General features: G+C 44.1%; 56 protein-coding genes (2 of these 56 only partly in view). 31 read left to right on the top strand and 25 right to left on the bottom strand.

The genetic code is table 11. The features are described 5' to 3' along the window. The 4 genes from R7P64_RS02525 to malK form a co-directional block, all read right to left on the bottom strand. Positions 1–373, bottom strand: the 5' portion of a protein-coding gene (locus tag R7P64_RS02525) for a polysaccharide biosynthesis/export family protein (protein ID WP_005375265.1). The gene continues 161 nt to the left of window position 1, outside the view; only the first 373 of its 534 coding nucleotides appear in the window; its start codon is at positions 371–373; its stop codon lies off the left edge, out of view. A 12-nt stretch (positions 374–385) separates the two neighbouring features. Continuing rightward, complete coding sequence (locus R7P64_RS02530; RefSeq protein WP_017635284.1) at positions 386–1,591, bottom strand: outer membrane beta-barrel protein; 1,206 nt, start codon at positions 1,589–1,591, stop codon at positions 386–388. Between the two features lie 10 nt (positions 1,592–1,601). Further along, on the bottom strand, positions 1,602–3,002 hold the full coding sequence (locus R7P64_RS02535) for an undecaprenyl-phosphate glucose phosphotransferase (protein WP_033906767.1): 1,401 nt from the start codon (positions 3,000–3,002) through the stop codon (positions 1,602–1,604). A 422-nt stretch (positions 3,003–3,424) separates the two neighbouring features. Further along, positions 3,425–4,543, bottom strand: coding sequence for a maltose/maltodextrin ABC transporter ATP-binding protein MalK (malK, locus tag R7P64_RS02540; protein WP_005375271.1), 1,119 nt, complete (start codon positions 4,541–4,543; stop codon positions 3,425–3,427). 672 nt (positions 4,544–5,215) lie between these two features. Here malK and malE point away from each other — a divergent pair. The 3 genes from malE to malG all read left to right on the top strand — a co-directional run bounded on the left by malE (position 5,216) and on the right by malG (position 8,951). After that, positions 5,216–6,394 (top strand): maltose/maltodextrin ABC transporter substrate-binding protein MalE, encoded by a 1,179-nt coding sequence (malE, locus tag R7P64_RS02545; RefSeq protein ID WP_005375272.1) that lies wholly within the window; start codon positions 5,216–5,218, stop codon positions 6,392–6,394. A 79-nt stretch (positions 6,395–6,473) separates the two neighbouring features. Continuing rightward, positions 6,474–8,048 (top strand): maltose ABC transporter permease MalF, encoded by a 1,575-nt coding sequence (malF, locus tag R7P64_RS02550; protein ID WP_005375273.1) that lies wholly within the window; start codon positions 6,474–6,476, stop codon positions 8,046–8,048. Positions 8,049–8,060: 12 nt separating this feature from the next. Further along, complete coding sequence (malG, locus tag R7P64_RS02555) at positions 8,061–8,951, top strand: maltose ABC transporter permease MalG (RefSeq protein ID WP_005375275.1); 891 nt, start codon at positions 8,061–8,063, stop codon at positions 8,949–8,951. A gap of 367 nt (positions 8,952–9,318) precedes the next feature. Here malG and R7P64_RS02560 read toward each other — a convergent pair whose 3' ends face one another. The 3 genes from R7P64_RS02560 to R7P64_RS02570 form a co-directional block, all read right to left on the bottom strand. Continuing rightward, positions 9,319–9,564: a hypothetical protein gene (locus tag R7P64_RS02560; protein WP_318123141.1), complete on the bottom strand. Its 246-nt coding sequence runs from the start codon at positions 9,562–9,564 to the stop codon at positions 9,319–9,321. Between the two features lie 171 nt (positions 9,565–9,735). Beyond that, entirely contained in the window at positions 9,736–10,221 is a 486-nt protein-coding gene (locus tag R7P64_RS02565) for an acyl-CoA thioesterase (RefSeq protein WP_005375279.1), read from the bottom strand. Positions 10,222–10,366: 145 nt separating this feature from the next. Further along, the gene (locus tag R7P64_RS02570; protein WP_017821248.1) at positions 10,367–11,272 is read right to left on the bottom strand and encodes a DMT family transporter; all 906 of its coding nucleotides are present in this window, start codon (positions 11,270–11,272) and stop codon (positions 10,367–10,369) included. A gap of 98 nt (positions 11,273–11,370) precedes the next feature. Between R7P64_RS02570 and R7P64_RS02575 the strand changes: the two genes are divergently transcribed. Then, on the top strand, positions 11,371–12,159 hold the full coding sequence (locus tag R7P64_RS02575; RefSeq protein WP_213885923.1) for an AraC family transcriptional regulator: 789 nt from the start codon (positions 11,371–11,373) through the stop codon (positions 12,157–12,159). On the opposite strand, the gene R7P64_RS02580 is transcribed toward R7P64_RS02575, so the two are convergent. Then, on the bottom strand, positions 12,154–13,071 hold the full coding sequence (locus R7P64_RS02580; protein WP_213873858.1) for a M14 family metallocarboxypeptidase: 918 nt from the start codon (positions 13,069–13,071) through the stop codon (positions 12,154–12,156). The genes R7P64_RS02575 and R7P64_RS02580 overlap by 6 nt on opposite strands. Positions 13,072–13,243: 172 nt before the next feature. Between R7P64_RS02580 and R7P64_RS02585 the strand changes: the two genes are divergently transcribed. Then, positions 13,244–14,149, top strand: a complete 906-nt coding sequence (locus tag R7P64_RS02585) for a DUF808 domain-containing protein (protein ID WP_213867848.1) — start codon at positions 13,244–13,246, stop codon at positions 14,147–14,149. A 95-nt stretch (positions 14,150–14,244) separates the two neighbouring features. Here the strand turns inward: R7P64_RS02585 and pyrC are convergent, their stop codons facing one another. Together pyrC and R7P64_RS02595 are read right to left on the bottom strand one after the other, a co-directional pair. Beyond that, positions 14,245–15,273: a dihydroorotase gene (gene pyrC, locus R7P64_RS02590; RefSeq protein WP_301875134.1), complete on the bottom strand. Its 1,029-nt coding sequence runs from the start codon at positions 15,271–15,273 to the stop codon at positions 14,245–14,247. 155 nt (positions 15,274–15,428) lie between these two features. Beyond that, on the bottom strand, positions 15,429–15,593 hold the full coding sequence (locus R7P64_RS02595; RefSeq protein WP_005375297.1) for a YqaE/Pmp3 family membrane protein: 165 nt from the start codon (positions 15,591–15,593) through the stop codon (positions 15,429–15,431). Between the two features lie 267 nt (positions 15,594–15,860). Here R7P64_RS02595 and R7P64_RS02600 point away from each other — a divergent pair, with 267 nt between their 5' ends. Further along, positions 15,861–17,678: a hybrid-cluster NAD(P)-dependent oxidoreductase gene (locus R7P64_RS02600; RefSeq protein ID WP_318118382.1), complete on the top strand. Its 1,818-nt coding sequence runs from the start codon at positions 15,861–15,863 to the stop codon at positions 17,676–17,678. 100 nt (positions 17,679–17,778) lie between these two features. On the opposite strand, the gene nadE is transcribed toward R7P64_RS02600, so the two are convergent. Further along, entirely contained in the window at positions 17,779–18,609 is an 831-nt protein-coding gene (gene nadE / locus R7P64_RS02605) for an ammonia-dependent NAD(+) synthetase (RefSeq protein ID WP_053350088.1), read from the bottom strand. 178 nt (positions 18,610–18,787) lie between these two features. On the opposite strand from nadE, the gene R7P64_RS02610 reads away from it, so the two are divergent. Further along, positions 18,788–19,321, top strand: coding sequence for a nicotinate-nicotinamide nucleotide adenylyltransferase (locus tag R7P64_RS02610; RefSeq protein WP_005375300.1), 534 nt, complete (start codon positions 18,788–18,790; stop codon positions 19,319–19,321). Between the two features lie 14 nt (positions 19,322–19,335). Beyond that, positions 19,336–19,818: a hypothetical protein gene (locus R7P64_RS02615; RefSeq protein ID WP_017635276.1), complete on the top strand. Its 483-nt coding sequence runs from the start codon at positions 19,336–19,338 to the stop codon at positions 19,816–19,818. A gap of 127 nt (positions 19,819–19,945) precedes the next feature. On the opposite strand, the gene R7P64_RS02620 is transcribed toward R7P64_RS02615, so the two are convergent. Further along, complete coding sequence (locus tag R7P64_RS02620) at positions 19,946–20,554, bottom strand: AraC family transcriptional regulator (protein WP_213866217.1); 609 nt, start codon at positions 20,552–20,554, stop codon at positions 19,946–19,948. Between the two features lie 191 nt (positions 20,555–20,745). On the opposite strand from R7P64_RS02620, the gene R7P64_RS02625 reads away from it, so the two are divergent. Further along, positions 20,746–21,855, top strand: a complete 1,110-nt coding sequence (locus tag R7P64_RS02625) for a 1-acyl-sn-glycerol-3-phosphate acyltransferase (RefSeq protein WP_005385027.1) — start codon at positions 20,746–20,748, stop codon at positions 21,853–21,855. A gap of 74 nt (positions 21,856–21,929) precedes the next feature. Here the strand turns inward: R7P64_RS02625 and R7P64_RS02630 are convergent, their stop codons facing one another. Then, positions 21,930–22,529: a hypothetical protein gene (locus tag R7P64_RS02630; RefSeq protein ID WP_318123142.1), complete on the bottom strand. Its 600-nt coding sequence runs from the start codon at positions 22,527–22,529 to the stop codon at positions 21,930–21,932. Positions 22,530–22,848: 319 nt separating this feature from the next. Between R7P64_RS02630 and R7P64_RS02635 the strand changes: the two genes are divergently transcribed. Next, positions 22,849–23,121 (top strand): YnjH family protein, encoded by a 273-nt coding sequence (locus tag R7P64_RS02635; RefSeq protein ID WP_213866218.1) that lies wholly within the window; start codon positions 22,849–22,851, stop codon positions 23,119–23,121. An 88-nt stretch (positions 23,122–23,209) separates the two neighbouring features. Here the strand turns inward: R7P64_RS02635 and R7P64_RS02640 are convergent, their stop codons facing one another. Further along, positions 23,210–23,509, bottom strand: a complete 300-nt coding sequence (locus tag R7P64_RS02640; protein WP_005375307.1) for a YfcZ/YiiS family protein — start codon at positions 23,507–23,509, stop codon at positions 23,210–23,212. Between the two features lie 607 nt (positions 23,510–24,116). On the opposite strand from R7P64_RS02640, the gene R7P64_RS02645 reads away from it, so the two are divergent. Further along, the gene (locus tag R7P64_RS02645; RefSeq protein ID WP_005385033.1) at positions 24,117–24,578 is read left to right on the top strand and encodes a TetR/AcrR family transcriptional regulator; all 462 of its coding nucleotides are present in this window, start codon (positions 24,117–24,119) and stop codon (positions 24,576–24,578) included. 113 nt (positions 24,579–24,691) lie between these two features. Here R7P64_RS02645 and R7P64_RS02650 read toward each other — a convergent pair whose 3' ends face one another. Genes R7P64_RS02650 through R7P64_RS02675 form a run of 6 tightly spaced genes read right to left on the bottom strand, consistent with a single transcriptional unit; the run spans position 24,692 to position 29,270 of the window. Continuing rightward, positions 24,692–25,474: a heme ABC transporter ATP-binding protein gene (locus R7P64_RS02650; RefSeq protein WP_213893294.1), complete on the bottom strand. Its 783-nt coding sequence runs from the start codon at positions 25,472–25,474 to the stop codon at positions 24,692–24,694. Next, positions 25,474–26,511: an iron ABC transporter permease gene (locus tag R7P64_RS02655; protein ID WP_318123143.1), complete on the bottom strand. Its 1,038-nt coding sequence runs from the start codon at positions 26,509–26,511 to the stop codon at positions 25,474–25,476. The genes R7P64_RS02650 and R7P64_RS02655 overlap by 1 nt, the downstream gene beginning before the upstream one ends. Before the next feature lie 9 nt (positions 26,512–26,520). Next, entirely contained in the window at positions 26,521–27,390 is an 870-nt protein-coding gene (locus R7P64_RS02660) for a heme/hemin ABC transporter substrate-binding protein (RefSeq protein ID WP_005375320.1), read from the bottom strand. A gap of 28 nt (positions 27,391–27,418) precedes the next feature. Further along, the gene (locus R7P64_RS02665; protein WP_005375322.1) at positions 27,419–27,832 is read right to left on the bottom strand and encodes an ExbD/TolR family protein; all 414 of its coding nucleotides are present in this window, start codon (positions 27,830–27,832) and stop codon (positions 27,419–27,421) included. Then, positions 27,829–28,527, bottom strand: a complete 699-nt coding sequence (locus tag R7P64_RS02670) for a MotA/TolQ/ExbB proton channel family protein (protein ID WP_005385044.1) — start codon at positions 28,525–28,527, stop codon at positions 27,829–27,831. Before R7P64_RS02670 ends, R7P64_RS02665 begins: the two co-directional genes overlap by 4 nt. Then, positions 28,527–29,270 (bottom strand): energy transducer TonB, encoded by a 744-nt coding sequence (locus tag R7P64_RS02675; protein WP_021707650.1) that lies wholly within the window; start codon positions 29,268–29,270, stop codon positions 28,527–28,529. The genes R7P64_RS02670 and R7P64_RS02675 overlap by 1 nt, the downstream gene beginning before the upstream one ends. A 160-nt stretch (positions 29,271–29,430) precedes the next feature. Between R7P64_RS02675 and hutW the strand changes: the two genes are divergently transcribed. From hutW to R7P64_RS02695, 4 genes are all read left to right on the top strand, one after another. Continuing rightward, positions 29,431–30,801, top strand: coding sequence for a heme anaerobic degradation radical SAM methyltransferase ChuW/HutW (gene hutW, locus R7P64_RS02680; protein WP_213897561.1), 1,371 nt, complete (start codon positions 29,431–29,433; stop codon positions 30,799–30,801). 32 nt (positions 30,802–30,833) lie between these two features. Continuing rightward, a complete protein-coding gene (hutX, locus tag R7P64_RS02685) occupies positions 30,834–31,337 on the top strand; it encodes a heme utilization cystosolic carrier protein HutX (RefSeq protein WP_132936320.1) in 504 nt (167 codons plus the stop codon). Between the two features lie 56 nt (positions 31,338–31,393). Continuing rightward, positions 31,394–31,924 carry a heme utilization protein HutZ gene (gene hutZ, locus R7P64_RS02690; protein ID WP_005375331.1) on the top strand — a complete coding sequence of 177 codons (531 nt, stop codon included), beginning with the start codon at positions 31,394–31,396 and terminating at the stop codon, positions 31,922–31,924. A 97-nt stretch (positions 31,925–32,021) separates the two neighbouring features. Continuing rightward, complete coding sequence (locus R7P64_RS02695) at positions 32,022–32,558, top strand: ATP:cob(I)alamin adenosyltransferase (protein ID WP_132936321.1); 537 nt, start codon at positions 32,022–32,024, stop codon at positions 32,556–32,558. An 80-nt stretch (positions 32,559–32,638) separates the two neighbouring features. Here the strand turns inward: R7P64_RS02695 and R7P64_RS02700 are convergent, their stop codons facing one another. Continuing rightward, positions 32,639–33,553 carry a chemotaxis protein gene (locus tag R7P64_RS02700; RefSeq protein ID WP_213972864.1) on the bottom strand — a complete coding sequence of 305 codons (915 nt, stop codon included), beginning with the start codon at positions 33,551–33,553 and terminating at the stop codon, positions 32,639–32,641. A gap of 214 nt (positions 33,554–33,767) precedes the next feature. Between R7P64_RS02700 and ppiC the strand changes: the two genes are divergently transcribed. From ppiC to R7P64_RS02730, 6 genes are all read left to right on the top strand, one after another. Then, the gene (gene ppiC, locus R7P64_RS02705; RefSeq protein WP_080276970.1) at positions 33,768–34,109 is read left to right on the top strand and encodes a peptidylprolyl isomerase PpiC; all 342 of its coding nucleotides are present in this window, start codon (positions 33,768–33,770) and stop codon (positions 34,107–34,109) included. 343 nt (positions 34,110–34,452) lie between these two features. Continuing rightward, positions 34,453–35,757 (top strand): MATE family efflux transporter, encoded by a 1,305-nt coding sequence (locus R7P64_RS02710; protein WP_005375345.1) that lies wholly within the window; start codon positions 34,453–34,455, stop codon positions 35,755–35,757. A gap of 172 nt (positions 35,758–35,929) precedes the next feature. After that, a complete protein-coding gene (locus R7P64_RS02715) occupies positions 35,930–36,691 on the top strand; it encodes an ATP-binding cassette domain-containing protein (RefSeq protein WP_213972863.1) in 762 nt (253 codons plus the stop codon). 20 nt (positions 36,692–36,711) lie between these two features. Beyond that, positions 36,712–37,560, top strand: a complete 849-nt coding sequence (locus R7P64_RS02720; protein ID WP_213972862.1) for an ABC transporter ATP-binding protein — start codon at positions 36,712–36,714, stop codon at positions 37,558–37,560. Continuing rightward, positions 37,550–39,064 carry an ABC transporter substrate-binding protein gene (locus R7P64_RS02725; RefSeq protein ID WP_318123146.1) on the top strand — a complete coding sequence of 505 codons (1,515 nt, stop codon included), beginning with the start codon at positions 37,550–37,552 and terminating at the stop codon, positions 39,062–39,064. The genes R7P64_RS02720 and R7P64_RS02725 overlap by 11 nt, the downstream gene beginning before the upstream one ends. 4 nt (positions 39,065–39,068) lie before the next feature. Further along, the gene (locus R7P64_RS02730; protein WP_411912802.1) at positions 39,069–40,823 is read left to right on the top strand and encodes an ABC transporter permease subunit; all 1,755 of its coding nucleotides are present in this window, start codon (positions 39,069–39,071) and stop codon (positions 40,821–40,823) included. 178 nt (positions 40,824–41,001) lie between these two features. Here the strand turns inward: R7P64_RS02730 and R7P64_RS02735 are convergent, their stop codons facing one another. After that, positions 41,002–41,760, bottom strand: coding sequence for a DeoR/GlpR family DNA-binding transcription regulator (locus tag R7P64_RS02735; RefSeq protein ID WP_005375354.1), 759 nt, complete (start codon positions 41,758–41,760; stop codon positions 41,002–41,004). Positions 41,761–42,034: 274 nt separating this feature from the next. Between R7P64_RS02735 and ltnD the strand changes: the two genes are divergently transcribed. From ltnD to R7P64_RS02765, 6 genes are all read left to right on the top strand, one after another. Continuing rightward, positions 42,035–42,943, top strand: coding sequence for an L-threonate dehydrogenase (gene ltnD, locus R7P64_RS02740; RefSeq protein WP_213872607.1), 909 nt, complete (start codon positions 42,035–42,037; stop codon positions 42,941–42,943). A 25-nt stretch (positions 42,944–42,968) separates the two neighbouring features. Next, positions 42,969–44,225 carry a 3-oxo-tetronate kinase gene (otnK, locus tag R7P64_RS02745; protein ID WP_318118462.1) on the top strand — a complete coding sequence of 419 codons (1,257 nt, stop codon included), beginning with the start codon at positions 42,969–42,971 and terminating at the stop codon, positions 44,223–44,225. Positions 44,226–44,236: 11 nt separating this feature from the next. Beyond that, complete coding sequence (locus R7P64_RS02750; protein WP_005385078.1) at positions 44,237–44,884, top strand: aldolase; 648 nt, start codon at positions 44,237–44,239, stop codon at positions 44,882–44,884. Beyond that, positions 44,884–45,660, top strand: coding sequence for a 2-oxo-tetronate isomerase (gene otnI, locus R7P64_RS02755; protein ID WP_005375365.1), 777 nt, complete (start codon positions 44,884–44,886; stop codon positions 45,658–45,660). Before R7P64_RS02750 ends, otnI begins: the two co-directional genes overlap by 1 nt. 61 nt (positions 45,661–45,721) lie before the next feature. Then, positions 45,722–46,681 (top strand): D-erythronate dehydrogenase, encoded by a 960-nt coding sequence (gene denD / locus R7P64_RS02760; RefSeq protein WP_017635260.1) that lies wholly within the window; start codon positions 45,722–45,724, stop codon positions 46,679–46,681. After that, a complete protein-coding gene (locus tag R7P64_RS02765; protein ID WP_005375369.1) occupies positions 46,681–48,174 on the top strand; it encodes a GntP family permease in 1,494 nt (497 codons plus the stop codon). The genes denD and R7P64_RS02765 overlap by 1 nt, the downstream gene beginning before the upstream one ends. Before the next feature lie 266 nt (positions 48,175–48,440). Here the strand turns inward: R7P64_RS02765 and rcnR are convergent, their stop codons facing one another. After that, positions 48,441–48,713 carry a Ni(II)/Co(II)-binding transcriptional repressor RcnR gene (gene rcnR, locus R7P64_RS02770; RefSeq protein ID WP_005375370.1) on the bottom strand — a complete coding sequence of 91 codons (273 nt, stop codon included), beginning with the start codon at positions 48,711–48,713 and terminating at the stop codon, positions 48,441–48,443. Positions 48,714–48,848: 135 nt separating this feature from the next. On the opposite strand from rcnR, the gene R7P64_RS02775 reads away from it, so the two are divergent. Together R7P64_RS02775 and R7P64_RS02780 are read left to right on the top strand one after the other, a co-directional pair. Beyond that, on the top strand, positions 48,849–49,925 hold the full coding sequence (locus tag R7P64_RS02775) for a nickel/cobalt efflux protein RcnA (RefSeq protein WP_318123147.1): 1,077 nt from the start codon (positions 48,849–48,851) through the stop codon (positions 49,923–49,925). Between the two features lie 550 nt (positions 49,926–50,475). Continuing rightward, positions 50,476–52,035, top strand: coding sequence for a methyl-accepting chemotaxis protein (locus tag R7P64_RS02780; RefSeq protein WP_017635256.1), 1,560 nt, complete (start codon positions 50,476–50,478; stop codon positions 52,033–52,035). Between the two features lie 148 nt (positions 52,036–52,183). Here the strand turns inward: R7P64_RS02780 and R7P64_RS02785 are convergent, their stop codons facing one another. Further along, entirely contained in the window at positions 52,184–53,083 is a 900-nt protein-coding gene (locus R7P64_RS02785) for a LysR family transcriptional regulator (RefSeq protein WP_262657104.1), read from the bottom strand. Positions 53,084–53,224: 141 nt separating this feature from the next. Here R7P64_RS02785 and accD point away from each other — a divergent pair, with 141 nt between their 5' ends. Beyond that, complete coding sequence (accD, locus tag R7P64_RS02790) at positions 53,225–54,088, top strand: acetyl-CoA carboxylase, carboxyltransferase subunit beta (RefSeq protein ID WP_017821534.1); 864 nt, start codon at positions 53,225–53,227, stop codon at positions 54,086–54,088. A 31-nt stretch (positions 54,089–54,119) separates the two neighbouring features. On the opposite strand, the gene R7P64_RS02795 is transcribed toward accD, so the two are convergent. Further along, positions 54,120–55,097, bottom strand: a complete 978-nt coding sequence (locus R7P64_RS02795) for a hypothetical protein (protein WP_262657103.1) — start codon at positions 55,095–55,097, stop codon at positions 54,120–54,122. A 448-nt stretch (positions 55,098–55,545) separates the two neighbouring features. Here R7P64_RS02795 and R7P64_RS02800 point away from each other — a divergent pair, with 448 nt between their 5' ends. Next, positions 55,546–57,054, top strand: the 5' portion of a protein-coding gene (locus R7P64_RS02800) for a M9 family metallopeptidase (RefSeq protein WP_213969313.1). The gene runs 918 nt beyond the window's last position; only the first 1,509 of its 2,427 coding nucleotides appear in the window; it begins with the start codon at positions 55,546–55,548; its stop codon lies off the right edge, out of view.

The raw sequence follows: 57,054 nt of genomic DNA on the forward strand, positions 1-57,054 counted from the left end.
TGGTTAACCCTGGACGGTACTCAAATCCACCAGGTTTCCTGACTTCTCCATTAACGTAAAACAGACGAAAGTTATTGATGGTGACCATCACTTTTGGATTGATGAGATAATCGCCTTTTAAGCCCGTTTCTATTTCGTACTTGAGTTGTTTTGGTGTTTTTTTGATTGCTTTAATTCGGCCAAGGTAGGGGTAATCAAAGTAGCCATCTGACGTTATTAGAATATTTTTAATCGTAAGATCTTCTTCACCATAGACCTGCACGGAAATGGTATCGCCAGTATCGAGTAAGTAATCTTCCTCGTTTGAGTCAGCGTTGACCAAAGTGCTAAATAGCAACAACGCTACACTCATGAATTTGATGAATGCCTTCATTAATAATCCTTTTTACAGAGAAAACTGTGCGCTTAAAGTCCAAATATTTTGTTCGAAGCTATAATCCGATCGGCTAGAGTTTTTATCTTGGTATTGCCAATCGGCTTGCAGCTGTATCCAACGTTTGATCTGATAATCTATACCAAAAGATAGAGTGTACCGATCGTCGTTTCTGGAGATTCCCGTGTAATCATCTTGTTGATAAACAGCACCTAAGCGAGTTGCAAGGTAACTATTCCAATCGTGCTTCAGGTTCAGTCGGTAACGAGTTTGTAGGTTGTAATCGCCATCTTGATCGGGGTTAACCGCCGCTTGAGTGGTTTTCACGCTGACTAGAGTTTGTTCTTGAGGCAACCATTCAAAGCCGATATCCCAACTAAAGCCTTTAAATGTCTCTCGTTGAGCGCTGTCAAAATCTTTGATTTGATAACCGAGTCGAGCGATGCCTTTGGTTTTTCCTGTGACTTCCCATTCGGCACCGGTGTAATAGAAACTGGTGTTGTTATCTTTCGATGGCTGCGCAGAATTTCGGTGCTGATACTCGGTTACGATTTGGTTTGTTCCGACTAACCAATAGGTTCTTGGCGTCGCTCTTAAATAGAACTCCAAATGTGCATTGGGAGCTCGAAAATCGTTGTATTTAGTTTTAGCGTTTGGGCGCCCAGGCAAGCCGTCACGATAGTTTTGATAGGTTTTATCACTATAGCCTAAACCGAATTCGAGTCTGCCTTTGGCACCGTTAGATCCAAAGACATAATTGGTTTTTACATCGTTACGGTTGAACTCTATTGGTGAGTCGATTGCGCTACCATTACCTTCGGTAATATCTTCTCCTCGAACTTCATGCTGGGCGCGAAAACGGTAATCAACCACTAAACGATGACGATGATTAAATTCGAAAAAGTTGGAAAACTGAAAAGTGTGGTCGTCGAAGTCGTTGCGATCGTCAGATGAAAAGCCAGCTTTTAACTTATATAAAATATCTGCGCGATAGCGATTCCGTTCTATACGTGCTAGTAAGCTTGGTTCTATACCCCAAATATTGACCGATTCTACATTGCCGGATTTTTCCGCTTTATTGATGTTGTCATCTCCCTCGTAGAAAGTTTTTACGAGGGGAATCAACTCTATACCAGACTCGGTTTGGTAAGCCATCGGTTCTGCGAGCAAGTCAGTAGAAAACAGACTCAATGCTATTGCCATTGTCAGTTTCTTCATAATCTCAACCTTAGTAAGCGTTAGCACCAGTGAAGCCTTTGAAAACGGTCATAAAGATGATTTTGATGTCCATCCAAACCGACCAATGGTGGATGTAATCCAAATCAAACTCGACTCTCTTTTCCATTTTTTCTAAGGTGTCGGTTTCGCCGCGATAACCATTAATCTGTGCCCAGCCAGTAATGCCTGGTTTTACTTTGTGACGTAGCATGTAGCGATCCACGATCTGACGGTATTCTTCATTGTGTGCCACGGCATGAGGGCGTGGGCCGACAATAGACATGGTCCCTTGCAGTACATTGATAAATTGAGGTAGTTCGTCCAAAGAGGTGCGACGTAGAAATCCGCCAAAAGGCGTAATACGAGGATCGTTCTTTGTCGCCTGTTTCACGTTGGAACCTTGATCCATGGTTGTCATTGAACGGAACTTCCAGACTTCAATCTTGCGTCCATCAAGACCGTAACGATGTTGTTTAAAGATGACAGGGCCTTTAGAAGTTGCCTTAATGCCAATCGCAATGACGAATAGAATAGGGGCGATTAAGACCAAAATAATGCTCGAAAACAAGATGTCCTCAAACCGTTTTACCCAAGAAGAAATTCCAGCAAAAGGTGTATCAAAGACACTTAGTGTTTGAACTTGGCCGATCTGCGCCCAACGAGAATGTAAAAGGTTATAAGTGAAGAAGTCGGGAATCAGATACGTATTTGCGGTGGTATCTGAGAATTGGTTAAGAAGTGACGCAATGCGCTCTTTTGCGTGCATTGGCATCGCGATATAGACGTAATCTACTTCCCCTTTTTTAGCTCGCTCAAGGGCGTGGTCAACAGCTCCTTTAATAGGATAATCAGAATTTGGCAATCTGTCGGAAGATCGTTCGTCGTAAAAGCCATCAAAAAGCACGCCGTGTTCTGTGTGGTTTTGAATTTCGTTAGCTAGGGTAATGCCGTGAGGAGTTTGGCCGATGATGATCGCAGTGCGAGTGTTGAATCCTTTTTTTCTCAAATAGGCTAATCCGGTACGGAATGTTACTCGCCATGCTAAAAGCAGAGCGGGCGTAATCGCAAACCACAGCGCTAAAATTGTGTTATCAAATAAGGTATGGACTTCAGAAAAATACAGCACAATAAAGATAAGTGCAGAAGTCACCGCCCAAGCAACACAGACAATAAACATCTGCTCTTTAAACGAACTGGTTCGCCAAGAGCGATACAGATTGCCGCTTTCTGCCATAAATAGAAAGGAGATGCCTCCAACGAAAGCCAATATGACGTAATCTTTCCCCATCGCAGTATTCATGTCTTTGAACACTAAAAGCAGCATAAAAGAGACGATGACAGCAAGATCTGAGATGCGATATAAAAAAGCGAACTCCATCTCATGAGAGCGGATAAGTCCTTTTTGTTTCATGACTCAGTTTCCCTTCTGACACGCTACCGCCCTTGGGTGTCTTCCCCAATTGCCGTGTCGTGAACGTTATTAGTAGTTAATGCACAGAGCATTCTGTGGAATGCTGCTGAGTTTTTTGTCACGTGTAATTTCGTTGATAAGTGTAAAAATTTGCTTTGTTGAGGTAAGTGGAAATAAGAATGATATTTAGCCCTTTGGCTAAGTTTGGCGGGTTAGGAAAAAGCTGGTACTTACTTATGAGGAATGAGGAAAAGTATTAAAAATGAAGTATCAGTACAAAGACAATGGTTTATGTGAGGGTAGAAGAAACGGGTGATTTGATTCGTTAACGATTAATGATTTAGTATCGAATTGCTGATATTTATTAAGATAAAAAAATCCCTCTCAAGTGAGAGGGATTTTTTTGAGTAAGGACGAATGAACTATTCGACTTCTACGCCGTTTTCTTTGTATAGGCGGCGGCATGCGCGACCATCACTGTGGAACAGGTGACAACGATGAGCTGGAATACCGATCTCGATTTTATCGCCAGTGTCGACTGCAAGTGTGTCAGGCTGACGGAAAATAACGTCGGCGTCCGCGCCTTCTAGATTTAGGTATACTTGAGTTTCGTTACCTAGCTTCTCAACAATCATCACTTCACCGTGAATACTTGCATCGGCTTCAGAAGCGGATAATAGGTGCTCAGGGCGAATGCCTAAAGACATTCGGTCGCCGCGGTTAACTGTTGTACCATCCACCGGAATCCAGAAAGATACGCCGTTAGATAGTTGAACTTTGACGCGCTCTGCTTCTACTTCATCAATGAATACGCTCATGAAGTTCATTTTCGGAGAACCGATAAAGCCAGCTACAAAGCGGTTTTGTGGGTAATGGTAAAGCTCAAGCGGCTTACCAACTTGCGATACATAACCGCCGTCTAGTACAACGATTTTATCTGCCATTGTCATCGCTTCTACCTGATCGTGCGTTACGTAGATCATGGTACAACCAAGTTGGCGTTGAAGTTTCGTGATTTGTGCACGCATGTTTACACGCAGTGCCGCATCCAAGTTTGATAGTGGCTCGTCTAGAAGGAATACATTTGGCTGCGATACCAATGTTCGGCCAATCGCCACACGTTGACGCTGTCCACCAGAAAGTGCTTTTGGTTGGCGCTCAAGCAAGTGGCCTAGTTGTAGGATTTCTGCTGCTTGTTCAACACGCTTGTCGATTTCTGCTTTGTCTGCTTTTGCTAGTTTCAAGCCAAATGACATGTTGTCATATAAGTTAAGGTGCGGGTAAAGAGCGTAAGACTGGAATACCATACCAACACCACGTTTGGATGGTTCGACGTCATTCATGCGCTGGTCACCAATATACAAATCACCTGAAGTAATGTCTTCAAGACCGGCAATACAACGTAAAAGGGTAGATTTACCACAACCTGATGGACCTACGAAAACAACAAATTCACCTTCGTTGATTGTTAGGTCTACGTTCTTAGAAATCAGTACGTCGCCATACGCTTTACAAACATTTTTTAACGTGACACTCGCCATGTAGCTCGTCCTCGATCAATTTTTTATTATTCACCGCTCATCATTATATGAATTATCTAGCGAGCAGTAACAGTAGGAATCGGTAAGTTCTTGCGGTTGGTAAGAAAAGTAGGGTAGCACTTCAATAAAATGTCCTAAATAGAAGTGCTACCCATCATAGCCAAGTACGAGTTTCTCTCCCCCACATTATTCGTATTGTCTCCCCCGTGAAATAATTACCACAAACAACACTAATAATGACATTCCACTCGTCTGGCAATGCAAAACCAGCAAATCTTTTTCCTAATACGTAGGCACTGCTGGGAAAGGGTTCTTACCATCCACTCTTGGATGACTGCAGTTTCTAAGATTGTGCGTAGTGCGACATCCTCCTAATAGAAATAATTGTAGGGGGAGTAGAAAGGGAGGAGTAAAAAAGGAGGAGGAAGAAAGCAGTTGGTCGGAAATCACATTATTGCACCACCTAAAGTTGAAACCGATCACAGGAACTATCCATTTTGTGATTTGAGTCTCTTACCCTTGGCGATTTAGATCACGAAAATACGTCATAATTGTAAGGGCGTAGGGATTAGGAGGATGAGACATATTGGATTATTTCAGATGATATATGTCGAAATACGGCTGAACCTCAATGGACTAGCCCTACATCAAAAATATAAAAAGGATACGAACATGAAAAAGTTAAGCGCTGTAGCACTAGGTACTCTTGTTGCTTTGGGTTCTTTTGGTGCTAATGCTGCCATCGAAGAAGGACAACTTACTATCTGGATCAACGGTGATAAAGGCTACAACGGCCTTGCTGAAGTTGGTAAGAAATTTGAAGAAGACACAGGCATTAAAGTGACTGTGGCTCACCCAGATGGCCTTCAAGACAAATTCCCTCAAACTGCAGCGACTGGCGACGGTCCTGATATCGTATTCTGGGCTCACGACCGTTTCGGTGGTTACGCAGAAGCTGGCCTGCTAGCAGAAATTAAACCTTCTAAGAATATTCAAGAAGGTATCGTTGATTTCGCTTGGGATGCAGTACGTTACGACGGCAAATTGATCGGCTATCCAGTTGCGGTTGAGTCTCTATCTCTAATCTACAACAAAGACCTAGTTCCAAACCCACCAAAGTCTTGGGAAGAGGTTGCAGCATTAGATGCAAAACTTAAAAAAGACGGCAAGTCTGCAATCATGTGGAACCTAAAAGAACCGTACTTCACTTGGCCACTAATGGCTGCTGATGGCGGCTACGCGTTTAAATACACTTCTGAAGGTTACGATGTTAAAGACGCTGGTATCGCGAAAGAAGGCGTTAAAGACGCAATGAGCTTCGTAAAAGGCTTAGTTGATAAAGGCGTAATCTCTGCGGATATGGATTACTCCGTGTCTGAGTCTGCGTTCAACCAAGGCAAAACAGCGATGACGATCAACGGTCCATGGTCTTGGGGCAACATTGAGAAGTCTGGCGTTAACTACGGCGTGACTACGCTACCTAAGTTCCAAGGTCAATCTTCTAAGCCATTCGTTGGTGTTCTAACGGCTGGTATCAGCACTGCGTCTCCAAACAAAGATCTAGCAGTTGAGTTCATTGAGAACTACCTACTAACAAACGATGGCCTACGTATGGTTAACAACGATAAGCCTCTAGGTGCGGTAGCACTTAACTCGTTCCAACGTGAGCTAGATTCAGATACTCGTATCGCAGCAACAATGGACAATGCGATGAACGGCGAAATCATGCCAAATATCCCTCAAATGAACGCATTCTGGGGTGCGGCTAAGAACGCAATCATCAACGTAGTTGACGGTCGTCAAACTGTCGATGCAGCTCTTGCAGATGCAGAAAAACAAATGACTAAATAATTAAGTAAGACCTTTTTAAGGAGGAGGCAACTCCTCCTTACTTTTCTATATTTATTCTATATTCGCTAGCAGGTTCCCTATGCAGTCAGTTCAAGGTACAAATGCTATGACAGCACCAGAAGCCAGCCTTCCGAGCAGCAAAAAAGTGTTCATGAAATGGTCACTTTTAGGCACAGTCGGCATCATCAATGGCTACGCAACAATCCTTATGTATTCTCGCGGTGAGATTGCGTTTGCACTACTTACGCTCATTCTTACCGCTTTAGCGTTGTTCATCTTTGGTAGTAAAAAGACGTACGCACACCGTTACATCTACCCTGGTATAGCAGGGATGATCCTTTTCATTCTTTTTCCTTTGGCGTACACCATAGGTTTGGCGTTTACCAACTATAGCGCGAAGAACCAACTCTCTTTTGATCGCGCTCAGAACGTACTTTTGGACCGAACTTACCAAAGTGGTGATAGCTACCCGTTCACTTTGTATAAAACGGAGCAAGGCCATCAACTTGTGGTTGAAAAAGATGGTGAGCTACTTGCAAGCCCGACTTTTCAGCTTGATAACCTTTCAGCATCGGAGTTTGATCTTTCACCAATTGAAGAAGTGACGGGTGAAAAAGAATCAATCAAGGCGATTGTTAAGAACCGCAGTGCGTTGAGCAGTGTCGATTTACATTTGCCAAGCGGTGATGATATCCGTATGAGTGGGCTGCGCAAATTTGCTGCAGTTGTGCCTTTGTACACATTACAAGAAGATGGTGAAACGCTTTACAACAACCGGACTGAAGAAACGCTACGTCCAAATATGGAAGTAGGTTACTACCAGCCTGTCGATGAAAACGGTCAATTTGTTGGCAGCACAGTGTCACCAGGTTTCGTGGTGAACATTGGTACCCACAACTTTGAGCGTGTTTGGAAAGATGATGGTATCAAAGAGCCGTTTATCAGTATCTTTATCTGGACCATTGTTTTCTCTGCGCTAACCGTATTGTTTACGCTTGTTATTGGTCTTGTCCTTGCCAGTGTGGTTCAGTGGGAAGCACTTAAAGGTCGCTCAGTTTACCGTTTGTTGCTAATCCTGCCTTATGCAGTTCCGGCGTTTATTTCTATCTTGATCTTTAAAGGTTTGTTTAACCAAAGCTTTGGTGAGATCAACATGTTGTTGGAAGGCTTATTCGGCATTAGCCCGGCTTGGTTCTCTGACCCGTTCATGGCGAAAACCATGATCTTAATTGTGAACACTTGGCTTGGTTTCCCTTACATGATGATTTTGTGTATGGGCTTACTAAAAGCGATTCCAGACGATTTATATGAAGCATCAGCAATTGATGGTGCGAACTTTGTCACGAACTTTACACGTATCACACTACCAATGATGTTGAAGCCGTTAACACCATTGTTGATCGCGAGTTTTGCATTTAACTTCAACAACTTTGTACTTATCCAGTTGTTGACTGGCGGTGGTCCAAACATGATTGGTACATCAGAGCCTGCGGGTTACACCGACCTACTAGTAAGTTACACCTACCGAATCGCATTCGAAGGTGCTGGCGGTCAAGACTTCGGTCTAGCAAGTGCGGTAGCAACGCTTATCTTCCTATTGGTTGGCGCATTGGCACTTATCAACCTACGTGTAACTAAAGTAGCTCAGGACTAAGGAGAAATTACAATGGCAATGGTACAAGGTAAGTCATTAAAGTATCGTGTTTGGGCTACTCATATTGCAATGTGGGCATTCTTGGCACTGATTATTTTCCCTTTACTGATGATCATCGCGATTTCATTCCGTGAAGGTAACTTTGCAACGGGTAGCCTGATCCCAGACAACCCAACACTTGATCACTGGAAATTGGCATTAGGTTTCTCGGTGACTAATCCAGACGGTACAGTTACACCGCCACCATTCCCAGTAATGACATGGTTGTGGAACTCGGTAAAAGTGGGTGGTATTTCTGCAATCCTAATCGTGGCGCTATCAACCACATCGGCTTACGCGTTTGCTCGTATGAAGTTCAAAGGTAAGAACACCATTCTTAAAGCGATGATGATCTTCCAGATGTTCCCTGCGGTGTTGGCACTGGTTGCTCTGTACGCGTTGTTCGACAAACTGGGTCAGTACATTCCTTTCCTTGGTCTGAACACGCATGGCGGTCTGATCTTCGCTTACTTAGGTGGTATCGCACTGCACGTTTGGACCATTAAAGGCTACTTCGAAAGTATTGACTCGTCTCTAGAAGAAGCAGCGGCTCTTGATGGTGCTACACCATGGCAAGCATTCCGTTTGGTATTGCTGCCACTGTCTGTGCCAATCCTAGCGGTAGTCTTCATATTGTCGTTCATCATGGTAATTGGTGAAGTTCCTGTAGCGTCACTACTGCTTTCTGATGTAGACTCGTACACACTTGCAGTGGGTATGCAGCAATACCTATATCCACAAAACTACTTGTGGGGTGACTTTGCCGCAGCTGCTGTACTTTCAGCAGTGCCAATCACTGCCGTATTCTTACTTGCGCAGCGCTGGTTGGTTGGTGGTCTAACCGCTGGTGGTGTAAAAGGATAATCTCTTGTGGTCTGAGATTGATAAGAATAACTAGAAAAGGGCGACCACATGGTCGCCCTTATACTTAGCAAGGATATTACAATTTTGGTTTGGCCGCCGATCAGTAATATCTTGGCTTTTATTGGCGTTACGCATAGCTGGCTGTTAGCTTAGTTCCTTACGATTCAATCACTAACAGTTTTTGTAACCATAACCTGAGTTTAGACTCAGGTTTTTTTATGCCTTTTAAAGGCAATTTTGCAATAAGTTGATAGAGGTTAGCGGCTTTGCAATGGATTACACAGGGCTTGAATAATGCCCTGCGTAGCACTTCACATAAATAACTAGAGCTTAGTAAAAAGCTAAATTGAGGTAGGGAAGGAAGAGATTAAAACTCTCGGCTGGAAGGTGCGCATCCAACGTATTGAAGCAGCGTGTACAAACTTTCTTGCTGCAGTGCGACGCGACGAAATAGATTAGCAAAGGTAACGTCACCGCCAAAGCAAGTTTGAATGTAATGATTAATTTCTGCTTCGTTATACCCCTCGACGTACATGGTTCTCACCCACTGGTACTCGACCGCTTTTAAATTGGTCAACGTCTCTTCACTTAAGGTCGTTTCTTTTAGTCTCAAGATCCAAACTCTATCCAACTCTAAAATAATGAATGGATTTAAGCAAAGCTAGGTGAAGGATTTATGACAGAGAAGGGCGAGCGTGAAACAAATGGCAAAACCATGATGTTGCTCCACACTCTGGGTCTAGGTAACGTTGAGGTACTTAATAGCGTTCTTAACGGATGCCAGTTACTTGAGATATTTAACGTGTGCTTCCATTTCTTCCCCAATCTCTTTACGCATGTTCATAAGACGGATCGCGGATTGCTCTAAGGCTTTGTCTTCATCTGACTCTGGAATCCATTTCGGTACATCGGTTGGTTTTCCGTTTTCATCTACAGCAACCATGATAACGATACAGTGAGTGGTGAGTCTGTTTTTCATTTGCTTTGGATCACTGGCTTGCACGTCAATCGCAATGTGCATTGAGCTTCGTCCGGTATAAATGACTTTCGCGCTAACTTCGACTAAGTTGCCGACATGAATCGGAGCAACAAACCGAATGCCGCCAGCATATGCGGTAATGCAATATTTACCACTCCACGCTGCAGAACAGGCGTACGCTGCCAAGTCGATCCATTTCATTACGGCGCCGCCGTGCACTTTTCCGCCAAAATTTACGTCGCTGGGTTCTGCTAAAAAGCGAAGGGTAATGTCTCTTTGACCACTGCTCATCTGTCTTTCCTTGATGGGTTATTGTTTTCCCAATTTAGCAGCAAGATGAATTTTCGGGAATAGCGAATGAAACAAAATATTAACTTTTATTCGAACGCTGGAAGTGACAAGCCACAGCGTAGTTCTGTGGCTTGGGGTGTAGATGTTAATTGGCGGTAGAGGCAATCTCAGAATTGGATAATGGTTTTCTCTGTCTTACTTTTATTTGCGACAAGATAACGCCAGAGATGACTAACAACCCACCAATAATGTGGTAAGCGTAAATTTTCTCACCAATTAGTGTTGAAGCAAGTATGACGGAAACCACAGGCATTAGGTTCATGAACATAGCACTTGAATCAGCACCAATTGAGTCAATCGCTTTGACCCACATCAGCGGCGCGAAAATGGAAGCAGCAATACCAGCATAAGCGATTAATGGTAGCGCGTCTTGGCTTGGTAACAGTTGCTCACTAGAGAGCCAAAGTGGTGTGAGCATCAAAACAGAAAAGAAGCCCTGCATGTAAACCAGAGTCAAACTACTGAATGGCATTTTCCAGCGTTTTAGCAGAACACAATAAGCCGCGTATACCATGGCAGCAACGAGCATTAAGCTGTCACCTTGCGTTAAGTCTTGATGTAAAAAGTAAGTGATATCACCGTGACCAAGCATAAATGCCAATCCGCCGAGCGAAATGACACCACCGACGATACTTAACATTGATATAGATTTACCGAGCAATGGGACACTTAAAAACACACTGATCAAAGGAACTAAAGAGGTGATCAGGGCCATATTAGAGGCCGTTGTTGTTAAACCGGCATAGTATCCAAGTGACTGGTTGAGAACCATACCAAGTAACGCAAGAAACGCCAACTTAGCTAAGTAAGGTCGAATAATGTGTCGTTGTTTGATGATTGCAGGCAGGCAAAATGGCGTTAGGAGTACCATTGCGACAAACCAACGGTAGAAACTCATCGCACTTGGTTCAATGGCGCTTGCTGCCATCTTGTTCACAATTGAGTTACCACCCCAAATCATAACGGTGAAAAACGGAAGTAAATAAATCATGAGAACCCTATTGCACAATTATTGATGGCGCTAGTCTGGCAGGTCTTTATAATAAAAAGTATCTCTTAAAAGACATCGTAAGCGATAGGAAGACAATTTTGAAAAAGAGCGCCAGAAATCTTCACCCCTCCTTATCAATCGATCGTGCGCCATCAGATGTATTTATGAATTTCGAAGCGTTTCTCTCTAATACAGAAACACGAATTCATAGCCACCCTTGGGGGCAAGTGCAACTGATCAGCGGTGGGATTCTGGAGATGGATGCAGAAGACACAAGATTTCTAGCACCTCCACATCTTGCTATTTGGGTTCCCGCCGGAATTCGTCACACTAGCTACAACCGTAAGCCAATCGAATATTGTTCTTTGAACATTGCCCCTGAATTGACAGCGCATTTTCCTACCAAAACGAGCTTGATCAAAGTGACTCCAATCGTGTCATCTATTATTGAGGACTTTCGTCAGCGAGACATTAATGTGGCGCAAACTGATGAAGACAAGCGCTTGGTACAAGTGTTATTGGACCAGCTTGCAAAGCAAGAAGTCGAACATCACTTTTTACCGACAACCGACAACAAATATCTTCAGCCAATCTTAAAAGCGGTAGAAGAATCGCCGACGGATGAGATCAGTTTGGCGGAATGGGCAGAAAAAGTGCACACCACTGAACGCACGTTAGCGAGACATTGCCAGAGTGAGTTAGGCATGAGCTTTACTGAGTGGCGCTTACGTGTGCGATATTTACATTCTATGGAGTTGTTGCGTAAAGGGCAGACCGTAAAAGAAGTCGCTCTGACGTTAGGTTATAACCAAGCTAGCCCTTTTATCGCGATGTTCAAGAAATACTCCGGCATGACACCGGAGCAATATAAGAACCGCTTATTATAACTGAGCCAGAACGTAATTCAGACCACCGACCACGGCTGCAACTTGCGCATCGTTGCATTCTTCGTCGGTCACCGTTGGGCTGTCTGGGTACACTTCCGTTGTCGTGCCGTAAACGCAATTTGTTACGCCGCCACACAGGCCCAGTTTTACCATTGGGTAGTTGATAACGCCAAACTGTACGACGGGTGAACCAATGATTTCGCCGTTTTCATCTGCTGGTGCAATGTGAGTCACTTTTGCAACTGACTCAATGACCGCTTTTTGGAAGTCAGGCTGAGGGTTTTCACTATCTCCCACCGTGTAAAAGCCATCTGGGATCATACCTTCAATGTACTCAATACCATCACGAGCAGCTAAGGCTGGACGGAACTCAGTTTCGTCAGAATCTGTCGTTTCATGTAGATCAATGTGCATTAACACATCGCCTAAAGTTGCAACGAGCTTTATGAGGTTAGCGGACTCTTCGGCAGGGCTATCCTTATAGAAAGAGCGGTTTGGATCAATCGCGTTTGGATTCCAGCGGTTGATCACCTCGTAACCCCAAGGGCTTACGCAGGGTGCAACGACAATATTGAAATGCTCTGCATAGCGCTCTGCTTCTGTTTCTACAAACTTTAATGCGCCATGTACACCGCTGGTTTCGTAACCGTGCACGCCGCCTGTGACCAACACAACAGGTTTAGTTGAATCCCAATTGCGTGTTTTGATACAAAACAGAGGGAAGCGTGCCTCGTTGTATGAGAGCGCCCCATATTGTTCAACATCAAAACGCTCGCGTAGGGCATCGATTTTACTGACGACTTCATCTTGGTAGCTACGTTTTACTTCTTGCGTTGCTAACCAAGCTTTACGTTCTTCTTCGTTCCAAGGTTGGCCAGGAGTACCGATCGGGTAAATGTATCCACTTTTCATCTATACTTTTTCTTTTGACTGCTGAAAGGTATCACAAGACTAGACCTGTCTTATCTTTACAGCAATATAAAACACCATTTGGGGTGGTATTCTTTGCAAAATCATCACTTTGATGAGTGATTCATTGGTGTTACATTTTGTTACTTACTCAATTTCATATAAGAGACAAAAAATGGCTGGAGCAAGTTTACTCACACTGTTGGACGATATTGCCACGGTGCTTGATGATGTCGCCTTAATGTCAAAAATGGCGGCAAAGAAAACCGCAGGTGTGTTGGGAGATGATCTAGCGTTAAACGCTCAACAAGTGTCTGGTGTTGCATCTGAGCGAGAGATTCCAGTGGTTTGGGCGGTTGCAAAAGGCTCATTCAAAAATAAATTGATTTTAGTTCCTTCAGCTTTACTTATTAGCGCGATTATTCCATGGCTTATCATGCCATTATTGCTAATTGGCGGCTTATTTCTCTGCTTTGAAGGGGCAGAGAAAGTACTTGAGAAAGTGTTTCCTCACTCGCATCCGCACGAAGAAGAAGATGAGCTAGTTAATACTGGCGAGTCGATAGAAGAGTATGAAAAGCGTAAAGTTTCTGGTGCGATTCGGACAGACTTTATCCTTTCAGCAGAAATCATCGTGATTGCGTTAGGTACCGTGACAGGAGCCAGTCTTGTTACGCAAATTTTAGTTGTCAGTTTAATTGCAGTGATTATGACGGTTGGAGTTTATGGACTGGTCGCTGGGATTGTGAAGCTAGATGATTTAGGCCTTTACCTTGAAAGTCGCTCAAACGGTAAAGGTTGGGTGGCGAAAGTCGGAGGGGCCTTGGTCGCTTTTGCACCAAAGTTGATGAAGTTGTTAACCATTGTAGGAACTGCTGCGATGTTTTTGGTGGGTGGGGGAATTGTGGTGCACAACGTGCCAGCCATTCATCACTTTGTAGAGCCGATTATTATGAACTTTAGCGGTCATTCGGTTGCTACAGCCATTTTGCCTATTTTATTGAACGGTATTATCGGCTTTGTGGCGGGGGTGGTTGTGGTTGCGGTATGGACGATGGTTGAAAAGCTTCGTGGTCAATAATCACATCTAAAACATGAGACGATAATAACAAGGGTCATGACTTCTTTTTACAAAAAGCATGACCCTGTTTTATGGGTGAAACGTCAGTAAAGTACTTACTTCACTTTCCACTCGATCTGTTCATTTGCTCGAATAGGCACAACGATATCATTGCCAAATGGCATCGTTTCTGGCACATCCCAAGCGGATTTTTCTAACGTTACTGTATCTGTGTTACGTGCAATGCCGTAAAAATCAGGACCGTTGAAGCTTGCGAAAGCTTCCAAGTTTTCCAACTTGCCTTCTTTTTCGAAGACTTCTGCATAAAGCTCTAGCGCAGCGTGTGCAGTGTAAGAACCAGCACAACCGCAAGCCGATTCTTTTGCCCCTTTCGCATGTGGCGCTGAGTCTGTACCTAGGAAAAACTTCTTGCTACCACTAGTTGCTGCTTCGATCAGCGCTTGCTGGTGGGTTCCGCGCTTAAGAATTGGCAAACAGTAGAAATGAGGTTTAATACCACCCACAAGCATGTGGTTACGGTTGAAAAGAAGGTGGTGGGCAGTGATGGTAGCCGCTACGTTGTCTGAGGCGTTGTTAACGAAGTTTGCTGCGTCGGCGGTGGTGATATGTTCTAGTACGATTTTAAGATTAGGGAAATCATTGACGATAGGAGCGAGGACAGTATCAAGGAATTCTTTCTCTCGGTCGAAGATATCAACATCGTGATGTGTTACTTCGCCATGAACCAGAAGTAACATTCCGACTTCTTCCATCGCTTCTAAAACGTGATAAATGTTCTTCGCATTGGTCACACCGGAATCTGAGTTTGTGGTAGCGCCTGCAGGATAAAGCTTGGCAGCAACAATGTGTCCGGTGGCTTTAGCCTTACGTATTTCGTCTGGTGTCGTGTTATCTGTAAGGTAAAGCGCCATTAAAGGCTCAAACTGTTCGCCATGTTGCTCTTTAATAATTCGGTCACGGTAGGCTAGGGCGAGCTCAGTTGTAGTAACAGGTGGGACGGTATTTGGCATAATCAGCGCACGGCCATTGTAGCGGCTGATGTCGCGAACGGTGTCTTTAAGAACTTCCCCATCGCGTAAGTGAACGTGCCAGTCGTCAGGACGAGTGATAGTCAGTGTTGTCATTAATTGCTCCCACCATTGAAAAGTTGTCTGATTGGAGCCTAAGCGCCGTATTTGCTTTTGAGCAAACGCTTGCGCTTAGGCGACAGGATGATAGAGGAATTGCCCTCATATTTCATCCCATTTTTCAATTTTATAAAGAGTGAGAGTGTAAGTGGTTACTTCATTGTTAACCAAAGCGCGTGGATCGTACCTGGTAGAAAGAAGAAACACGTCAAGATTAGGTTGATCAAAAAGTCTTTATTTAGACCTTTCTCCATAAACACCGCGACAGGCGGAAGAAAGATACATAACAAAATCAGAACCAGTTTTCTTGTATCCATAATTAAGCTCCAAATCGATAAATGGGAGTAGTGATAACTTGGGTGAATTATGTGTGTCGTATCACACTTTATCAAACGGTATTTGGTCAGAACGGTGTTAAAAAACGCGAATATTGAGTGTAGTAAATACTTGTCACTAAAACCAAATTTATAAGAATATGGTTTCGAGAAAGTTGCGATGGATGAAGAGGCAGTAGACTCTGCAACTTAATTTGATTTGAGTATACAATACCGCAACAAATAAAAAACACCCGTAGGAAGAAGGCCATGTCGCAACCCATTTTATCCCAAATTAATGTTTTTCCGGTTAAGTCAGTTGGCGGATTATCGCTGTCGTCCGTATGGGTTGAGAAGCAAGGATTGAGCTTCGATCGTCGCTTTATGATTGCGAAAGCTGATGGCTCGATGATCACTGCGCGAAAGTATCCGCAAATGGTAACTATTAAGTCTGCCTTATTGTCCGATGGAGTGGTGTTTAGTAGTTTGGGTATGGAGCCACTTAAAATCCGTTACCAAGATTTCAAAATGCAGGAGACACCTGCAACGGTTTGGAAAGATACATTTACTGCCTATACCACGACAGATGATGCAGATGACTGGTTTAGTCGTGTGTTGGGGCAACGCGTTGAGTTGTTGTTTAGTGGTGAGCAATCGAATCGTGTCCGTGAAAAGCTAGGTCAAAACGTCAGTTTTGCTGATGGTTATCCGGTTTTAGTGATCAGCCAAGCTTCACTTGATGAGCTGAACCGAAGAAGTTCAGAGCTACACTCAATGGATCAGTTTCGTACTAACTTAGTTGTCTCTGATACTAAGCCATTTGAAGAAGATTCATGGAAGCGCATACGAATCGGTGAGGTAGAGTTTGAGTCTCTCAAACCTTGCGAGCGCTGTATCCTGACTACGGTGAATACCCAAAGAGGCACATTCCGTGAGAGCAAAGAGCCGCTCAAAACCTTGCAACAGTTCCGTGCAAACGATGTCGGTGGTGTGTTCTTTGGCCAGAATCTTGTCGCGCGAAATGAAGGCATTATTCGTCAAGGCGATAAAGTTGAAGTATTGGAGTACAAAGAGCCGGAGTTTTACGCAGATAACTCGCCAGTGCGCATGAAGCTTACATGTGTTGAGCGTGGAGAAATTGCCCAAGACTTTGTGACCTTATGGTTAGAGCCAAACAAAGGTTCTTTGCCTAATTACTTGCCAGGACAACACCTGCCAATAGAGGTGAATATTGATGGTAAGAAAGTGGGTCGACGCTATACCTTGTCATCCAGTCCTTCTCGCCCGGGTCGTTATGCTATTTCTGTAAAGCGTATCGCGGGTGGAAGAGTCTCTAACTCACTCTTAGACAACTTACAAGTCGGTGATGTTTTAGAGGCAGAACAACCTGATGGCCAGTTCCACCTAAAAACGCATGAAGCGCAGCCTCTATTGTTACTCTCTGCGGGTAGCGGAGTAACACCAATGCTATCGATGGTACGTTACTTAGCGGATCATAATCAGTTGGAGAACGTGGTTTTCTACCATCAATGTCGGACCGAAAATGATATTCCTTGTCGCTCAGAGTTGGAGCAGTTAAAGCGTGAGCACCCAGGGCTAGAAGTAAAAGTCTGTTTAACGCAGCCTCCCGTTGATTGGTTTGGGTTAAAAGGGCGTTTAAGTTTGTCACACATTAAGCAAATCAAAGATGTTGAACAGCGCCAAGTGTTTGTGTGTGGTCCTGATGGTTTTATGGAGAAAGCGAAAAATCTCCTGCTAAGAAAAGGGCTGCCAGAGGAAAACTACCATCAAGAAGCGTTTGGAGTTTCTTCTCTTACGTCAAAGCCAGAGAAGAGTCTCGCTATTGACTTTAATGGAACTAAATTCGTAGGCAACAACCAAAAAACGTTGTTAGATCAGCTCGAAGATGCTGGGAAGGTCATCAGCAATAGCTGTCGTGCAGGCTTATGTGGTGCCTGTAAAGTTCAGCTTACGTCGGGTCAAGTACATCATCCGGACGTGCCCGCGTTGACTGATGAGGAACGTGCAATGGGAACCGTATTGGCGTGTTGTGCTGTGCCAGAGACGGACGTAACAGTAACCAACTAGGCGAGAGCACCTTTTTCCTTCGACAAAAACTGTTCCTAGACAAAAAAACGCTGCTATTTTTAGCAGCGTTTTGAGTTTTAAAGAGAGCTGAAAATATCGCTTAGTCGTAAATCGTCGGGATTGGCTGGCGTTTGTGCTGCGTTGCTTTGTAAATCGCTACCAGACGGTCACTCACTTGCTGTGGAACGGGTTTGCCCTCTAAGAAATCGTCGATTTGCTCGTAAGTTAAGCTTAGGGCATCTTCATCTGCTTTTTGTGGAGCAAGCTCTTCTAAGTCTGCTGTTGGCACTTTCTTCACTAGTTGCTCAGGTGCACCCAATGTAGCAGCCACTTCACGAACTTGGCGCTTACTTAATCCGAACAATGGTGCCATGTCACAAGCGCCATCACCAAATTTAGTGTAGAAACCAGTGATGTTTTCTGCTGAGTGATCAGTACCAAGAACAAGGCCGCCTACGTAGCCCGCGATCTCGTATTGAGCAACCATGCGAGCACGCGCTTTTACATTGCCTTTTACGAAGTCGACTTTTGCTGCATCAGTTGGTAAAAGACCTGTACCTTCTAATGCAACGTGAGAAGCCGAATGAAGCCCATCAACACCTGCTTTGATGTTTACCGATACAGAATGGGTTGGCTGGATAAAAGACAGAGCGAGCTGAGCCTCATCTTCATCTTTTTGCTCCCCATAAGGCAGGCGAACTGCGATAAATTGGTAGCTGTTGTTGCCCGCTTCTTCGTTCAGTTGGTCTACAGCCAACTGAGCTAAACGACCGCATGTCGTTGAGTCAACGCCACCGCTGATGCCAAGAACAAGAGACTTACAGCCCGCTTCTTGCAATTTACGCTTAATAAAAGCGACACGGCGTTCAATTTCAAAATGCGGATCAATTGAAGGGAGTACGCGCATTTCGTCACGGATGGATTGTTCCATTTAGGGTTCCTTTTCCTGCAAATATTTCAGACTCTAAAGCACATTTGCTCAAATGGTGATAAACCATACAGTTGAGGCTCATTAAACGCGACTTTAGGGTCAAAAGCTGTAAAGATTAGTAGTATCATACCGAAATCATCAGATTAGAAAACTCTCTTCAACCAGGTAATCACCGGATATGAAAAAAATCGCCATTTTTGGTAGTGCATTTAACCCACCTAGTTTAGGGCATAAAAGTGTTATTGAGTCATTGAGCCACTTTGATCTTGTGCTACTTGAGCCAAGCATTGCACACGCTTGGGGCAAGAACATGCTTGATTACCCAACTCGGTGCAAAATGGTTGATGCGTTCATCAAGGATATGGGGCTTTCTAATGTTCAGCGTTCTGATGCAGAGCAAGCTTTATACCAACCTGGACAAAGTGTGACGACCTATGCGTTGTTAGAAAAAATTCAAGAAATCTACCCAACTGCCGATATAACTTTTGTCATTGGTCCTGATAATTTCTTCAAATTTGCTAAATTTAGTAGAGCTGAAGAGATTACGGAACGTTGGACTGTTATGGCATGTCCTGAAAAAGTAAAAGTCAGAAGCACGGATATTCGCAAAGCATTGGCCGAGGGTGAAGAGATCGGCGCCTATACAACACCTTCCGTACGTGATTTATTACTTAGTAAAGGCTTATACAGAGAAACATTGTCTGGGAACTGAGAGGTCAGATTTTCATGGTCAGAGTCGTTTTATTTAGTGCATGTGCGCTGCTTGTGGTGACACAAGCTCATTCCGCGTGTAACTATTTTTCTGATCGTTCCGTGGTGTTTGAAGATAACACGCTTCCAATCTGTGAAGAAATTTTAGATTCCATCGGCGTGTTAAGTACTGAAGCATTGATTTGGTATGCAGCGGAAGCGAAGCTTGAAGGACCAACAGAAAACTATTGGGAGGAGTGGGCGATTAAGCCGGAAGACACCCCACTTCTAACTCAAAACTTAGAAAAGAATTACTTTGGTCTTGGTTTTTGGATGCCGGAAGAGCTTCGAGACGAAGAGAGTAAAATGGATACAGAAGAGTGGCTTCGTAGTCACGGGTTGATGTTCAGCGTTGGTTTTGGTGATAAATCCGACGGACAGCCAAGAATGCGGTTTGATTATCGTTGGCACGAATATTATGACGCTGACTGGATGATGCAGATAGAGGTACCTTTCTAGACACCTCAAGCAAATGAAAAAAGGGCGTACATTATCAATGTACGCCCTTTTTGCTTTTACTTGAATCTCTACTTTCTGTGTCCGTAATTCTACGTAATGCTGAACACGTAGCTTGTTGAAGAGCAAGTTATAGCGCTTCTCCAAAGACTAAAAAGCAAAGCTGTTCATATTCTTCGATGTTACCAGCAAAAAGAGAGTCAACAATTTGCTCTTCCTTCTTCCCCGACAGTTTCATTTTTCTTGCTTCACGTAGTGTTAGTACCAAGCAAAGCTCTTTAGAAATATTCATGTCACAGCCAGGAGTCCATTGATTGATGGTTCTCGTTAACGTTGAGTGCGCTAGTTTAGGAGACAGCGTCAATATTTCATGTCTTACTACTGTCAGTAGATCGGTTTGCAGATCCGAGCGTTCGGCAGTTGTTGCTAGCTTCTCGACGAGCGCTTTGAGTAGCGGTGAAGGCTTCACAAAGCCCGCCTGTTGTGAGAAGTCGTCATTTAAACGCACAGAAAAATCACAACGATATACACGAGAATTAGGTAAAAAGGTGAGGGAGCTCAAACATCCTTGAGGAATCCAAAAATATTGGCCTGGTTCAATGGCATACTCCTGCTTACCCAATTTAATGACGGCTAACCCTTCGATGACAGACAGTAGACTGTGCTTCAATGCTTTTTTACGCGCAGCTACATCAAGAAAGGGGTATTTAGCGTCGTGAAATTCAATTGCGTAGTTCATTATGAGTACCAGTGTTTTTTGGCGCTAAGGGTAACGTTAAACCCATACGATTCCAACCTGCTGAGAGAATTTTTTAGCATGATAAATGGTGGCTTAACTGGTATGACCATGTTAAAAGTATGGGTTGAAATGCTGCTTGTCAGCAAAACTATGCGTAAAATGTGCCAGCTTTTTTTGATATGTAATGAACAATGACAGCCAATACCGATCCTTATATTGAAATTCGTCCTTACAACGACGAAGAAATTCCAGCAGCGCTGGATCGTCTAATTCAAGATGATGAATTTATCACTGCTATCCTAGAACATCGCTTTGCTAATAAAGCAGCATGGTTCAAAACGCTAATGAGCCCGATCCTGCGCATCTACCTGAAAGCTAAGTGGAGCAAGCTTGATTCTGTCGAAGCAATTCAGATTGAAGTGAAGAAGTATCTGAAAGATACATTGAATAAGACAACGGATGGCGTCACTTTTTCTGGTTTGGATAAGCTGGATAAAAACACGTCATACCTATTCGTTTCTAACCACCGTGATATTGCGATGGACCCTGCGCTCGTAAACTATGGCTTGTACCAAAGTGGGCACCGTACAGTTCGTATAGCGATTGGCGATAACCTGCTGAAGAAGCCATGTGCGACAGAATTGATGCGACTCAATAAGAGCTTCATCGTTAAGCGCTCTGCTAAAGCGCCTAGAGAAATGATGAAAGCATTGGGACAACTTTCAAGCTATATCAAACATTCGCTTGATACTGGCAATTCAATTTGGATTGCCCAAAAGGAAGGCCGTGCTAAAGATGGAAACGACTTTACTGATCCTGCGATTTTAAAAATGTTCCATGTTGAAGGTCGTAAACAAAAGATCAGCTTTGGTGAGTACACGCGTTCTCTGAAAATCGTTCCTGTCTCGATTGCCTATGAAAATGATCCATGTGACATTGCCAAAGCAAAAGAGCTGTACGAAAAAGCAGAAAATGGCCGCTATGAAAAAGGCGAATTTGAAGATATCGAAAGCATCATTCAAGGTATCGTTGGCTATAAAGGCCGTGTACATGTTGCGTTTGGTGATGTGATTGAGCAAGAGTTTGAAACGCCGGAATCTCTTGCTGGTGAAATCGACCGCCAAATTCACAACAACTACAAGTTGTACCCAATCAACTTGTTAGCTGCTGGGCATGAAGATTCGAGCATCATTACGGAAGCAGTTAAGCGTCATCTCGCGGATAAGTTGGATCAGCTACCTGAAGGCGCAAGACCTTATTTGGTGGCGAGCTATGCCAATCCTGTGAATAACCAAGAGTAACTTTCGTCACTGAACTCTGTTGATTCAGAATGCCTTAAAGCCTCGGTCTGCCGGGGCTTTTGTTTATCTGCTCTTTAAGGTGCGACGGCGCCACCAAGGGTTAAATTGCTAGGCCATTTGGTGATCCTGTTACCACCTAAATAGATATTCCCTTTCACCGTCATTGTGTCTGGAAATACTTTCAGCGCTGATCCTCCAATATAAAGATTACCATCAACCACCAATCCTTCAGGAAGTTCAGAAATGGGAGTGCGAATAACACTTAGATCACCTTTTACTCGAAGTTTAGCTGGAAGCGCTTTTAACGGTGTATCTGTCAGATTTAGGTAACCGCCTAGTTTGATGCCTTTAGGCCAGTTTTCGATCTTACTACCTAGTAGGTTTGCATAGCCTTTTATCTTTGTTCCTGAGCGAATAACTTTGAGTGCGCTGTTAGTTGCTTCCAGACTGCCTTCAACATCAAGCCCTTTAGGCAAGGTTTTGATAGGGGTTTGTGAGATGTTTAAGTTGCCCTTTACCATTAGGCCAGAGGGTAGTTGGGTGTAAGGCTTGTTTCTAAGATCAAGATTGCCGTAATTATCGATGTGACCAAACTTAGAATAGTAATCTAGCTCATATGCCAAAGGAGACGAGCAGAGTAGGATTGAAGTAAGGCATAGGGAAACAAAACGCATAGTCAAAGAGTTAGTTAAATACCGAGATCAACAGGTGCTTATCTTATACTTAAATAAACCTATTATGCATTTTTTGCTCACAGTTTTTGATTCATAACTTAAATATTCAAATTAGAGATACACGTTAAAAGTGTGCGCTTCTTTACTGAGCTAAGTAACTTCAAGCTTACTAAAATGAGATAAATTAAATGATTGAATGTGAAGCAGACCCAAGTGTAGAGGTGAGAAAAATATCAGTAGATATTTGAATAATATGAGATTCTTCCAAGAACTTCACAAAGGTCCTTGTTAGTATTATTGAGGTTTGAGGGAGATTTTCATGAAGTTAAAAAGTGTATCTATTTTTACCGCTGGTGTTTTTGCAGTACTGCTGTCGGGTTCCGTTTTTGCTAAATCATACAGTACACCAGAAAACAAAGCGCTAATAGTTGCTGACGGTAAGGTAGGTCAGCGTATCTGTTACTACGATGATAAAGCCTACACCACAGGGGCCGTGATTAATGTTGAAGGCGTATTACTGATGTGTACCGCTGAGAACGATTTTGAAACCAATGGCTCGTTAAAGTGGGTCGTGTTCAGAAAAGATAAATAAACGCGCCGAAGTTGTCTGTTTCATTTAGAGCGGTTTAAGATTAAGAGATTGGAAAAATAAAAAGCGAGCATCATGCTCGCTTTTTTCATTAACGCGCGAGTGAGCGCGTTTTTAATTCAAAGATAAGTTTTTCAGCACTTACTTCAAATTTGAATCGAGCCGTCGCTTGGTTCGATTCTTCGGTTATTTCTGAAACATTGTATTCAACATCAGCACATACTGATTTAGCGAGCTCGATGTATTTTTGTAGTTCAGACTCTAGCTCTGTTTTTGTCTGTGCGAAAACCGTTACGTCGGCAACTTCGTCACCTTCTTTGATGATAAAGCCAATCTCGCCAGCACAGCCGCAGGCCTCACATACTTGGTTTTTTTCTAATTCGACACTCATAACGAATCCTCTTGTAAATACTAAGGGTATTCTATCAGGTATTTGATCTGTATCTACAAAAATGACGACTTTTGCGTAAAAAAGGAACAGAATAGGCACTTGTTAAGTAAGGGTTAAAGATTGGATTACTAAATCATCAAGAACGTTAATGTGATATATATCAACATTTAAAATCAATTAACGAACATAGTGACGAGATTTTGCTCAGTCCAGTTGAACTAATGGTTAATTTATAAGACTATTTCTTGATTGATTATTTTTAATAATTATCATTCTTGGTCTTTGAATAGTTTCGATGAATAATTGGCGCAAGGTTTTGATGAGACTAACTTTTCGCCTTATTTTGAGTAGCATGTATTGACAAAAACATAACTGAAAATTACACATTACGCAGTGTAAAGACGTTATGGTTTGGAACTCGACATGATATTAAATAGTCGCAATACATATACCCAAAGCGCTTTCAAGTGCAGCGCTTAGCAACCTGATTTCTAGGTTTTCGCTAATCGAACCGCATCGGCGAGCCGGGTATAATGCTAAGAATGATTTCATTCTGGCCTCATTTAATAGTGAGTTAGATGGATTTACAAAGAGAAGAGCTTAAAATATGCCAAAGCGTAGTAAAGAAGATACCGAAATCACTATCCAAAAGATCATGGATGCCGTTATTGATCAGCTACTCAGATTAGGTTACGACAAAATGTCGTACACGACGCTAAGCCAGCAGACAGGTATATCGCGTACCGGTATTAGCCATCACTTCCCTAAGAAAACGGACTTCACCGCAGCACTGGATGGCCGTATCTTTAAAATGTTTATTGAACACTTAGAGTTTGATAAAGGATTAAATGCATTTTCACAAAGTTGGATTAAAGCGCTGGAAGATGCTGAGTTCCTCGCGATTTTACGACTGCTATTCCATCACATTGTCACCGCTGAAAATGCGCAAGAATTTGCTGCTAATGGTATTGACCGCTTATACAAAATGGTTGAAAGCCAGTTTGGTGCGGGTGGTGACAAAGAGCTTGAGTGGTTGATTGGTCGTTCATTGATCCAAATGAGCAAGTAATAGCCTTTAAAGCAACAAATTCTGCCAATATCAAAGCAAAGGCCCGCAACTCTCATATTGCGGGCCTTTGTCGTATCAAAGTGTTTTCGAGACGGCTTTAGAGGAGATACGCTTTATGCTGCGGCATGCACTTGAGGGAAGTCTAGCGTCGGATGTTTTGTCACAATAGAGCGATAGCCATAAACTTGTTCAATGCGCTCTGACGTTAGTGCATTCCATGGCGTGTCATCACAAACTAGTTTCCCGTTATGCAAGAGTACAAGGCGGTCCGCGTACTGAGAGGCTAGATTCAAGTCATGTAACACCACAACCACCGCAGCGTTCTGTGCTTTTGCCGTTTCACGAGCAATTTTTAACGTGTTGTGTTGATGGGCGAGATCCAACGCAGAGGTAGGTTCATCAAGCATTAAGATTCGTTTTTCGCCAGATTGATGTAGTTGTGTCATCACTCGTGCTAGATGCAGTCGTTGCTTTTCTCCACCAGATAAAGACGGGTACAGGCTTTCTGCTAAATGCAATACGTCGGTTTGTTCCATGTACTGTAAAGCCAGTTTAGTGGTTTCTTTATTGGACAGTGATAGCGGTATTGCCCCCAGCTCTACTACTTCTCTGGCTAGAAATGGGAAGGTTAAGGTGCTGTGCTGCGGGAGCATTGCAATATGTTTGGCGCTTTTTTCAGGCTCCCAATCATGCTTTTGTTTACCGAAGTAGGTGATGTGATGATTCGAAGAGATCTCACCGCATAGAAGCTTGAGTAAAGTACTTTTACCTGCGCCATTGGGGCCGAGTAGGGCGGTCACTTCACCAGCTCGGATATCAATGTTGATGTCATCGAGCACCACACGGTTGCCATATGTCATCGAAATGTTTTTCCCCGATAAAACGATCTGGTTCATTACAAAATCTTCCCTTTTTGCTGGAACAATAAGTAGATGAAAAAGGGCGCGCCAATCAATGCGGTCACGATTCCAACTGGTAATTCAGCTGGTGCCACGGCAACACGAGCAAACATATCTGCGGCAGTAAGAAGCAGTGCTCCCATTAAGGCAGATATTGGTAATAGCGTTCGATGGTCAGGCCCAGCGAGCATGCGCCCTAAGTGAGGAATCACGAGCCCAATAAAGCCAATTGCACCACTGATGCTCACCGTAATACCAACACCCAGTGCAGAAAGTAAAATAAGCTGACGTTTGAGTTTTTGAACCGGAACTCCTAAGTGTCTTGCTTCTGATTCCCCTAACAACAGAGCATTCAGCGCCATCGACTTCTTCTGAAACCAGAGCAATAGGATGACGAGTGTTATAGCAGATAGAGCAATCCCTGACCAATTTGCACCAGCTAATGAGCCCATCGACCAAAGCGTCAAGTCTCGCAGCATCTGATTATCTGCGATAAAGTTCATGTAACCAATCGCAGCACCCGAGAGCGCGCTGATGGCAACGCCGGCTAACAACATAATTGTAACTGAGGTACCAAACTTACTTGTGCCGAGTTTATAAACGAGAATAGTCGTTAGTGCACCGCCAAGGAAAGCAAAAAGAGGCAGAGCCGCTAAGTTCATTAGTTGCGGATAGTTTTGGCTAAATTCAGCAAATACAACAATAGCGAATGCACCACCAAGAGCAGCGCCAGCAGACACACCAATGATACCAGGCTCGGCTAATGGGTTACGGAACAAGCCCTGCATAACCACACCACAAACTGCCAAAATGGCGCCGATGAACATACACAAAATGGTGCGAGGCAATCGGATTTCGTTAATGACCAACTGAATGTGAGGAGCGAGATCAGAACTGCCTCCCGTTAGGCTACGCAAACTGTCAGCAAAGCTAATGTTCATTGGGCCAACGGTAATAGAGGCGATAGCAATAAATGCTAAAAATCCACTAAGCACTGATAACGTCGTTGAAAGGGGGATGCGTCTTAACAACATGTCATGTCTCTATGGGTAAAGCAGTGCATTCAAGCGTTTAGCTTCTGCAAGGCTTTTAAGGCCCAAACCACCTACCAGAGCATGGCCATCAATCGTTATGATGTCTTTGTTCTTTCCAGCGGGTGTTGCAGCAAGAAGCGGCATTGCTTTTAAAATTGCATCGGCACCACCCAACGTTTCATAGCTGCGACCACTAACAAGAATCACGTCAGGCTGCATCTCTACCATCGCTTCTGTGGATAGAGGCTTGTAAGACGAGAGTTGTGTAGCGGCTGGGTTTTGTCCGCCGGCGAGTTGAATAATTGCATCGGGTGTCGTTTGTGAGCCCGCAACATTTGCAGGTCGCCCTTCATGGATCAGCAGAAAGAGCACTTTCTTTTTCTTCGCTTGATCAGGTTGGTTTGCATTGAGTGCTTGTACTTGCGCCTGGACATCTTGCTTTAAGCTTTCAGCTTGAGCTTTGCGATCCATAAGGTTCGCAATTTGATCAATACGTTGATAAAGGCCCTCGACATTTGCATCAGTATTAACGATTTCTACATCTACGCCAGCCGATTTCAATTGGCTCAATGTTGTTTTCGGCCCCATCTCATCAGAACCAATGACTTTTGTCGGACGTAAGGCGAGCAACCCCTCCGCTGAAAGACGACGATGGTAGCCCACTTTAGGCAGTTCCATTCCTTTTGGTAATTGACTGGTGACGTCGATAGCAACCAAGCTATCTTTAGCGTCGAGTTCAAGCAAGAGTTCAGTGACGGCGCTGCCTGCGCTAACAACGCGCTCTGAGGATGGCGTTTCATTGGCAAAAAGTTGACTACTCGCAAGTAGGGAAATAGCTGCCGTGACAACAGCATGAATAGTGATGCGTGTGTTCTTCATTTTGAAAGGATCTCTATCTTACTTATTTTTATGATGGCTCTTCAGTGAGTAACTGAGTTGCTTGAATTCCGTTTTCTTGTAAAAAGCCGAGAAGTTGTACTAGCGACTGAATATTCGCGGTTTTTTCTGCTCCAATTACAATCGGTTTATCGCTTGACTTACTCTCTTCTAACAGCGCGAGGGTAAAGTTGTCCCAATCGATATATGTCTTGCCGTTAATAGCCCAGTAAGGCTCGTCTTTAAGAATATTTACCGTGATGGATTGCTTATCGACATCTGCAACAGCCTGAGATTCTGTGCTCGGTAAATTGACGTCTAATGAATCGAGTTTGACCGCTGCGGTTAACATCAGGAAAACCATGACGATAAAAATAATGTCTAACAGCGGTGTTAAATCGGGGGTTAAACCGTTACGACTATTTTCTTGTGGTGTTTTAATCATTGAGTTGCTGCCTCAATCTTCTCAGAAGAGCGCAGTGTTACTTTTGAGTGGTCTGGCGAGACATGCTGTAACGAGATACCTTCAAGCCATAAGTTGACGTAGTTTAAAGTGTGCTCAAGCTTGGCGATTACACGATCCGCCCACAAACCAATGATCTGCGCTCCTGAAATGGCAGGAAGTGCGATAATGAGACCCGCGGCAGTGGTGCGCATAGCAAGACCTAGGCCGTCAGCCAAATCATTCGGAGTGATATTCCCCGTTGAAACCGCGATGCCTTTAAACATGTCAATTAAGCCAAGTACCGTACCAAGCAAGCCAATTAAAGGGCTGATGACGCCAATCAGCGTCAGCAAACGAAGGCCGGAATGCAGCTGATGGCGTTTTTCTTGCAGCCAAATACCTGCGGCATCCTCTCTTAAAGATTTAGAGAAAGAATGATGAGCAAGCAACATCGCAACACCACGGTACAGAAGCGGCCGCTTATTCGACAACTCTTCAGCAAGTGCTTCAAGTTCGCTCCCATTTGTTGGGTCTAATCCTGTGAGCTTTTGGCGAATGGCTCGCTTTCCTACACCAAGGCTAATTAACACATGGAATAATCGCTCGGCGATGATCATCACGGTTAGAGCTGAGCAAATGATCAAAGGCCATGTCATCAGCCCAAATTGAGTTTGTAATTCTTGTAGTTGTTCCATTATCCATCCAACTTAAAACGAACAGGTACTTGTACTCGGTGAGCGACTTTTAGCCCACCTGAAATATGTGGTGTAAATTGCCACTGTTTGATCGCACGAAGTGCTGAGGCATCTAGCGACTCTGTGCCGGAAGACTCAATCAAAACCTGTTTAATCTGGTTACCATTCTCATCTAGCCATATCTCATACAAGGCTACACCTTCAATACCGCGTCTTTGTGCAGACCTTGGGTAACGGGGTTGTGTTGGTTGACTCACAAACGTTGGTTTGTCTACCAAGACAGGCTGAGACGTTGCCCCTTTGGATTGGCTCGCAGGTGCGGATTGTTGAGCTACCGTCTCTTTCTTCACCGGTTCCGTTTTTTTCTTTGGTTTCGCTTCGGGCTGAACCTTTTGCTTTGTTACGGTTTTGGTGGGCTCGACCGTTTTAGGTTTAGATTGTTTAACCGGTTCTGGTTTTTTCTCTACTACCTTCTTCTTAACAGCGTCTTTCTTGACGACCTGTTTTTTTACAATCTTCTTTTCTGGTTCAGGTTGGTCTTGAGGCTGCTCTTTTGGTGGCGCTACATTTTCTGGTGTAGATTTTTCGACAGCGGGAGGAGCAGACACAAGATTTAGACTTACCGAACTTGCTGGGTTTCCAGCCGGCATCGCGAACACCTTTGTCTCTTGAGAAACAAAAAGAAGTGCGGCATGGATGGCAAGGGAAGCACCTCCTGCAATGACATATCTTTGTACGTTCACGGAATATCTCGGGAAACTATGAAAACTTGGGCAGATTATTACTTACAATAGAAATAAGATCAATTATCAATTGCATTATCATTACGCTCAAATTATGATTCTTGCAGAATTTTTAAGATCAGCTTCCATCCCTTACATGATGGGAGTTAAGCGAGTATATATGAGCGTCGATATCGATAAGCTTGATGAATCAGTGTTGGGCAGTGATAGTCCTGATCCATTGCGATTTGCTTTTGTTAAGAAGCATTCTGCACATGCCGGGGGAGCGAGCGTACCTGTGCCCTCGTCTCAACAACAGGCGATTTTTTCGAGTATTACGGCTAACTCAATTAAAGCGACCAATAAGCGCTGTCTTTATATTCATGTTCCGTTTTGTCGCGTTCGTTGCACTTTTTGTAACTTCTTTCAAAATGCTGCAAGTCGCACACTGGTTGATGAGTACTTTGAAGCATTAATGCAGGAGCTTAGAGAGAAAGCGGCATTACCTTGGACACAAAATGGTATTTTTCACGCCGTATATATCGGGGGCGGAACGCCAACGGATTTATCTCCAATACAGGTTCGTGTGTTAGGCCAGGCTATCCGAGACCACTTTCCTTTGGCCGCAGACTGCGAAATCACCTTAGAAGGTCGCATCAATCGTTTTTCTGATGAGTTGTATCAAGGCGCTTTAGACGGTGGGTTTAATCGTTTCTCTTTTGGTGTGCAAAGTTTTAATACACAAGTGCGCCGCAGCGCAAAACGTTTAGATGATAGAGAAGATGTCCTCAAACGGGTGAGCGAGATCGCCAAAGAAGACAAAATTCCGGTCATTATCGATTTACTCTATGGCTTACCTTATCAAACCAAAGAAGTGTTAGAGCAAGATTTAAATGATTTCCTCTCGACTGGCGCACACGGACTGGACTTGTATCAGTTAGTGGTTGGTGGGTCAGCTCCCATGCTCAACCTCGTAGAAAAGGGAAAAATCCCGCCACCTGCGACCACACCAGAAAAAGCGGGAATGTATGAGTTCGGTGTGAACTTTATGGCCAAACACCATATGAAGCAACTTAGCGTGAACCATTGGGCAATCGATAACCGCGAGCGTAGTTTATACAATAGTTTAGCCAAGACTTATGCAGAGGTATTGCCAATTGGCTGTGGTGCTGGAGGTAATATCGGTGGCTACGGGATGATGCAACACCGCACACTAGAGACCTATATTAAAGCGGTCAAAGAAGGTCAAAGCACCATCGCGATGATGATGAAGCAAAGCCCTCTAGAACCACTTTTTTCTGCACTCAAATCTGCGTTTGACCGTGGCATTGTTCAAGCAAATCAACTTCCATCATTTATGGGAGAGGACGCGTTCGGGTTTTTATTGCCTCTATTTAAAGTGTGGCAAGCGAAAGGCTTAGTACAACTACATGAACGTAGCGCAGTCCTTACTCTTGCAGGCAGCTTCTGGGCAGTGTCATTGGCTCAAAGTTGTATTCAGGTACTCACGTCGGAGATGAACGAAACCGTACCGAAAGCATCCAATAATTAATGAAAACAAATTGAACAAAAACGGAAGACACAATGGAATCAATCAAGCAACAAGTTGAAGTATTACTAGAGCAAGAACCACGATTATTGCCAGCTGCGATGGCAGAGCGTCTTGGCATTTCCGAGTTTGAGGTTGTTGCGGCTCTACCTCAGGAAATGGTGGCTATTGCACCAGGAGAGCAAGCGCAAAGCATCTTAGAAAGTTTGGTTGGTTTTGGCCCGGTGACGACCATCGTCCACTCTTTTGGTTCTATCTTTGAAGTTAAAGCGCCGTTTCCAAAAGGAAAAGTGGCGCGTGGTTATTACAATTTAATGGGTAGAGAAGGTGAACTGCACGGCCACCTTAAATTAGATAACGTTAAAAATGTCGCATTAGTCAGTAAACCGTTTATGGGTAGAGAGAGCCACTATTTTGGTTTTTTCTCAGAGTGCGGAAGCAATATTTTCAAGGTTTATTTAGGCCGTAACGAAAAGCGCGAGTTGATTGAAGAGCAAGTAACTGCATTTCGCGCCCTACAAGCCGAATTAAAAAAGTAATCACAAACATAATCGAGGCTTAACTCGAATACTAATTAGTAAAGTCAGGTATCAATATGGATCAACAAGTTAAACAAGAGCGTTTGCAAGGTCGTTTAGGGCCAGAGATCAAAGAGTTCCGTCAGGAGCGTCGTACACTTCAGCTTGCAACTGTCGATGCAGAAGGTCGCCCGAATGTAAGCTACGCGCCTTATGTCCAAAACCAGGAAGGTTATTTCGTTCTCATTTCTAAAATCGCTCGTCATGCCCGTAACCTTTTAGAAAATCCAAATGTTTCATTGATGATGATCGAAGATGAAGAGTCTTCAAAGCAGCTGTTTGCTCGTAAGCGCTTAACTTTTGATGCGGTAGCGAATGTAGTTGAGCGAGACACAGAGATGTGGCAACAAGTTGTTGGACAAATGAAAGAGCGTTTTGGTGAGATTATTGATGGTCTAAGCCAGCTAGAGGATTTCGTGTTGTTCAACTTAAAGCCAGAATCGGGGCTATTTGTTAAAGGTTTTGGTCAGGCGTATCAAGTGTCTGGTGATGATTTAGTAGATTTTGTTCACCTTCAAGAAGGTCATAAGAAAGTCGAAAGTGCCTGATTGTAAACCGATCATATGAATGTCGATCATTTGGCATAATGAACGTTTAAAGGGAGTTAGGTTATACTGACTCCCTTTTTTATATTGGAACAAAAGCATGAAACCTGTAAGCAAGGAATTGAGCGAGATTTGCTATCCGTTTATTTACGAGGACAGTCCGGTTTGTGACTTTGAAATTACAGCAGATGAACTTTGTAGTCGTATTGGCCTTGTTCTCGCTATGGAATTGGACAAGTTTAGCCGCGATATACTGACAAGAATGCAGCCTAATGTTTATCATCTAAATGGTTCGGTTCGCGGAAAATTAGCGATTACAGAGACGGAAGTTGAAGAGTTAAAGGCCGATTATGCTTTGCTCAAGCAACGTATTGATGGCGGCTTCAAAGGCTTTGTTCTACCCGGAGGGCACCCGGCAGCCAGTCAATTGCATTTGTGCCGTTGCCAAGCTAAAAAAACGGTACGAGCATTAGTTGCCGTTGAACATACAGGTAAGAAGCAGCCCGCACCTATTTTGTTTCGTTACGCGAACTTATTAGCGAATGTACTTTACAGCCTAGCTTCTTATATTAATCATGCTCACCAAGTCAAAGAGACGGAATTCGTTTCTCGTAGTTACGCGATGCCAAAGAAGTGAGCTGAGAAATTAGCGGATGTGAGCATCAGGGATAGGACAAGCACTGCATTATATTCTCAAATCAAGTCGTCCAATAAGAGTTAAGAAGTCATAGCTTTGGCTTCTAGCTCTTTTGCTCCGCGAAGCATCGCTTCGATTAGTTCTCCTGCATTGAATTTCTCAAGTGCCTCATGCGCGCCAACTTGGTGAGCTCTGTCTAGACAGATTTCGCTCGATAACGATGTGTGTAAAATGCGGTATGAATGGTTCAGAGAGGAATTATTCTGAACTTCAAATGCTAACTCATAACCGTCTAATCCGGGCATTTCAATATCGCTGACCAGAATATCAATTGGGCGATGAGCCGCAGCGTCACTTTTCATCAGTTCCAATGCATCTAAACCATTTTTACAGATTTGATACCCAATATTGATGCTATCGAGTGCGTCACATAGCTGTTTACGAGCGATGGAAGAGTCATCCACCAATAGAATACTGAGTGCTTTTAGGCGTTCTCGCTCAATATCTGTCAGCATTGGGATCTTTGAATTCTCGTACTGCGGATAAATTTTGGAAAGTAGCAGTTCCACATCCAGCATTTGAACCGTTTTATCCTCGTAGCGAGTAATTCCAGTCACGAAAATATTTTTTCCAGCGCTCGGAGGTGGCGTTTCAATAGCTTTCCAATCGCACTCAATGATCTTCTCTATACTACGAACCATAAAAGCAACCACGGTTCGCAAGCAATCTGTCACGATCAAGTAGCAGCTTTTATATTCTTCTTCACTTATAGGACGAAAGCCAACAGCCGCTGACATATCGATCACTGGTACTGTTAAGTTACGTATCGTAACGGTTCCAATGACGTGATGATGCGAGTAAGGGATCTTTGTCGTTGGCATGTACGGGACGATTTCACGGACTTTTAGCGTACCGATAGCGAAACTCTGTTGCAGGGTGAGCTTAAACATCAACATACCCTGAGATTGATTCGCTTTGCTAACGACTTTTGCCATGAAAATAACCTTATAAATACCACCGAATTGTGTCTAATCTAATCTTATCAGACGAAGGCTTCAACCATCGGAGAGACAAATGTGAGCTTTTTAGACAATCTTTTAGAGAATAGTGATTAACTGAGCAAAACTTGTTTGTATTTTAAACTCATTATGTAGACGATTTTATATTCCTCGTGTAGTTGGGCCTTTACCGCTGAGCTATTATTAAGAAATGTTTGGTCTGTTAAAAAGGATTGGGTACACTTGCGCGACCAGAATAGTGAGAGATAGATCAATGGCAAATACAGCAGCCGCATTACATATTCTTGTGAAGCACAAAGAGCAAGCGGAAGACATAATCAAGCAACTGAAAAAAGGCGCAAAGTTTCAGACATTAGCGAAGAAGTATTCAACTTGCCCGTCAGGCAAACGCGGTGGTGACCTTGGTGAATTCCGCCGTGGTCAAATGGTACCTCAATTCGACAAAGTGTGCTTTTCTGGCGAAGTGTTAACGCCGCATCTAGTTAAAACCAAGTTCGGTTGGCATGTTGTAAAGGTGCTTTACAGAACATAAGGCTTGGTATCGACCTAAACATTGTCAGATGAAACCCACAAGCATTAAATATCATCTGTACGGTCTCTTTTCACCAATCACTACCGTTATGACATGGCAGATACATTCTGATCTGCCATGCTCCACCAAACGCTAATCTTTCCAAACTAGAAACTCATTTATAGGCAGTTAACTTGGCTTTTCTCATAAGTCGTTATCCTATTTCAAGCTTTGGTATGAGAATACGTTGGCTGGTTGTATCAATTATCAATGCTATTCCTTGCTGGCGAACTTTGGTTCATCTTCGGGCGCCATTCGCATATGATAGCGACCTTATAAAAATTAATCCTGTTCATAATTTAAGATGTCCCTGACTCATAAAGACTATTTTAAAATCGCATTTCCTTTCATCGTTTCTACGGTAACCCAACCATTATTGGGGGCGGTGGACACCGCGGTGATCGGTAAACTCGGTGTGGCTGAGATGATTGGTGGTGTAGCGATCGGCACCGTCATCATGAATACCTTGTATTGGCTGTTTGGCTTCTTCCGCGTCAGTACTACCGGGCAAAGTGCAATCGCATTAGGTAAAAATAGCCCAGAAGATCAAGCGAGCAGCTTATTCCGTCCTTTCGTGCTTTCGCTCTGCCTTGGCTTGATTTTCATTGCGTTGCAGTCCGTGATTTGGATGGGGGCAGAGCTGATTATCTCCCCTGATGCAGTCGTGGCAGAAAACGCTAAGACTTACTTCGATATCATGATCTTTGGTGCGCCGTTTGTACTGCTGAACTACACCGTGATTGGTTGGTTGATGGGGCAGGCGAAAGCCAAAGAAACCTTGTTCACGCAAGTGTTTGGTAACGTGCTGAACATCGTGCTGGATATCGTCTTTGTGTTGTACTTCGATATGGGCATTGCTGGCGTTGCGGTAGCGACACTTATCGCGCAAATTTCGACGTTTGTTATTGGTGCGGTGCTGGTGTTGAAAACCTGTCGCTTCCCGCTGTTTGATTACATTCAGACCGCGAAAATGACGCGTAAAGATCTCAAAGTTATCGCGTCTTCCAATATGGATCTGCTGCTTCGCACTGTGTGTCTATTGGTGTTCTTCAACATGATGGCGCGTGTAGGCTCTCAGCTTGGTTCTGATGTGCTTGCTGCGAACGCAATCTTGATGCAAGTGACCTTTATCGTCAGCTACATGTTCGATGGTGTGGCGAATGCGTCGAGCGTCTTCGCAGGTAAAGCCGTAGGCCAGAAGAATCCGACATTGCTTGATAACGTGATTAAGCTAAACACGCAATGGACCGCGGCGTTCGTTGTTGTCTTGACCTTGCTGTTAGTGCTGTTCAAACATCAAGTGGTGTCGTTATTTACCACTTTGCCAAACCTTGTTGAGCTGTATCTAGACATGAGCCCTTGGTTATTGGCATTTCCGTTGGTTGCTGGTTTTGGTCTTACGTTTTACGGCATCTTTACCGGTACAGGGACGACGCGACCAGTGCGTAACTCTACCTTCCTAACCATGGTTTTGTTCTTAGTGACTCAATTTATTGCGGTGCAATATTGGGGCAATCACGGTTTGTGGCTGGCATTCACTTTGTTCTACGTTGGGCGTTTTGTCTTCTTGTTCCCATACCTCGGTCAAGTTAAACAAAAGTGTCTTTAATTCACACTGTCACAAACGACCTAATTTAGATGTTCTTATAACAAGGGTGGGGCCATCTGCCCTTGCTGATAAATCTGAAAAAGGTGATGAAATAACCTTTCCGACTGGTTTCCTTGCTTTAACCCGCATGATATTATTTGTGATGTTATATTATTACATTTAGTTTGATGCCGTGATTTCTCGACCAATACTCTCCGTTAATAATCTCAGCCTTACAGACTCAGAGCGCACACTCTTCAAAGACATTTCTTTTGAGCTGTTTCAAGGTGAAGTTCTTGCCATTATGGGACCTTCCGGCATTGGTAAATCCATGTTGTCGAAAGCCGTCGCAGGTTTTTTGCCGTCTGATATTTGGGTAGACGGAAGTATCCAGCTTAACAGCAGTGAAGTCGCACAAACTGTCATGCTGCAACGCAGTCAGTCGCAGCGTCCCGCGGTCATTTTCCAAGATGCACTCAAAGCACTGAATCCATTGGCCTCTGTCGAACAACAACTGTGTTTGGCATTGACGGGCAACAAAACGCGCTTGTCTTCAGCAAACCGAGACACGGTGACGACCTTGTTGTCTCAACTCGGATTTGCGGATCCAAAAGCAGCATTGGCGCAGCATCCAAGTCAGCTATCTGGTGGTCAGCGCCAGCGTATTTGTATTGCCATTGCATTGCTTGGTAGTGCCAACTTGATCATCGCTGATGAGCCCACCAGTGCGCTCGATCCAATCACCGAAGCGGAGATCCTTGAGTTGTTCCGCAGCAGTGTTCAGCAACGCAACATCAGTGGTTTGTTGATCACGCACGATCTGTCTGCGGCTTTGGCGTGTGACAAAGTCTTGGTGATTGCGGACAACACCATGGTGGCTTATGGCGCACCATGGCAAGCCATTCAGCAAAGTTCGCATCCTTTCTGCCAACAACTTGCGAAACTGCTGCCTTAACCTCATCTCTGGAGCCTATTTTGACTAAGCACAACTTGAGCGGGCACACGCAGCCTAAATCGGCGGAAGTTCGCTTTGAGCAAGCCAGTGTTCACTATTACTCCAAACCAAGTTGGTTAGGGGGCAAACCGTTCAAAGCGCTCGAACAATTGGATCTTGCCATCGACACAAAGAACATTGCGATTGTTGGTCCGTCTGGTGCGGGTAAATCGACCTTGATTGAACTTCTGTTTGGTCTTCGTAAACCCACATCTGGTGAAGTGTATGTGTGTGGTTATCCGCTATCGCGTAGTTCGGCTAAGCAGCGCCAAGAGTTGTGTCAGCACATTCAATTGATTCCGCAAGAGCCGCAATCGAGCTTGAATCCTTATTACACCGTTCGCCAGATCTTACTGGAGCCGCTAAGCAACATTGGTTTGACGCAAGAGCTCAACGAGAAGGTGGAAAAGGTGTTGGCGGATGTCGGTTTGGATCTCACATTGTTGGATCGTAACCCGCAGCAATTATCAGTTGGGCAAGCCCAACGCGTGGCTATCGCTAGAGCTTTGATTGTCGAGCCTTGTGTGTTGGTTGCCGATGAGCCAACCAGCAGCCTAGATCCCGTCAGTCGTAAACAGATTCTCGACTTGTTGGCAGGCATTCAAAAGAGTCGTCAGATGCGCCTGATTTTGGTGACTCATGACCTCGATGCGGCACAAACCCTATGCGATGAAATCCTAGTGTTAGACAAAGGACGCGTTGTCGAGCACGGCACAGCACGGAACGTGACAAATAACCCATCACACTTGATCACGAGAGCCTTGATGAGCGCTCAACACAAAAGTAATGAATTCACAAAAACCATTGGAGAGGTTTCTTATGCACCTTAGTACTCCCAAGTTAGCTTTGTCGCTGGCTTTAAGCGCACTGCTGACGGGTTGTTTTGACTCTGGCGAAAGCAAGCCAGAAGCGGGAAAAGCAGCTGCACCGCAAGCAACGGAAATTCGCGTTGCCATGATGCAACCACCACGCACAGGTTTGTCGCCACTTTCAGATGACGCGTTCAAACTGTCACGTTGGAGCACGGCAGAAACGCTAGTGAACCTAAACGATCAGTCGGTATCAGAGCCTATGCTGGCAACAGAGTGGGAACAAGTTGACCCAATGACGTGGCAATTTAAGGTACGTAAAGGCGTGAAATTCCACGATGGTTCTGAGCTTGATGCCAACGCGGTCGTGAACTCTCTACAAAAAGCATTAGATGCTGCACCAAAGCCACGCATTTTGGATGGTATCGAATGGCAAGTTCGCGCATTGGACGACTTCACTGTTGAAATCAAAACGACCTTTAACGATCCACTGTTGCCAAGCCGTCTATCTAGCCCACAGCTAGCGATCCTTTCTGGTGCTGCATACCAAGAAAACGGTCGTGTTGTGCCAATCAATGCGGGTACGGGTCCATTCGTTCTGACAGAAATCAACGGGACAACCAGCGCTAAATTAAAGCGTTTTGATGGTTACTGGGGTGAAAAAGCGAAAGTAGATAGCATTTTTGCGGAATACGTACCAAACGGTTTTGCTCGTGCTGCAGCGCTGCGTACCGGTGAGGCGGATGTCGTTGAAGCGGTTCCTGTATCGCAAATCGCGATGATGGAATCTTCACAGCTGCACGAAGTGGCAATGCCGCGTACCAACACGCTTTACCTAAACAATAAATCAGATGTGTTTAGCCAGTTCGGTTTGCGTAAAGCAGCTGCTCAAGCGGTTAACCGTGAGCAAATCATCAAAACGGTTTACGAGAACCACGCCGATTCAGCAAAAGGTCTGTTAGGTCCAGCATTGGCATGGGCTCAATCAATTCGTGATGCGAACCCTCGTATGGAAACCATGGAAATGCGCCGCGCGAATGGTGAGAAGATCACCATTGGTACATTTACCGACCGTGCTGAGTTGCCAGAAGTAGCGGTGCTGTTAAAGCAACAACTTGAAGCGGCTGGCTTTGTGGTTGAACTAGACGTTCGTGAATACGCACAAATCGAAAACGATGCACTAGCAGGTAAGTTCGATGCGTTCTTGTTGTCACGTGCAACAGTGTTGGATTCTGGTGACCCAGTGGCGTACATGCAAAGTGACTTTAGCTGTAAAGGTTCTTACAACCTAGGTCAGTTCTGCTCTGAAGAAGTGGACGCAGCATTGAAACACGCTGATCGTCAGCCTTTGGGTGAGAAACGCCAACAAGCGATCATCGAAGCAGAAAGCAAAATCCTTGAGCAATACGCTGTGATTCCACTGCTTCACGAGCGTGTAATCCAAGGTGAGAGTGACCGCGTGAAGAACGCACAACGTGATCCACGTGAGCGTCGCCTGATCGACCAGTTTACTGAGGTGAACTAACTCGATGTCGTCTGTTGCCAACATGCGCTCTCGTTGGAGCGCTTGTATGCCTGAATGGTTTACGCGTTTTTTGTCACGCTTCCTGTCACTCGGGGTAGTGGTTGTGCTGGTGGGTTTGATGCCGGATATTGCAGGTATCGACCCAAGCCAATCAATCCTCCGTGCCCGTGCGGGTGCTCAACAATTGCTGACGGCAGAAGCTCTGCAAGCCATTCGAGAAGATCTTCAACTTGACCGCAGCGCTGCTGAGCGACTGTGGGATTGGTTGACGCTTGCCATGCAAGGTGACTTAGGTGTCTCTTGGGTGAGCGGGGCATCCGTCATGGAGAGCGTTCAACAAACCGCAAAAACGTCACTATTACTGATGCTTACAGCGTTAGGCATGGCATTTGTAATGTGCATGGCGAGTGTGCTTTACACCGTGCGTCGTTGGCAACAGAATCGTTTAGACAAGCATCATGATACGCTCAGTTCGGTGTTGGTTTCATTGCCTGAATACGTGATTGCTTCATTGCTGATCATGGTATTTTCCATCTGGTTGGGTTGGTTCCCACCTTATGGTTGGCAAGGCGTGCAAAACCTCTGGCTACCCAGTTTGGCAATGGCATTGCCTGCTGCTGGCTTGTTCGGTCGCTTGCTCAATGACAGCCTCAAGCGTGTACTAGATGAGCCTTGGGTGATCACTTGGCTATCGGCGAACGTCAGTAAGTTTCAAATCTTACGCTTTGCCTTGTGGCGTGCCGTTAGTAACTTGATTCCTCAAATCGCAATGACGGTGATTGGTTTAACCGGCGGTGCGGTTGCTGTGGAGCAAGTGTTTTCCATTCCGGGTATCGGACGATTGATCTTAGGCGCGGCGAAGTCACAAGATCTGCCGATGCTGCAAGGTGGTTTGTTAGTGTTGCTGGTGTTCTCGATGTTGATCAGCAGTGCGAGCATCTTATTGCAACGCTGGTTACTCGGGCACAGTGTCACGAGTGGCAAGTTGATCAGCAGTCACAGCACGTTTCGTTTTACCCAAAGCACCACCAAACGTGTTGTCAGTGCGACAATCTTTGCCTTGCTGATTGGTTGTGCGGGATGGGCCTTAATGCGCGATCCTTACACTATCCAATTTACCCGCCTTGAATCGCCAAGCTTAGCTGCCCCGTTTGGTGCCGATGCGGTCGGTCGAGATCTGCTTGCTCGTGTTGGCGGCGGTATGATGTCGACAATCAAAATGGGCATCATCGCAACCTTCCTAAGTTTGGTGATTGGTTTGCTGCTCGGCTTCGTGACTCGTTATAGCCAAGGCTTAATTGAGATCACCAAAGGTGTGCCATACATTGTGGCGGGTCTGCTGATTGCTGGTCTAACGGGGATGAACCCAAACAGCGCTTTGATTGCGATTGTTATGGTGTCATGGGCACCATTAGCGGCGCACTGTGCGAGCTTGTTGATGGAAGCCAAAGCGCAGCCTTACACGCATCTTGCGCCCATTTGGGGAACCAGTCAGTGGCGAGTACTCCGTTACTACTTGTTGCCTTATGTGCTGCCGCCATTGATTCGTCATGCGTTTCTGCGTTTGCCTTACATTACGCTTAGCCTGACGTCTCTGAGTTTTATCGGACTTGGCGTTAAGCCGCCCGAACCTGAGTGGGGCTTATTGATTGCTGAAAACTTGCCTTACATAGAGCGCTCACCATTGGGTGTCTTGCTGCCAATCTTAGGCTTAGTTTTGATGGCAATTGCGGTGAATTTGATTTTTGATGACAAGTGACGAGCAGCGATAAAGCGAAGTGAGCTTCCATATCCCAGATGTAATCAGTAATTTGGTAATTTAGAAAACAAAAGGATGTGTTTTCTGCCAGAAAGTACACAGCACGGTCTATGTATATTGGAAGCACCTATAAATTAACGAGTATAAAAGTTACGCGAACTCAGATGTTTAGGTAGTGTTACTCTTTATACACACGTAATCCTTTATCCGTTAATTCTTGAGTGACCACTTCGGATAGGTTTCGATCGGTAATAATTCCGTCCAATTGCTCGATGTCTAATGCATGAAAGCTCGCTATCTGACCGTATTTAGTTGAGTCTGAGATCAGATAATTGGTTTGTGCCGCCTTGATGATTGCTTTTTTAACGAGAACTTTATTTTCATTAGGTGTTGATAAGCCTTTCAAGCTCCAAGATGAAGTCGAAATAAAGGCGATATCAATATTTAGCCCATTCAAGAACTCTGCGACTTTTCCTCCAATGGTGGATTGGTTCTCGCGGTCAATTTTTCCCCCAGTGTGGTAAAGCTCACATTCACTGTGCGTCATAAGGAAAGCAGCAATAGAGAAGTCATTGGTGATCACTAAAAGATCATTACGATTTGCTATTTGATGGGCGATTTCTAGAGAGGTTGTTCCCGCATCCAAGTAAATCGTAGCGTCTTGACCAATTAACGTAGCCGCCAGCTTACCAATTTGAATTTTTTCATCCGCTTGTTGCTCGACCTTCGCATCATGGGAAAGTTCGGAATGTAGAGCTTGAGCGAGTTGCACTCCACCAGAAACAGAAACGACTTTACCTGAGGATTCAAGCTTCACGATATCACGACGAATGGTCATATGTGATACGCCAAGGTGGTCGGTTAAATCTGAAATGCTTAACACTTCTTGATGTGATAACAGGGATAATATGGTTCTTTGACGTTCTGCTGGGATCATAGTTTCACTTCTATATTCTTGTTTTTCAGTATCCTACCAATCTTTTCATTTGTTGTGAATATCTGTGAATTATGTTCTCAACGTTGTAAGAACAGCCTTCGCTTGTGTTAACTGCTCGGAATATCTCTGCCTATAAAGAGGTATATATCACGACATTGTTAATTTGTGTGAAAAAATGTGATTTAAAGCGAGGTCTTAGTATTAATCTTCACATATAATCACACCAACCAAACAAGAATTAACAAAGTTTAATAGACCAGAAGGCATTGTTTTTATGAGTGAAGTTCAATCTGTAGGTGTTATCGGTTTAGGCTCTATGGGAATGGGCGCCGCAAAGTCATGTGTGCGTGCAGGCCTAGATGTCTATGGTTTCGATTTAAATTCTCAAGCGCTTGAAGAGTTAGGTTCATTCGGTGCAAAAGCTGTTTCTACAAATGCAGTTGAGTTTGCAGATAAGCTTGATTCGGTTCTAGTTCTTGTTGTGAACGCAGCTCAAGTTAACACGGTCTTGTTCAAAACCGGTCTTGCTACAGCGCTTAAGCCGAATACGCCAGTAATGGTTTCAGCAACCATCTCAGCAGAAGACGCAAAACAAATTGAAGCGAAATTGGCAGAACACAATCTTGTGATGCTTGATGCACCGGTATCTGGTGGTGCTGCAAAAGCAGAATTAGGTGAGATGACTATTATGGCGTCGGGAGCGCAAAGCACATTTGATGCACTTGAACCAGTACTCAACGCAACGGCAGCTAAAGTCTACAACATCGGTGAAGCGATTGGCCTAGGCGCAACTGTGAAGGTTATCCACCAATTGCTAGCAGGTGTTCATATCGCAGCTGGTGCTGAAGCAATGGCATTAGCGGCACGTGCAAACATTCCTCTTGACCTGATGTACGACGTGGTGACGAATGCAGCGGGTAACTCTTGGATGTTTGAGAACCGCATGAAGCATGTAGTTGATGGTGACTACTCCCCTAAATCTATGGTCGACATCTTTGTGAAAGATCTAAACCTCGTATCGGACACAGCAAAAGATCTCAAATTTCCACTTCCTCTATCAAGCACAGCACTAAACATGTTTTTGAGTGCAAGCAATGCTGGTTTTGGCCAGGAAGACGACAGTGCCGTTATCAAGATTTTTGATGGTATTGAGCTTCCAGGTGTAGAAAACAAACAGAAGTAAGCGCACGTAAAACGGAGAAAAAATGATGTTATTAGGCGTTATCGCAGACGACTTTACTGGCGCAACAGACATCGCAGGTTTTCTTGTAGAAAACGGCATGCGCACAGTTCAGCTTAACGGTATTCCAAAAGAAGAGATTGATGTAAATGCAGATGCGGTCGTGATCAGTCTTAAATCTCGCTCCTGTCCTGTAGATGAGGCAATCGAGGATTCAGTAGCTGCGCTTAAGTGGCTGCAAGCAAATGGCTGTCAGCAGTTTTACTTCAAGTACTGCTCAACGTTTGACAGCACAGCAGAAGGTAACATTGGTCCTGTAACGGATGCACTGCTTGCAGAGCTAGGTGAAGCGTTCACCATTGTATGCCCATCATTACCAGTGAATGGTCGCACAGTTTACAACGGCCATCTATTTGTATTCCAAGACTTGCTAAGCGACTCAGGTATGCGTAATCACCCTGTGACACCAATGACTGATTCAAGCCTAGTTCGTATGATGGATGCTCAATCTCAAGGCAAATCTGGCCTGGTAAACTTCCAAATAATTGAACAAGGTCCAAAAGCGGTAATTGAGCGCTTTGAAGAGCTAAAAGTACAAGGTAACCGCTATGCAGTGGTTGATGCATTCAATGCAGAGCATCTTGTCACACTTGGCCAAGCGGCGAAGTCTCTAAAACTGGTAACTGGTGGTTCTGGTTTGGCTGCGGGTATTGCTAAGAACTGGATAGAGAACCTTGAAGATCAAAGTGATGCGAAGCAAGAGGGGAACCCTAAAAAGGCACCAACCGTTGTGTTATCTGGATCTTGTTCTGTCATGACCAACCAACAGGTCGCTGTTTACAAAGAAAAAGCGCCACACTTTGCTATTGATGTGAAGGCGTGTCTGACGGAAGAAGATTACTTAAATCAAGTGTTTGATTGGGTCATGACCAACATCGAAAGCGAGTTCGCACCACTGGTTTACGCAACCGCAGATGCAGCGGCGTTAAAAGCGATTCAACAAGAGTTTGGCGCGCATGCTTCAAGTCACGCGGTTGAACAATTCTTTAGCCAACTTGCAATCAAACTTCAGCAGCACGGTGTGAAAAATTTCATCGTTGCGGGTGGGGAAACCTCAGGGGTTGTAACCCAAAGCCTAGCCGTAAAAGGTTTTCATATCGGTCCTCAAATCGCACCAGGTGTACCTTGGGTGAAGTCACTTGAAGGCGAGCTTTCTTTGGCTCTGAAATCGGGCAACTTCGGCGATGAACACTTCTTTGCCAAAGCACAGTCGTTTTTTGAATAGGTGAGGTTGTGATGAATAAAGAATTGATGACAGAACAACAACTGCGAGAGCAAATGGTCACTATGGCGCGCTCTATGTTTGAACGTGGCTATGCGACTGGCGGCGCTGGCAACCTTTCTCTAAAACTGCCTAATGGACACTTTCTGGCAACGCCAACTGGTTCTTCGTTCGGCCGCTTGATTGCTGAAGAGCTTTCGGTTGTAGATATTGATGGCAACCATATCTCTGGTGAAAAGCCATCAAAAGAAGTGGCTTTTCATCTGGCGATTTATCGAAATAACTCAAAGTGTAATGCGATTGTGCATCTGCATTCTACTTACTTGACGGCGCTTTCTTGTCTTGAAGGTCTAGATCGCGAGAATGCCATCAAAGCTTTTACACCTTACTTTGTAATGCGCATTGGCGAACTGCCAGTGATTCCGTACCTGCGCCCGGGCGACCCTCAGATTGCTGAAGAACTTGCGCAACGGGCTAGTGACTACCGAGCTTTCCTCCTGGCGAACCATGGTCCAGTGATCACGGGTACGGACTTTGAAGATGCAGTAGATAACGCAGAAGAGCTAGAAGAGACAGCGAAGCTAGCGTTCATTCTTAAAGACAGCAACATCCGCTATTTAACGGATACTGAGATTCAAGACCTAAAAGGGAGAGGTAAGTAATGGCTAAATTCGCGGCAAATCTGACAATGTTATTCACAGAAGTTCCTTTTCTAGATCGTTTCGAAAAAGCACACCAAGCGGGCTTCAAAGCGGTGGAATACCTTTTCCCATACGCATTCGAAGCGCAAGAACTAGCAAGCAAGATACAGCAGTTTGGTTTTGAGCAAGCGTTATTCAACATGCCTCCAGGTGATTGGGATGCAGGTGAACGAGGTTTTGCAGCTATTCCGGGGCGTGAGGATGAATTTAAAACGAGTGTCGAGACTGCGCTGATGTACGCCAAGGCACTGAACTGTAAAAAGGTTCACGCTATGTCTGGCATTGTTGATTCACGCTTCACTCGTGATCAGCATATTGAAACCTTTATCTCAAACATTCGTTATGCAGCGGATAAGTTTGCCGAACATGGTGTTGAGCTGATGATTGAGCCACTCAACAATCGCGATGTACCGAACTACTTTGTTGCACATCAACGTGAAGCGGTGGAACTCATCAAACAAGTGGCTCGTCCAAACGTGAAATTGCAGCTCGATCTCTATCACGCACAAATTATGGACGGTGATCTGAGTACGTTGATTCGCGATGTGGCGCCATACACAGGCCATATTCAAATTGCTTCTGTGCCTGAAAGGCACGAACCATCGGAAGGCGAACTGAATTACCCACACCTATTCAATGTTTTGGATGACTCTGGTTACCAAGGCTGGATCGGTTGTGAATACAACCCAAGGCATAGCACGCAGCTGGGCCTTAGTTGGGTTAAACCATACCTATAACAATTTTAATTTCTATCCATAAATAACTTGAAACCAATTACAAAAACAAAGGGTCGTGACTATGAATATTATCATAACTGGAGGGGCGGGTTTTCTCGGAACCCTACTTGCCAAATCACTACTAAAAGAAAACAAAGCTGAAAGTATTACTATTGTCGACATTCAAAAGTCGCGCTTAGAGGGCATTGATGACCGAGTCGTTTCTTTAGTCATGGATATGACAAAGCGAGAAAATATAGACCAAGTTATTACTGCCGAAACGACACACATTTTTCATTTAGCGGCAATTGTATCGAGCCATGCTGAGCAAGATTTTGATTTAGGCGTAGCTGTAAATCTGACGACCACACAGTTATTGCTTGAGCGTTGCCGTAAAGTAAACCCTAATATTCGTTTTACGTTTGCTTCATCTTTAGCTGTATTTGGTGGTGATCTTCCGGAAACGATTACACCAATAACAGCACTTCATCCTCAGTCATCCTACGGGACGCAAAAAGCTATAGGTGAGTTATTGGTGAACGACTATGCCCGTAAAGGCTTTGTTAAAGCTGTATCCGTACGTTTACCGACTATTTGTATTCGCCCTGGGAAACCAAACCTTGCCGCTAGCTCTTTCGTAAGCGGAATTATTCGTGAGCCTTTGAATGCTCAAGAATCAAATTGTCCTGTAGACCCTACGCTAAAACTTTGGATATCGAGCCCGTCTAGAGTGGTGGACAATATTCAATATGCAGGGCTAATGCCTTATGAGCAGTTAAATAATCTGTCCTATAGAACGCTTAATTTACCTGGTATTCAAACTACACCAGCTGAGATGATTCAAACAATGGACACTCTAATGGGTAAACAACTTTCTAATTATATTACCTATGAGCATGATGCGGGTATTGATCGTATTGTGAGTAGTTGGCCACAAAAAATTGATTGTACTAAAGAACTGGAGCTTGGATTTAAAGCAGACAGTAATTTCAAGGATGTATTACAACAATTTATTTCTGTTAACAATATGGAGATTGTCTAATGTTACCAACCTCAGTAATTGGACTAATAGTAGCCGTATCAGTCCTTGTTTTTCTTGTATTACGTACAAAAGTACATGTGTTAATTGCGATGTTAATTGCGGCATGTATCGCAGGTATTATTGGTGGGTTAAGTGTTGACGACACGATTGCGACCGTTAGCAAAGGATTTGGTGGAACATTAGGCGGTATAGGGATTGTTATCGGTCTCGGCGTTATGATGGGGGCTATTTTAGAGGCTTCTGGAGCAGGAGAAAGTATTGCCTATAATTTTATAAAGTGGTTAGGAAAAAAGAAAGAAGAGGCCGCTCTTGCTGTAACTGGCTATATTGTTAGCATCCCAATCTTTGTGGATAGCGCGCTTATCATTCTTTATCCAATTGCGAAGTCTTTGTCAAAAACGTCCAATCGCTCGATTTTAACGCTTACGGTTGCTCTGGCGGGCGGCTTGGTCGTAGCGCATCACGCTATTCCGCCGACTCCAGGACCTTTGGGCGTTGCTGGTATCTTTGGTGTCGATCTTGCCAGCATGTTAGGTTTTGGTTTGATGATCGCAGCGCCTTGTGTCATGGGTATTGTTTGGTATGCAAGATGGTTAGAAAAGCAGTTTCCTGAATTCATTCCAACCGAACATTTCTCGAAGTCTAGTGAGCAACTGATTAATGATCACAAAGAGTACATTGCAAGTAAAGAAGCGAAAGACCTACCATCTTTAAGTAAATCTATCGCTCCAATTATTATCCCTATTTTACTTATACTTGCGAAATCAGTGATGGGTTTATTAGAGGGGACTTTCGGTTTCGAAGGGCTGACTGCAACAACATTTGGTCAATTTATCGCTTTTATCGGCAGCCCTACTATTGCACTATCAATAGCGACGTTATTAGCGGTTTACACATTGGGTAATAACCTTACCAAAGAAGAAGCGAATGAAAAGATGGAACAAGGAATCTCCACTTGTGGCATCATTTTGTTAGTAACAGGAGCTGGTGGCGCGTTAGGTGCCGTATTGCGTGAAACGGGTGCGGGCGCAGAGATTGCTAACCAAGTTGCGGGGCTTCCTATTTCTGCGGTTATGATTCCATTTATTATTGCGACGTTAGTTCGTATTATTCAGGGCTCTGGTACAGTCTCCATGATAACCGCTGCTTCTATATCTGCCCCAGTTTTAGTAAATATTCCTGACGTTAACCTTTTATTCGCAGCGACGGCAGCTACGATGGGATCTCTATTTGCTGGCTACTTTAATGACTCGCTATTCCATATTGTTAATCGACTAATGGGGGTGACTGAGGTTAAGAAACAACTCATTATTTGGACTATTCCAACAACAATTGCTTGGGCTATTGGTGGTTCATTAGTCATGATTCTTAACTTATTCTTCGGATCTCATGGTTCAATCTTTGATCCCGTGTTACCACTTGCTGTACTTTTGGGGTGTGTTGCATTTACAAAATCTTACAGCGCTAAGCACGTCGAATTACAAGAGGTATAAAGGTTTACTTGTACTCTTCCATAAAGTAAAAACCTATCACAACATGTATTTTTATCAGATGGTTTAGAGATTGTTAATAATATGAACGGCCCTATGTTTGGGCCGTTTTAGTTCTTATAAATAAACTATTTAAATTGAACCGATATAGGTTCCGTTTTCAACTTAATCAATATGAAATGGAATTGTTATTTCCCGCTTAGTAAGCGATTACCTATAAAGGTTCTATTCGAGTTTAACTCTAGTGATTTTACTCTAGCGAAGTAGGGTTACTTTATATAAGAGTCCAGTACTTTTAATACGACTTCCATATCTTTTTCACGTTGAGTTTTGTCTTCCTCAAGTACGACGTGTTCAAGTAAGTGACCTTTAATTACTTCTCGCATCAAACCATTTACTGCTCCCCGAATAGCGGCAATCTGCTGCAACACATCTTGGCATTCATGCTCTTCTTCCAGCATTTTTTTAAGTCCATTCACCTGACCCTGTATTTTACTGACTCGAGTGTTGAGCTTCTTTTGATCTCTGGTTGTATGCGACATGTCTTATCTTCTTTAAGTTACGGGCCGAGTTATTCTAACTGATAATGTAGCACTCAATTTATACTGGGGGGTAGTATTTAATACTAGGGGGGAGTATAGTTTGCGATAAATTAGAATCAACAACAGAGAACAACAATGGATTTTGTCGCGTTACTACAACAAGGTAATGGGTGGTTCTTTATTCCCAGTGCCATTTTTCTTGGCGCCTTGCATGGTTTAGAACCTGGGCACTCTAAAACGATGATGGCGGCGTTCATTGTCGCGGTGAAAGGAACGGTCAAACAAGCCGTGATGCTGGGTTTAGCTGCCACACTTTCTCACACTATAATTGTATGGTTAATCGCTGTTGGCGGGATGTATATTAGCCAGAAATTCACCGCTGAAGCGGCTGAACCATGGATGCAACTTATCTCTGGAGTCATTATCGTGACAACCGGCGTATGGATGTTTTGGCGGACATGGAGCGATGAGCGAGCTTGGAACAAAGCTCAGGATCATGCTCGCGACTGGACGACGCAAGTTGTGGATACAGGACATGGGCATGTTTCGCTTTCGATTACACAGGAAGGGGACCATCACCGTTTCCAGTTGCGAACACTCAGCGGTAAACCTTTAACTGCTGAAGGTATCAAGGTTTCGGTATCGAGTGATGGTTATCAACCTGCTGATATTTATCACTTTATAGAGCGTGATGGATACTTGGAATCGGCGTCTTGCATTGAAGTCTCTAATGGACTTTCTGTCACTTTGATCATCGGGCACCATGATCATACCCATGACTTTGATGTACATTTTCGTCCTGGTTCTCATTTAGAAAGCGAAGATAAGGAATATCAAGATGCTCACGAACGCGCTCACGCTTTAGACATTCAAAAACGCTTTGAGAATCGAGACGTGACGAATGGGCAAATTCTGCTGTTTGGATTAACGGGCGGTTTGATTCCATGCCCTGCTGCGGTAACGGTTTTGCTTATCTGTTTGCAGCTTAAGGCAATGACTCTTGGTGCGACATTAGTTGTGTCATTCAGTATTGGCTTAGCCTTGACTCTGGTTGCTGTTGGCGTTGTGGCAGCAGTGGGCGTGCAAAAAGCGACATCTAAATGGAGCGGTTTGAATGATGTTGCACGTCGAGCTCCTTACTTATCGGGCGTCTTGATCAGTGCAGTTGGTTTGTACATGGGTATGCATGGATACATATCGCTGACAAGTTAAACTCTGTGGTAAAGATTCTTTTCCTTTCTTTTTGCATGGGTAATAGCTTCATGCCTTGGTTTGCCTATTTTGCTGCCGATTCTTGATTGAGAATCACTCGATCTGACATCGCTGCCATATCTACAAACCAAGTCATTCTCGCTTCACCAAACATCTTGTATTACAACCGCTGCGATTGTGGCTCTAATATCTGAACCTGAGATACTAAATGATAAAACGGGAGCACTGACCACAGTGCTCCCGACGGTCAAAACGCTAATTAGAAGTCTTTTCTTTAATGTTCGATACCAATTTGGTCGCATAGTTAACTTTAACTATGCAAACGTTTCCTTTTGCGTACTCGTCCCTTCGCCAAACCTCGTAGAAATGTGACGTTTTGAAGACTTTTTTTCCTTCTGTCTAAAGTAATCGGGAACCAAGCAGATACATAGTTATAAAGTTATGTCTTGCTCTGCCAAACAGACCCAAAATGCAGTTTGGTTGGTTTTGGAGAAGAAAGGCTTAGCGCTCGATTAATGAGCATCAATTGAATTGTATTGAGACAATTATAATGAAAAGAATCATCTTATTAGCAGTCTGCGCCATGTTTGGTATTGCTGTCGTGGCGAGTATGGCATCAACGTACCTAATTTCGAGTCAGAAAATCGATGACATCATCTTAAACAAATCCCAAGTTCAAGCTGAGTTTCTAGCGGGAAATGCGAGTTATATCTTGGAGAACTCAGCCAATCCAATGCAAGATTTACAATCGCTTGTTGAGGGGCTGAAACAACGTTCAGACGTGAGTTATGCCGTTGTAATTGACCGTAACGTAACGGCAGTAGCCCACAGTGATAAGCACAAGCTGAACAAAACCTATAACGATGAATATACTGTTGAAGGCGCGACGAGAGGTGTTCAACAGTACTCAAAGTGGTATGCCGATGTCCAGAAAGTATGGGTGTTTGACATCATGGCACCAATTTATGTGGATGGTCAGTTATACGGTACTTTTGATATCGGTATTCCTATTACTGAAGTGAGCCAAGCGACGAATGGAATTATTACTTACCAGTTGATCTCTATGGTGGCGATCTTCGTTATGTGTGTTTTGATTCTGTCACTTCTGCTAAATAAACTGATGAGACCGCTTTCTGCGCTTAAAGACGCTCTACAAGACATCTCAAAAGGAGACGGAGACTTAACCGTTCGTTTGCCAGCGAAAGGTAATGACGAAGTCGCGCAAATTTCTTCTGCTTTCAACGTTTTTGTTGGGAAAGTACATGAGATTATTACACAAGTTGTAAATACTGGTGTGGAGCTTAATAGTTCAGCTGTCGCTTTGCGTGGGCAATCTCAACAAGCGCTCACAAGAGGGCAAGAGCAGAACGAGCAAACCATGCTGGTTGTCACATCCATGAACGAAATGATTGCGACGGTCAATGAAATTGCCTCCAATGCTGCCGGAGCGGCAAATGCTGCGAGTGCAGCAAGTAATGAAGCGCAAGATGGCTACACGACGCTAGAAAGAACCAAAACGGCGATGACTAATCTTGAAAACGAGATGAACAGCACTTCCAACATTATCGTGAGTCTTGCTGAAAATACTCAGTCGATTGGTAGTATTCTAGAGGTGATTAGAGGTATTTCGGAGCAAACCAATCTATTGGCTCTCAATGCGGCTATCGAAGCGGCACGCGCTGGTGATGCCGGCCGAGGTTTTGCAGTAGTCGCTGATGAAGTTCGCAACCTAGCGACTAAAACGGCTCATTCTACCGATGAAATTGACAATATGATTCACCAGCTACAAACTGAAGCTCAAAGTGCGGTGAATTCAATGAGTAATAGTAAGACTCTTATTGAAGAAGGAACGGCAGAAACTGAGTTAGCTCGACAGGCTTTAGAAGCAATAGCTGCACAAGTGACGACTATTTCAGATATCAATACTCAAGTAGCAACCGCAACAGAACAGCAATCAACGGTAGCAAACGAAATTAATATGAACATGGATACCGTCAGCCACTCAGTGAAAAGTGCGCTAACGGCGAGTGAGCAACTAGAAGAATCAAGTCAACAACTCGCGGAGCTATCGCGAACACTCGATCGTCACGTAGGAGCGTTTAGAATCTAAACGCCAACTGACCCTCTTTAATAAAAAGCCAGTAAATGTTAATTGCTGGCTTTTTTATTTGAAAAAATCGAGTCTCAAATCGCTTAGCGGTGTCTGTCCTTTCTAGACGATAAAACAAAATATGATAAATTAGTTGAGTAAAGCTTAGCTAAGCGTTAAGTTTCGCATTTTGCTTTAAATGTTCAACAAACATAGATATTTTCTTAGCTACATGTTTTCTAGACGAGTAAAAGGCGTAAAGCACTAAATCCTCAGGTTCGTACTCTAGAGTGACGATTTCTAGCTCACCATTTTTGATCTCATTTTGGCATGACTCAATTGGCAATATTGCGTACCCAAGCCCTGATAACGCGCCATATCTGGCGAGATGACCGCTGTTTACTTTGAATGAAGATTGCACAGTTTGAGTAATATGGCCCCCAGCAGGGCTTCTGAATACCCATGGTGCACCATTTACTGCGGTAAGCGTCGTGATGCAGGGAACATGACTTAGATCCGTAATTTTGTGAGGGGTGGCGTATTTCTCAATTAGTTGAGGCGCGGCTAAAATGGCACTGGGCCAGCGTTTTATCTCTCTCGCCACCCAGTTACTGTCTGACAAAGTCCCTCTATGAAAACTCAAAATGACATCAAAGCTGTCAATAACATCATCTTTAGGGTTTAGCGTTGTATCGCAAGACAAAGAGATTGACGGGTATTGCGTGCAAAAGGTGACAACCGCTTTGGCGAGTACAGGTGTGTCTGGCATAAGAATTCGCAGTTCCCCTGTTACCGTGTGTGAGTGGCGCGTTACCGTTTCTAGTGCGGCGTTGAGTTGCTCCAATAACGGACGAGTGCTGCTATAGAGCTCTTCTCCAGCCTCGGTAGGCGTCATTCGCCTTGTTGTTCTATTGAACAACCTAATGTTTAACTTTTCTTCAAGCAGGGCAATGTGTCGGCTGATATTTGATGTTGGTATATTCAAACACTCAGCGGCTCGCTTAAAGCTGTTGTTCTCATAAACACAGTGAAAACTTTTTAACCAGATTTGGTCAACGTTATCAAACATTTCATTATCCCACTTTATTGGATTATCAAGCCAGCATATCGCACTTTATCCCTGTACTAAGTTACATACAATTTTATTTACAAGTTTAAGCGAACAAACAACGAGATATCGCGCTAGAACGTAATCAATAGTGGTGAATTTATGAGCTGGTTAGAACGGTTATTTGAGAATAAAAATATAATAGGTTCGCGCAAAGCGTCTATCCCTGAGGGCGTTTGGACAAAGTGTCCTGAGTGTGAACAAATACTTTATCGTGCCGCGTTAAAAGAAAATTTGGAAGTATGCCCTAAATGCTCATATCACATGAGAATGGCTGCGCGTCAAAGGTTGATCTCTTTTCTGGACCATGGAACACAACAAGAGTTGGCAAGTGAGTTGGAGCCACAAGATATTTTGGGTTTTAAAGACTTAAAGCGATATAAAGAGCGAATTGCTTTAGCACAGAAAACGACTGGAGAAAAAGATGCGTTGGTGGTGATGGAGGGCAAGTTATTGGGGCTGCCTGTTGTTGCGTGTGCATTCGAATTCTCTTTCATGGCAGGCTCGATGGGCGCAGTGGTTGGCGAGAAGTTTGTCCGAGCAGTTGAAAGCGCAATTAATACAAAATCTGGGTTAGTATGTTTTTCCGCTTGCGGAGGGGCGCGCATGCAAGAGTCTTTGGTGGCACTCATGCAAATGTCAAAAACCAGCGCCGCGTTAAACCACTTATCTGAGCACAGATTACCCTATATCTCAGTATTGACGGACCAAACTTATGGCGGCGTCTCGGCGAGTTTAGCCATGTTAGGAGACATCAATATTGGTGAACCTAAAGCAAGTATTGGCTTTGCGGGAAGACGGGTCATTGAGCAAACGGTACGTGAAAAGCTACCAGACGAGTTTCAGCGAAGTGAATTTTTACTAGCGCATGGTGCGCTAGATATGATTGTCGATAGACGTGAAATGCGCGATCGCGTTGGCCGCTTACTGGCTAAGTTAACCAACGCGAGGGTGGTCTCAGAATAGGTTGTATTAAAGTTAGACTTAGTACTTGCGTTTATTGAGCCGTAATCATTACAAACCGTTCATTTTGCCCCCATCTTGGTTCCGCATTCATTAGGCTGAGATCCAACGCCGTTTGGTATGGGTCAACAGCAAAATGGTCGCTTACTAACCCCCAGAGCATCCAGTTGATTGCGGTTTCATCCTCGGTAAGCTCTCCGAGTGGCGCTTGGAGGAAAAAGTACTCATCTTCGCCATCGTAACCGAGCCGATCATAGATAATGTTGCGTAGCTCTCGATCCAAATCATGTTGGAGGTTGATTGAGTCGTACAGTTGCTCTTCTGTTGGGCCATTCTCATGGTGATAAACATTGCGTTTTGACTCTTTTTGTAAAGTACCTGCGCCAGTTTCAATGCTTACTTTCTTTTGCGAGTGTTGCTCAAGAACTTGAATGATTTCATCCTCTAGTTGATCGAGTTTACTCAGCAAAACTTGATTGTTTATGCCACCAGCGGGGGAGGCCATCGTTTGGAAGGCTTTCACTCTCTCGTAGACTGCTTTCCCGTGAGGAAGGGCTGCGAAACACTGTTCTTGGAGCGCTTCATTGGCTTGCCAAATGCCCGAGTAGAGCTCGTAATCATGTGTATATGGTGGAAGCTCTTCAGTATCTTCCCCTAATAATTCTCGCCAGCGCTTTTGCCACTGTTCTTCTTTTGCGTGTTTTACACGCGCGTATTGCTTAACCCAGCGGTTACGAAGTTTTACCCCAAAAATGGCAAGTCCCCATGGAGCGAGCAAATAAAAATAATAGTGAGAAGAGTTATCCCAAAAGTAACCGTAAACGTAAACACCAAAAGCAAGCACCCAAGTTCCAATAGTACAAGCAATAACCCCGGACATTATTGATGATTGGCGCTTTGTTTCTCTTAATGTATTACCTTCAGCACATAACCAAAAAATGCCGCCAAAAACAAAGGCAAACGTTGTCATGAAGTAGGCAATCCCCGCTCCCAAAAATCCCCAAAGTGACATGTATTATCCCTAGCCAAATATCTGCTTTATTCACTCATCAATGACTGGAGGAGTAAATGTGTTTGATTTGGCGGAGAATTTACCATTAATGCCAACCTTTTGATATGCACTCTATGACTTATTGGGAATGAGTCACAAATAAAAATAGATGGTATTAAGCATCAAAATTTAATTTAGAACCTTTGATTGTCGTGAACTCTATCTGGAAGAGTTAAGGGGGGCGTTTAAAGGCAATTTTCCTCATAAAGTCGTTATTTAGAAAAAGGTAAATTAATGTTTTTATTGATAATTGTGAGTTTTTTTGGAGTGGGATTGCTCCCATTTAATTAGAGTAAAAGACCTATTTTTGGGAGCGGTTTCATAAATTTTATGACACTGATTTCACTGTTTGAGCTGTAAAGAATATAAACCCCCACTCAATGTATGTTAATAATCAATGAGTGTTGTTATGTCTCATATCCGTTTTTTCCCGCGCCATCGTTTGGCGCTTGCTTGTATGCTAGCGAGTGTGTCTGGCTTCTCTTTTGCACAAAATCAGTGTGCTGTTGCTGATTTACAACAATCGCGAGATCTGGCTACTGCCGTTTCTGGTGCTGAGTATGATTGCTACCACGCTTGGTTTTCAGCACCTTCAGAAACGCTGAATGATATCTATAGTGAAGCGAGCCTAAGCCGTATCCAAGTCGCGCTGGATCAAGAAATCGCTCGCTATCGTGGTGAAGCAGATCAAGCTCGTATTCTAGAGAACCTAGGCGAATTTATTCGAGCGGCCTACTACGTTCGCTACAACGCTGGTACTGGTACACCCGAGTTTTCGCAAGCGTTGAGTCAGCGTTTTGCTCAGTCGACGAACCTATTCCTAAACAACCCTCATGCTTTGGATCAAGGTCGTGAACAAGTTGGTGCAATGAAGAGCCTGACTTTGATGGTTGATAACGTTAAGCAGTTGCCGCTGACCATGGATAGCATGATGGCCGCGTTGATGCACTTTAATCGTGAAACCGCGCAGGACACGCAATGGGTTGATGGTTTAAACAACTTGTTCCGCTCTATGGCAGGCCATGCGGCGAACGATGCGTTCTACCGATACATGGCAAACAATACACACCATATTGATACGTTGGTGAAATTCGCATCTGATAATGCTTGGGCATTAGATACGGATGCAAGCTTTATCGTTTTCAATGCATTACGTGAAACTGGTCGTTTGCTCGCGAGCCCAGATCAGGAGACCAAACGCAAAGCATTGGCAGTAATGCAACAGGTGATGCAGCGTTATCCACTGGGTAGTGAGCATGACAAACTATGGCTTGCTGCCGTTGAAATGATGAGCTACTACGCACCAGAAGGCCTAAATGGTCTGAATATTGAGCAAGCCAAGCAAGATTTAGCTGCACGTGTAATGCCAAATCGTTTTGAATGTCAGGGACCTGCCATTATTCGCTCTGAAGATCTGACCGATGCTCAAGCAGCGAAAGCGTGTGAAGTGCTAGCGGCAAAAGAAGCCGACTTCCATCGAGTTGCGAATACGGGTAATCAACCTGTCGCTGATGATTTGAATGATCGTGTTGAAGTGGCGGTATTCGCGAGTAACGCTAGTTACGTTGATTACTCTTCATTCCTATTTGGTAATACAACGGACAACGGTGGTCAGTACCTAGAAGGTGACCCTTCAAAAGCGGAAAATACTGCGCGTTTCGTCGCTTATCGCTACGCGAATGGTGAAGATCTCTCTATCTTGAACCTAGAACATGAATACACGCACTATTTAGATGCACGATTTAACCAATACGGTTCGTTCAGCGATAACTTGGCTCATGGTCATATTGTTTGGTGGCTAGAAGGTTTTGCTGAATACATGCATTACAAGCAAGGTTACCAAGCTGCGATTGAGCTGATTGCAGATGGTAAACTTAGCCTTTCCACTGTGTTTGATACCACGTACTCTCACGATACC

Source organism: Vibrio sp. 2304 (assembly GCF_033339475.1).
In the GTDB taxonomy this organism is placed as follows: domain Bacteria; phylum Pseudomonadota; class Gammaproteobacteria; order Enterobacterales; family Vibrionaceae; genus Vibrio; species Vibrio alginolyticus.

Coding starts and splice junctions, on each gene's coding strand:
- hutX (WP_132936320.1), top strand. CDS start 30,834: ATGGAATCAATCAAGCAACAAGTTGAAGTATTACTAGAGCAAGAACCA.
- R7P64_RS02620 (WP_213866217.1), bottom strand. CDS start 20,554: ATGAACTACGCAATTGAATTTCACGACGCTAAATACCCCTTTCTTGAT.
- pyrC (WP_301875134.1), bottom strand. CDS start 15,273: ATGACAACACTGACTATCACTCGTCCTGACGACTGGCACGTTCACTTA.
- R7P64_RS02535 (WP_033906767.1), bottom strand. CDS start 3,002: ATGAAACAAAAAGGACTTATCCGCTCTCATGAGATGGAGTTCGCTTTT.
- R7P64_RS02600 (WP_318118382.1), top strand. CDS start 15,861: ATGTCGCAACCCATTTTATCCCAAATTAATGTTTTTCCGGTTAAGTCA.
- R7P64_RS02700 (WP_213972864.1), bottom strand. CDS start 33,553: ATGGCAAAAGTCGTTAGCAAAGCGAATCAATCTCAGGGTATGTTGATG.
- R7P64_RS02750 (WP_005385078.1), top strand. CDS start 44,237: ATGAATAAAGAATTGATGACAGAACAACAACTGCGAGAGCAAATGGTC.
- R7P64_RS02630 (WP_318123142.1), bottom strand. CDS start 22,529: ATGCGTTTTGTTTCCCTATGCCTTACTTCAATCCTACTCTGCTCGTCT.
- R7P64_RS02650 (WP_213893294.1), bottom strand. CDS start 25,474: ATGAACCAGATCGTTTTATCGGGGAAAAACATTTCGATGACATATGGC.
- denD (WP_017635260.1), top strand. CDS start 45,722: ATGAATATTATCATAACTGGAGGGGCGGGTTTTCTCGGAACCCTACTT.
- R7P64_RS02595 (WP_005375297.1), bottom strand. CDS start 15,593: ATGGATACAAGAAAACTGGTTCTGATTTTGTTATGTATCTTTCTTCCG.
- ppiC (WP_080276970.1), top strand. CDS start 33,768: ATGTTTGGTCTGTTAAAAAGGATTGGGTACACTTGCGCGACCAGAATA.
- accD (WP_017821534.1), top strand. CDS start 53,225: ATGAGCTGGTTAGAACGGTTATTTGAGAATAAAAATATAATAGGTTCG.
- malF (WP_005375273.1), top strand. CDS start 6,474: ATGCAGTCAGTTCAAGGTACAAATGCTATGACAGCACCAGAAGCCAGC.
- R7P64_RS02660 (WP_005375320.1), bottom strand. CDS start 27,390: ATGAAGAACACACGCATCACTATTCATGCTGTTGTCACGGCAGCTATT.
- R7P64_RS02730 (WP_411912802.1), top strand. CDS start 39,069: ATGTCGTCTGTTGCCAACATGCGCTCTCGTTGGAGCGCTTGTATGCCT.
- R7P64_RS02655 (WP_318123143.1), bottom strand. CDS start 26,511: ATGTTGTTAAGACGCATCCCCCTTTCAACGACGTTATCAGTGCTTAGT.
- malK (WP_005375271.1), bottom strand. CDS start 4,543: ATGGCGAGTGTCACGTTAAAAAATGTTTGTAAAGCGTATGGCGACGTA.
- R7P64_RS02780 (WP_017635256.1), top strand. CDS start 50,476: ATGAAAAGAATCATCTTATTAGCAGTCTGCGCCATGTTTGGTATTGCT.
- nadE (WP_053350088.1), bottom strand. CDS start 18,609: ATGGAACAATCCATCCGTGACGAAATGCGCGTACTCCCTTCAATTGAT.
- R7P64_RS02695 (WP_132936321.1), top strand. CDS start 32,022: ATGAAACCTGTAAGCAAGGAATTGAGCGAGATTTGCTATCCGTTTATT.
- R7P64_RS02615 (WP_017635276.1), top strand. CDS start 19,336: ATGGTCAGAGTCGTTTTATTTAGTGCATGTGCGCTGCTTGTGGTGACA.
- R7P64_RS02795 (WP_262657103.1), bottom strand. CDS start 55,097: ATGTCACTTTGGGGATTTTTGGGAGCGGGGATTGCCTACTTCATGACA.
- otnI (WP_005375365.1), top strand. CDS start 44,884: ATGGCTAAATTCGCGGCAAATCTGACAATGTTATTCACAGAAGTTCCT.
- hutZ (WP_005375331.1), top strand. CDS start 31,394: ATGGATCAACAAGTTAAACAAGAGCGTTTGCAAGGTCGTTTAGGGCCA.
- R7P64_RS02710 (WP_005375345.1), top strand. CDS start 34,453: ATGTCCCTGACTCATAAAGACTATTTTAAAATCGCATTTCCTTTCATC.
- R7P64_RS02530 (WP_017635284.1), bottom strand. CDS start 1,591: ATGAAGAAACTGACAATGGCAATAGCATTGAGTCTGTTTTCTACTGAC.
- R7P64_RS02735 (WP_005375354.1), bottom strand. CDS start 41,760: ATGATCCCAGCAGAACGTCAAAGAACCATATTATCCCTGTTATCACAT.
- R7P64_RS02570 (WP_017821248.1), bottom strand. CDS start 11,272: ATGATTTATTTACTTCCGTTTTTCACCGTTATGATTTGGGGTGGTAAC.
- hutW (WP_213897561.1), top strand. CDS start 29,431: ATGAGCGTCGATATCGATAAGCTTGATGAATCAGTGTTGGGCAGTGAT.
- R7P64_RS02645 (WP_005385033.1), top strand. CDS start 24,117: ATGCCAAAGCGTAGTAAAGAAGATACCGAAATCACTATCCAAAAGATC.
- rcnR (WP_005375370.1), bottom strand. CDS start 48,713: ATGTCGCATACAACCAGAGATCAAAAGAAGCTCAACACTCGAGTCAGT.
- ltnD (WP_213872607.1), top strand. CDS start 42,035: ATGAGTGAAGTTCAATCTGTAGGTGTTATCGGTTTAGGCTCTATGGGA.
- R7P64_RS02785 (WP_262657104.1), bottom strand. CDS start 53,083: ATGTTTGATAACGTTGACCAAATCTGGTTAAAAAGTTTTCACTGTGTT.
- R7P64_RS02640 (WP_005375307.1), bottom strand. CDS start 23,509: ATGAGTGTCGAATTAGAAAAAAACCAAGTATGTGAGGCCTGCGGCTGT.
- R7P64_RS02580 (WP_213873858.1), bottom strand. CDS start 13,071: ATGAAAAGTGGATACATTTACCCGATCGGTACTCCTGGCCAACCTTGG.
- malG (WP_005375275.1), top strand. CDS start 8,061: ATGGCAATGGTACAAGGTAAGTCATTAAAGTATCGTGTTTGGGCTACT.
- R7P64_RS02585 (WP_213867848.1), top strand. CDS start 13,244: ATGGCTGGAGCAAGTTTACTCACACTGTTGGACGATATTGCCACGGTG.
- R7P64_RS02665 (WP_005375322.1), bottom strand. CDS start 27,832: ATGATTAAAACACCACAAGAAAATAGTCGTAACGGTTTAACCCCCGAT.
- R7P64_RS02625 (WP_005385027.1), top strand. CDS start 20,746: ATGACAGCCAATACCGATCCTTATATTGAAATTCGTCCTTACAACGAC.
- R7P64_RS02610 (WP_005375300.1), top strand. CDS start 18,788: ATGAAAAAAATCGCCATTTTTGGTAGTGCATTTAACCCACCTAGTTTA.
- R7P64_RS02765 (WP_005375369.1), top strand. CDS start 46,681: ATGTTACCAACCTCAGTAATTGGACTAATAGTAGCCGTATCAGTCCTT.
- malE (WP_005375272.1), top strand. CDS start 5,216: ATGAAAAAGTTAAGCGCTGTAGCACTAGGTACTCTTGTTGCTTTGGGT.
- otnK (WP_318118462.1), top strand. CDS start 42,969: ATGTTATTAGGCGTTATCGCAGACGACTTTACTGGCGCAACAGACATC.
- R7P64_RS02565 (WP_005375279.1), bottom strand. CDS start 10,221: ATGAGCAGTGGTCAAAGAGACATTACCCTTCGCTTTTTAGCAGAACCC.
- R7P64_RS02670 (WP_005385044.1), bottom strand. CDS start 28,527: ATGGAACAACTACAAGAATTACAAACTCAATTTGGGCTGATGACATGG.
- R7P64_RS02635 (WP_213866218.1), top strand. CDS start 22,849: ATGAAGTTAAAAAGTGTATCTATTTTTACCGCTGGTGTTTTTGCAGTA.
- R7P64_RS02725 (WP_318123146.1), top strand. CDS start 37,550: ATGCACCTTAGTACTCCCAAGTTAGCTTTGTCGCTGGCTTTAAGCGCA.
- R7P64_RS02775 (WP_318123147.1), top strand. CDS start 48,849: ATGGATTTTGTCGCGTTACTACAACAAGGTAATGGGTGGTTCTTTATT.